This is a genomic window from Bilifractor sp. LCP19S3_H10 (genome assembly GCF_052119185.1).
Taxonomy (GTDB): domain Bacteria; phylum Bacillota; class Clostridia; order Lachnospirales; family Lachnospiraceae; genus Bilifractor.
The window spans coordinates 1-55,970 of record NZ_JBQKFT010000007.1 but is presented as its reverse complement, the minus strand read 5'-3'; the positions used below and the strand labels follow the sequence as shown (position 1 = coordinate 55,970).

Sequence of the window (55,970 nt, the reverse complement as noted above, 5' to 3'; positions counted from 1 at the left end):
CCTCGCTCATTTTGCCAATTTTCTTTATTATACGATAATGCCGACGATAAGTTGATGTCTATATTTGATACTGATTCAGAAATAAACCGCGCGGCTGGAGTATAGAATCATTCCGTTATCAAATTTGCAATACGCTTTACATTAATGATTGCGGTATGCGTCCATTCTCTTATCTTTTGTTTTGTATTACAATGAAAAACATACGTATGTTCATCTTCGCAACTAAAAAAGAAGAAGGAATACGCCATGAAAGCAAAAATACGAAGCGGAGGTTTTGTGACTGTATCCTTTTCGTGGGATTCCGCCACATGATTGCATCAAGGACGTAAAAAAAGAAAACTTAAAAATTGCATGCCGTGCAACGTTTCTGATGCCAGAAACTTGTAAAATGATCAAAGAGGCAGAAAACATCACCGACGTACAAGGGGAAGACAATTTATGGATAAGCCAGTCATTGAGATAAAAAGGGTTTATGGGGCAGGTCCGAAGGGACAAAACAGCAGAAGAAATTGCATGGAAAATCTGAAGAATAAAATGATCCTGGCGGAGGGCGCTTATTATGATCTCAATGACCGTGTGACACAATTAAATAACAACGTCTGCATAGCCGGCGCATCCGGCAGCGGCAAGACAAGAAGTATTGTGGAGCCAAACCTCCTACAGGCTATCGGAAGTTATGTAATTGCGGATCCCAAGGGCAACTTAATAAACAGACATGCGGCGTATCTGAAAAGGAAAGGATATGCTGTGCGTAAGCTGAATTTTTCCGACCCCGGTGACCAGACTTCATGCGGATATAATTTTTTTCATTATATTCACAGTGAACAGGATTGTCTGAAAACAGCACACATGATTATATACGCATCCGATACAGCCGAAAAAAGGGCGGATCCTTTCTGGGATGCGGCTGCGGAGCTTTTTTTGGTAGCCGTCATTTCCTATCTGTATTTACATGCTGCTGAAAAGGAGCGTACAATTCAGAATATGCTCTCCCTGATCCAGGGGTGTGAGCCGGATGAATATGATGAAACCTACCAAAGCGCAACAGATGCGCTATTTGAAAACATTGGCCGTACTGATCCGGATGATTTTTCTTATCGATGCTATTCGCGTTTCAGACAGGCTGTATGTAAAACGCTGAAAAGCATAATTATCACGCTGAATGCCCACCTCGCAGTATTTGATACAAAAGAATGCCGTCGTCTTCTCCACAAAGACACCGTCCGACTGGAAGATATTGGAGAACATAAAACCGCGCTTTTCGTTGTTGTGTCCGACACAGACAGATCCATGGACATGATGGCAAATCTTTTTCTGACGCAGGCGATACATGAACTGTGCCGGGTGGCCGATTCCCATGAAAACAGCCGGCTTCCCATCGATGTACGGTTTATTTTGGATGACTTTGCTACAAACGTCCGGATCGCGGATTTTCCCCGAATGATCTCATCTATCCGGTCAAGAGGAATTTCCGCCATGATCACCATTCAGTCGGAGTCACAGTTATCAAGCGCATACGGCGAAGACGGAAGGACAATACTCGGAACGTGCGATACGTGTGTGTATCTCGGCGGAAATGATATAGAAACAGCGCAGCATGTTGCCCGCCGCGTTGATCAGCCGATTACGAATATCCTGAATATGCCTGTTGGAACCTGTTGGATTTTCAGACGTGGGCAGCAGCCTGTCAATGCCAGAATCATTCAGCTTGATCGCTTTCTCGAGAAGCTGCAAATAAAACCGATGGAAAACGATAATAAAGCATGAAATACCAGATACCAATAGATTCGTTGTGATTATGATTTTTAGGAGGTGCATAATATGTGTGACGTTGCAGAACGCTTGGAAAACAGGGGTAAAGAAATTGGAATGGCAAAGGGTAAGGAAATTGGAAGGGCAAAGGGAGCATTGCTGACTATATACCGTCATACAGCCGCTGGCTACCTGCCTCTTGATGTAGCTGTGAAGGAGGCTTCCGAGTATGGCATTAAGGACAAGGATGATTTTCTCACGAAGGCTCTGCAGGCCGGGATTAAGATTGAAGCCAGATAATCATCCGATGCTCTTTTCCTTCTGAGCCGAATTTCCGGGCAGCAGACGGAAGACAGTGGTTTAACAATTAAAAGCCGAAGTTGCATGACACGCAACCTTTATGTAGCGCTTTGATGCTATATTAATCTTACATGAAAATCAATTATCTGATCCGCATTGACGGCAAAAAAAAAATCCAGGAGGAATGTTGATATGAGTCATCGTGACAGGAATATGGAGGTTTGTAACGAAAACAGGACGATCGTCAGAAATAACGGCTATCATGTGAACGGCCATGATATAACACTGAATCATCCTCTCTCAGAACACCAGCGTGTTGAAGTGTACTCCCCCGGCCGCGTCGAGGAGTGTGTCAGACAGTATGAAAAAACAACCGGATTCAGGCATTCTGCAGGAAATAATAAAATTTCTGTCGAAAATACAGATTCTTTTGGCATACAAACGGACATGGTCATGAACTTTGCAAATGCGCGCCATTCAGGAGGGGGATATCTGACAGGGGCTAACGCACAGGAGGAAGCTCTGTGCCGCCAGTCAACCTTATATGCTTCGATAAATTCCAGGGAAGCGAATCAGATGTACGCGGCTAACCAGAATGTCAGAGATTTTGATACCGACTACCTGCTTGTTTCTCCCTGCGTTGAAGTCTTCAGGAACCGGGATCTTTCCTTCCGCGAAAGGCCTTTCACGACTTCAGTTGTGACTATGGCTGCACCAAACAGAATGGGAAGGGCAAGGGATATATCTGATGACCGGCTGCGGGAATACTATCGTCACAGAATCAGACAGATGCTCTGTGTAGCCGTCTCGAGAAAAATACACACGATCACTCTCGGAGCCTGGGGATGTGGTGCCTTTCGCAATGACCCTCGGGAAGTTGCAGCCGCATTTAAATATGTGCTGGTCGACGAAGGACTTGCGGATGCTTTTGAAGCCGTAGTTTTCGCCATTCCGAAGGCGCACAATCCCTGCCATGATAATCATGAGCGGTTCAAAAAAATATTCGAAGTTTAAATACGGGAAAAGATCTCCAGATACAGCGCATGATACAATTCCGCAAATGGAACCGCGGATTCATCCGCATTGTTGTGAATCCGCAGCTGCGGTCAGGGATTTTTCGGCACGTGACTTTATCTGCTCCCAATTTGCTTTCGTCACCTCAGAGAGATTCATCCGGGAGCGTTCTTCTGCCATGGCGCTTTTCAGCCACTTCCGATAGTCGTTGCTTTTAGGGCTTTTATGAGAATCGGCCTGCTGCTTCATGATTTTTTTAAATTCGGATTGCACCTTCTGCTGATCAGTTTTCCAACTGATCAGGTCATCTGCTTCCCGTGTGTTGAGCTCAGATGTCTGTCCGGACATTCCATCATTACGATATAGTCTTTCAATGTATTTTTTCTGAGAATCCGTAATTCTGTTGCATTCAGATGCCCTTCGAGACGTCTTATCCCACAGGAACCACTTATACTTCCGGGTGGTTTCCAGATATGCGCGAATCAGATGAAGCATTTCTTTTTCCTCCATCGGTTCGGAGATGCACTTCAAGTGGGGTATTTCAAAAAAAGCATGAACCTTGCCTTCGTCATCCGGATCAGAGATCCAGATTTTCCCGTCAAAGGCAGACTTGATATAACGCGAATAGCCGTTCAGATAACTGCGATGGACACAGAGTCCATCATCGTCATCCGGTTCTATACGATCCTTGATTTCCCGGGCAAGAGCCTTGTAACCATCAGCAGCTTTGCTACGGATCACCGCCTCAAAGTCTTCTGACAACATAAGACAGGTTCGCGCAGAAAGGTCAATGCGTTGCAACAGGGCACCAAGTTCGGAATCCTGTGCCTTGCAAAGCCCCCCGGAATTTTCTGCAAGTTTTATCTCACTGTGGGAAATCTTTTTATCACAGTCATCGGGAAGCAGGGCGGGGTCGATGCCAAACAGTGCCAGCGCATTGCATGGCGGGTCGTCCGACCAATCCCCCGGTAAGATATCAATTATCAGACAGCTCTCCTTCCCCGGATATAGACGGACACCACGGCCGATAATCTGTTCATACAGGACGTCGTTTTTTGTCGGGCGGTCGTTGATGATCACCTCCGTTGATGGCAGATCCGTCCCCTCTGTCAATATCATGCAATTAACAATTGCGTGTATATATCCGCGGCGATAGCTGTTAATTACCCAGCTGCGATGATCCGGGTCATCGGTTCCGGACAACATCGCCACTGTACATCGCTCGAATTCTGGCAGCAACCGCCGTAATATACGAAAAACGGATTCACATCGTTCAATGGTCGGGCAGTAAATTAAAGTCTGTTTTCCTCTTGCGTGCTCGATGTAAGCTCTGGCAGTAACACTGTCATTATTTGAGTTTCTCATTGTGCTGGAAAGAGATCCGGATGAATAGTCGCCTGCTGTCAGTGCGACTCCGGTCAGATGATAACTGGTTGTAATACGCAGATACCGAAGGTCTGAAAGATATCCGTTCAGAATCCCCCACTTCATGTCACGGCAGAAGCAGACGGAATCGAAAATTTCATCAAGTTCCTGTCCGTCAGCGCGTTTCGGCGTAGCCGTCAGACCGATAAGTTTGCGCGGATGGAAGTAATGAACTACTTTTTTATACGTATCAGCGACAGCATGTTGCGCCTCGTCAAGTATGATGGTGTCAAATGCATATGGCGAGAACGATTGAAGTCGACCGTCTCTGCTGATACTTTGTATGCTGGCACTGACGACGTCCTCGCAATTCGAAGTTTTGTCGGCTTTTTCCACACCGAAGCTCATGCCTCTGGCGGAAAAATATTTTTGAGGCTGATATACCAGTTCATCGCGGTGAGAAAGCCATAATACCCTGCCATGAAAATCGAGATTGGCAGCCACCAGTGTCTTTCCAAGACCGGTTGCGAGAGCTACGACAGTACGGCTCCCGTCGGGAAGACTGTTCACGACATCAATACACTCTTTTTGGTAATCTCTTAATTCTTGTATGCCTGCCGGCATGACTGTTCTTTTGTTGTTATTCATAATATCGCAAATAGGTTTGTCCAAAATTGTTTTACCGTATTATCGCAGCTTTGATTTTACCGGCCCGTTTTCAAGCATGTTTCCCCGCTTAACGTTAACGGCTTATAGTTCTACTGTATCACTTGTTCCTTCACGCGTGAATATAGTGTCGGTACAGAAATATCAGAAGTTATATGAAATTTGATCAGGATGTTGAAAACTGATGTAACAGGAGGAAAAAACGAAATGTGCGGAAAGAAAAAAAAGAGTAAAATGACTGGTCTTTCCATTGTCGGCTTTACCGGCTGGAAGGGCGGAACGCCGCTTAAGACACTGGAGATTTTCTTTGAGAGCTGCCTGTGTGCCTATGAACGAGTTCGATATGGCTTCTGTTTTCGTGACACCTGGGACATCGACACCTGGTTTATGAAGGTGATGCCAGGGATGCTGACATATCTCCGGGACAATCGGGACGGCAGCCCGGACCTTGCGGGAAAAGAAGACGGAGATCCAAACCGGACGGATGATGAAGCAGATATCCACGAGACGTGGACAAAGGAGCTGAATAAATTAATTTTTCTGCTCAATGAAATGAATGAAAATACATGCAGAAGGAAAAACCCGTATCAGGAAGACTATGACAGATGCAAGTCGGAATTTTCAGAGAAATATGGATCGTGCGGGGAAAAGCTCTGCACAGAAGAGGAACTGGAAAAGGGCAGAAAAGAGGGAACGCAGATCTGTCATTTCATGAGCGAACTGCCGGAATATAAAAATATTTTCAACGCATATTGGAAGGAAGAGGATGCCCTCTTCCAATATCGCGAAAAATGCAAGGATGGATTTTTCAGACTGTTCTCGAAATATTTTCATAATCTGTGGGATTAAAGAACTATGCCGAACACAATACAGCATCTGTTGAAAAGGAAGCATCAAAGGGGAGAGCCATGACAGCAAGAACAGTTACCTTCGGAAAAAACTGGGTCAGACTGAAACCAGGATTCTGGGCGAAAATCAGGGGAAGATGCGAGTATGCAGTTCTGGACCTTTTACTTGATGACGGCGATTTTTTTCTGGATCGTTTTTTTATCAGCAGCAAAATACGGGTCTGGTATCCGGCACATAGTGAATACCGGCATCCCGATTACCCGCATTGTACGGTATACTTTATCCAGGTAAAAAAGGAAGATGAAGCCAAAGCAATAGATGCCATGAATAATATGTATGACCGTGCACCGCTTATGGAACATTCAGATGAATACGTGAAATCGATTCGATGGCTGGAAAGCCTTATAATATCACCTGATAAACCAGATGTTTGATAACGGTCGAAGGAGATACCGTGTGACAGCGATCGGAAACATGCGGAAGACACTCTCCTGAGGGAAAAGCCGGATATCCTGATCACGCATGAAGATCCGCACAGTGTTTTCGATGATGGGGATCTTGGGGCGGACACCCGGACACCGGTCACGGATAGGCCAGACTGTATATTGAGCCTGATCCATGAGAAACATTCCCCGCTGATAAACTGGTATTTCTTCTGAAGATTTGAAAGATCACGTAGCATTTTTCATTACTGACCTGATAAGAGAAAGCACCTCTCTAAATGCATGATTCGATACTCTGATTGTCAGGATGCGGATCCGGATGACAGTTGCCGGCCAGAAATCTATTGCAGAATACGACACCGGTTTAGGAGGTGCCGGAAGAGCAACCTCGGCAAAAGTAACTTCAGGTTCAGCGGGAAGGGCCGCCATCTGTGCATCGTGCACCTCACGGCGCAACTGATGCTGCCAGTAATAAAAGGTTTTGATCTTGATACCGTTCTGTTCACACCAGACCTTTCTTGTAAGACCGCTGGCATTACAGGCATGGATGATATCAAGCCACCGTTGATGACGGACATCGGAAGTAATCTTGTCCATGGTCCTTAGTCACCTTTGGAATAGTCGAAAAAATCTTGGATTTTTTCACCTCCATTATCCCAAAGTGCAGTCAGCGGATTCCAACGGACGGTTTTGCGGAGCAAAACGGACGCGATGCGGAGCGAGCGGACTAATCTATAGCTATTGATAACCTACGCAACTCCTATAATGAATGAGGCCATCGAGAGATGGACTAATCATTAAGGAAGATGCCGTATATTAGATTACAAGAGCATCATTATCAAGCGGTATGCACTGAAGATGAGCTATAAGGAGCTCGCAGATGAATTCAGTGCAAGCAAATCCAGAATCAACGACTTCATGCGTGCTTTCGAGAAGTGCGAAAAGTTGTCGTATCCTCTTCCGGAGGGGATCACGAATTACGCGATCTATGAACTTGTCTACGGGCATGAACCCGGAACCAATAATCGGTGTGTTGATTATGAGCAGCCTGATTTTGCAAAGGTGCATCAGCAGATGGAAGAACGTAAGAACATGACGCTCGTCTACCTGTGGGGAAAGTACCAGAAAGACTGCAATGCCAAAGAGGTAAAGCCCTATCAATACCGGCAGTTCTGTGATCTTTACGCCCGCTGGTGCGATGAAAACTATGAGACACTGCACATCCAGGCTGTCATCGGACAGAAGATGGAGGTCGACTTCGCCGGAAAGACGTTTGATCTGATCGATAAGCTTACTGGCGAGATTACTGTTATTGTCGTGTTCGTTGCTGTGCTTCCGTATTCGCAGTACATCTATGCGGAAGGGATGGTATCAACGGTGGAGCCACAGTGGATCGAAGTTAACAACCACTCCCTGGATTACTTCGGCGGCGTTCCGACCATTGTTATCTGCGATAACTGGAAGCAGGCCGTAACAGCCAACAAGGACTGGATTGATCCAGATCTGAATAAGGATTATGCAGCATGGGCGAACCATAACCACACCGTGATCCTTCCGGCAAAAGTCCGCAAGCCCAAATGGAAAAGCAGCGTAGAAAATGCTGTGGGTATCCTTGAGAAAGGATTATTCCACGATCTGGAGGAGAACCGGTACTTTTCTCTGGAGCAGTTTAATAGGGATCTGTGGTCAAAACTGGATGCATTGTACCATGAAAACTTCAAAAAGAAGGACTACAGCAGGTATGATCAGTGGACTGAAGAACGGCATGAATTGCTGCCGCTTCCCTCCGTGCATTACGAGTACATGGAGAGAAGGACAGCAAAAGTGTCTGGCGATTTCAACATCCGCTTCGACAACGCTTATTATAGCGTAGACAAAGCTTATCTGCACAAAAGTGTTATGGTTGCAGCTACTGCATCTACAGTCAATATCTATTCCATGAAGGGTGAACTGATCGTCAGTTGGCGCAGGGCAACTCGTCGCGGAGAATGGCTGACAGATCCAGCTCATCTTCCGGAAAGCTATAAGCAGATGTCCGAATGGAACGCTGCCTATTTTACAAGGAAGGCGATGACGGTTGGCCCGAATACGGTGAAAGTCATTGAGCACATCCTGAAAAGCCGGGAGCATGAAGAACAGACTTATCGTCTTTGCCTGGGCATTCTGAACTATACGAAGAAGTACAGCAAGCTTGCTCTGGAAGACTGCTGCAAGATGGCAATCGAGACGAGTCATATCTCGTATTCTTTTATAAAGAACTCAATAGCTGCCATTGCTGAGGATATCGGAACTGCGGGTTAGAACACAAAACTTAACGAGGAACGGAACAAGGGTGCCTTTGTCATGGGGCCGCATGCCGGCGATTTGGAACAGTTGCTCTCCAAGAGCAGCAAGCTGGCCAAGGAGGTGCGTGATGAAGAAGCTTGACCGTATTAATGAGCTTGTCGATGAACTCAACGAGCTGAAACTTTCCAACATGGCAGGTGCCCTTGACTCGCTGTATCACTCCGGAAGTTTTGATCATCTGGACGGTGTCTCATTGCTGGAACAGGTGAAGGAACCGGAATATCAGGCCAAGACATCCCAGCGGTTCCAAAACCGTCTGAAACGGGCTCATCTGGCCGGAGGACCCCAATCATTGGATCAATGTAATGATTCCGCTGAGCGGCTCTATCTGCCGCCAGATATCAACTCGACGCTGTCGTCACTTGATTTCATCAGGGAAGGCCTGAATGTATGTATTCTCGGCCCTTCAGACAGCGGGAAATCGTATCTGGCAAAGGCGCTTGGAATACAAGCATGCCTGAATTATCGCGTGATGTACCATCATTGCGAAGAATTCCTTGAAACAATGGTGGCGTTGAAACAGGCCGACTATGCCAAGCATCAGAAGAAGGTTCGTTTTTATCTGAACATGGATCTGCTGATACTGGATGATTTTTTGCTTCATACCATAACTGATGAGCGGGAGATTAAAGTCCTCTTTGAAGTCATGGAGAAACGCAGTGAATTATCAAGGTGCACGATTGTATGCTCTCAGAGAGAGCCGAACAACTGGGCTTCGATGATCCTTAACGATGAGGTATCAGCCAATGCGATACTCAAGCGGGCAACAAAGCACTACACCGTAGTGATACAACCGAGGAACTAAACAATAAAATCAGGCGTTTCGGGGTGTCCGTTATGTTTCGCATAGCGTCCGCTCCGAAACGCATCGGAGTCCGTTGGGCTCCGCAGAATGCACCCAAAGGTCAGCTGAGTTTGACAGGTACTGACGATTTACCATTTACCTACAAAGGATCCGCAAGCGTGTGAACACCTGCGGATCCTTTGTTTAAAATGAGGGGGAAATATCGTCTCAACTATTTTTTTTCTTCGGCGCTTTCGTGATCTTCATCCTCTTCGTCCTCTTCAGTCCTCCTCGAATACCGCAGGCACATCCAAAAATCACGCATATTGGAAATTCCAAATGGACGTCCCTCCTGCACTGCCTGCTCTTCTGTCAGTACCCCGGAGTCAAGAAGATCTCCAAGGACGATCACAGCGCCCTTGTCAATTCCACCTTGTTCCAAACGCTCGGCAACATCGATCATCGACTGGATCGGTTTTCTTTTTCTCTCGGTGCCGAGTTCTGACGGCAGTGACTCTGCGTATTCGCGGAACTCTTGTTCTCCGGCATAACCATAGAATTCTGCCACAGCATCAAGCTGTTCCTTTGTCAGAGCGCCATCCGTATACAGCCTATGCAGCATGATCGCGCGACCTTTTTCTTTTCCCTTGTCTTCCAAACGTTGTGCTACTGGATCGATCATTCTTTTTCTCCTTCCTTTTCTTGTTTTTCTGTATGTTGTTCCTGGTTCGCAGGAATATTCGCAGACATTTCGCTGTCGATCTTTTCAATGGCAGAAATCCGCTGCGAAAGCGTCGGATGCGAGTAGTGCAGTGCAACTTCCGCCGGATGCGGGTTAATGTCGGACAGTGATTCCTTCGTGAGCTTTTTCAGCGCGGCGATCAGCGCCTGCCCGTACCCGGACTTTGCCGCGAATGCGTCCGCCTGGTATTCATGCCCACGTGACATGCGATTGCTGACAGCTTCCAAAACCGTCGTAACCGGCCAGAGAATCACCCCGAGCAGCGCCGTACCAAAGTAATAGTTCATTCCATCAAAACCGAAAGCAGTGTACAGCTGCGGAATGTTCAGGACAATCGCAAGCGAAGAAAAGATGATCAGCAGGTTGATGATGGTGAACGGCAGGGATTTGGCAGTGTGATGGTATTTTGCATGCCCGAACTCATGGGCGAACACCGCGGTGATCTCTTCTGTGGAATACTCATTCAACAGGTTGTCATCAAGAGAAATCGTCTTCATGCTTCCAAATCCCGCACAGAAGGCATTTGCTGTCGTCGTCCTCCTGCTCGCATCACGCACGACGATTTTCCGTACACGGATACCGTTCTTGTCACAGAGCGTAAGAAGAGAATCTTTTAACTCGCCATCTTCCAACGGCTGGAACTTGTTGAAGATCCGCATAAGGGGAACGATGACCAGCGCCAGAAGCGTGATAAATCCCATCATGACAAGAGAACAAAGCAGGATGGCTGCATTTCCGAAAAGATCAAACAAAACCATGATCACAACGACAACGATATACGCAAGGGCCACTCCAATACCGAGGTTTTTCACAGCATCCAGCCAGAACGTCTTTCTGGTCGAGGTATTGAGGCCGTACTTTTCTTCCAAAACGAATGTGTCGTAATAATCGAAAGGGATGCCGATGATTGATGATGCCAGGGAAAAGACCACTACGAGGGCAAGGTACTTGGCAAATACGTTCATCCCGGCAAACCGGTTGAACACCCACGCATAGGCGTTGGAAACCAACAGAAAAAGGTTGAAAGTAATTTCAACAATGTCTGAAATCGTCTCGAATTTCCCTCCTTCTCTCTCATAGGCGATCCATTTTTCGTATTCCTCCTCATTGTAGACATCCCGTACATTGGCAGGAAGCTCTTTTTTGAGATACTGCGAATCAAGGTAGTCGATGACCGCATCGAAACCCTTTTTCGACAGATAAAGCAAGACGATCATTAATTTAACCAAGTTGAAGTTTTCCTCCTCATATTTTTGTATTCCTTGGATGGACGTAAACAGATATTTTAGCATCAAGACGTCACCCCCGCACACGGGGAAAGATAGGAACGATTATCACCGGGAAGGAAATCGATGTAGCGTCACCCCCCCCCCGGATTCGGGGAAAGGTATACACATTTCGTTGACTGCATATGCGCGGCTGACGTCATCCCCGGACGCGGGGAATAAATGATTCCCGTTTTGTATACTGATAAGTTTCTTGGGCTTCATCCCCGGATGCGGGGACAAGATATACAATGTCTTACTGCATTGCATTGGCGGCGATTTCCTTGTCCACCTTCACCTTGTGCGCGGCATCATCAGCGGAAAGCCCGCGCTTGTACCAGCGGATGGCCTTGATGATATTCTGTGATCCTTCGCCAAAAACCTGTTCCAGAAATTGAAGCAGATCTTCTTTGCTCGGGTCGTCCTGCAGCATGAAGTCGATTTTCCTTCTCGACCAGAAATCCTGCCCAAATGTCTTCAGAGAAGCATAATCCTTGAACTTTTTCTTGGTATTACGAAAATGCAGAATGCCCGCCGTACACTTTGCATTGATTTGATGCTTTGCAACGAACTGATCTTTCGGAAGGTTCTCCGGCGTATGTCTCAAAGCAGCCGGCAGGGCCGCGTCCTGCGCCTGTTTCTGCTTACGCTTCCGAGCCTTGTCAGATGCCGGAGCATCAGCGAGATAACCCCGGTCTGTCAGCGTCGGGCGCTGCATGGCTTCCATGCACATGCTGTCGCACATTTCGTTGTACTCATTTCCGTTGTGCCCGCGCACCCATGTGGTTTCCATGGAATAGCCGGAAATGATCCGGTCTATCTTCCGCCACAGATCAGCGTTTTTCTTTCTTCCTCATACGCCAGAAAGACAGTTCAGGGTGTACTGGGAATCGGAATACAAATGGATTTTCGACCCGGGCTCCACCTGATCAAGGCCAAGCATCACCGCGCGCATTTCCATGCGGATGTTGGTGGTGGCAAAATACCCTTCCGAACATTTTCTTGCGACGTTCCCGTCGGAGTCCACAATCACGCAGGTAGCCCCGCCCTTTCCTCCGGAGTTCACATCGCAGCCGCCATCGGTGTAGATGGTGTAGGACCCCCTTGGCAAACGATCAATCTTTGCTGCCTTTTCCTCATCCGGATTTTCATAAGCCTCAGCCTGCGGGGTCAAATCGGGCGCAGATTCCATTTTCTTTTCCTGTTCTGGGACATAATCATTTATGCTTGACACTGTTTTTTTTATTTTCAAGTTAGCACTGTTTTTTTATTTTCAAGTTAGCATGATATATTTTCCCATATATATTATGGTCGATTTTTCATCGAAAATTTCTGTACGTGCGGATTTTTTAAATTTTTTTTTGCCGCGACAAGAAAACGCGAGCCGCCTTACCAGGCAAGCCCGGTGGTTATGCCGCGGCTCGGTTAAAAAATATATCTTCTCACCAGTCCAGTTCTCCACCCGGGCCTAGGTCCTCTTCTGTGATTTCTTCATAAGGTTTTCCGTAAAAATCTTCAAACATTTGAACGGTGGTCTTTTCCTTCTTCAAAAAAATACCTCCATCTTTCATTTCGCACTCGATGTGATCTCCGTTTTTCAAATTCAATGTCTTGTCGTCCAATGTTGTGCTTTTGTTTTTGCCTTTTTCTTCTAGATCTTTGAGCTGTCGTTCTCGCATCCTCACATTCGCCCCAAACTGCTCATATACTTGTTTTGCTTCCGGGTCTTGGGCTATGAGCTTTTCCAATTTTTTCCCTTCCTGTTCCATGTCGACTCGTACTTCTCCCATGCTGTAATCCGCGATTTTATTCCTCACCAAAAGAAAGTTTATCCGTCACATTATCAGAAGGTACGGTGTAGTTTAATCTGATGGAATCAGCGTCAGATTATTCTATGCCGTACGTTTGTGTTATCATAGATGCCGTTGCACGAAAAAATAGCAGACCCGCACCCTGAGAAAGTCAGCCTGCTATCAACCAACACACGTATAACACCCACCTGCTTGCGCGGCGCGGACATTAATTACGTGTATCACAGATACTATGATAACAGTCCTCGTCAATGAAAACAATCCGGTTTCTCAGGATTTGACTCCGTCATCAATTCACTCCAAATCCATCGCATCTTCTGCTCCTGCGGCCATACCGGCTGTCTGCACATCCATGGGTACTACACGCGCCGCGTGAAAACACCGGCGGGAACCGTGATCCTCCGTATCCTGCGGCTGAAATTCGCGGAATGCGGGCATACACACGCCGTCCTTCTTTCATCCCTTGTGCCGCACTCCCAGATCGCGCTGAATGACCAGCGGCAGATCGTGTCAGCATACGAAAAAAGAGCAGCCGCAACGCCGTCTGTGACAGCAACAGTTCTATCGATGAGAATAACGTCAAGTATGTCATACGCAGCTACCGCCGCCACTGGCGTGAACGTCTGCGCTCTGAAGGAATCGGGCTGTCCCCCGCCGACCTCCTGATCCGTGTGTATTTACAGAGGCCTTCGAAGGAACTGGTATAGGAACATCGACCATAACTTGTCCGATTGAGTTTTGCCTCTTTGGCAAGCGTTGATGGATCCTTGTGGAGTTCTTTCGCGATGGCGCGGAAAGACTTTTTCTGATCCAGTCCTGCCTGGAAGGTAGAACGATCATCCAGGGTAAGGTGTTTTCCGTTTCCTTTGATCTCTTTGCTCATGATTCCTTCCTTTCCAACTGCGGGCGGAACCAGTATAAAGTATAGACCAAAAATCGCGAGATATCCTGCAAGACTTATTTCTATGGGTGTGTAGAAGTTAGATTTTCATTTGACCATCTGAATAGAAGAAAGGACAGAAAGGAAAAAACTAATGCTACGATACACCCCTGTATTATAATTGAGTTTAAGAGAAAACAAGGTGTTTCTGCACACCTCATTCAGAATCAAAATATTACAGAGGTATATCCATGAACAAAATAACTAAACCAGACATCCTTCATGATGATAACAATATAGATCTCGTGGATCTAAAGAACCAGACCCTGGCCGACATCGATCAGGCAGTACGAATAATCAATATCCCTGACAGTAAGAAATGGCATGAATATCTTCTGATCATTATGTGGATACCGATCGAAGAAATAATTACATGCTATGTGTGGATGGGAAATTCTGATGATTCTTCTCTTTCAAAGGCTGCATGGAACAGCAAATCCGCCTATGAAAAAGTGAAATACTTATACGATCGTCCCCATGATGCCAAACCGGAAATCATGGAAGAGGATCTTATATTTTTTGATGAACTTCGGCAACTTCGGGATGCCGTATCGAAACGTTATATCACAGACAAGCAGGCGCTTCTCGAAAAGAAAAGCGAAAAAAAACATTTCAGAGGCAGATGGGTTGGCTTTTACAAATTCTTGCATGCCATTAACGCTTTTATAAAAACCATTGATAAAAATTCCAGAATCTATAGCTTCAACAATTTATTACCCTCAATCTCTCTGTCTGATTACTATAAAAGTGATCATACAGATGAATATAAAAAAGAAGAGTTCCAATGGATATACAGCCATATATACTCGTCGGGGCTTGAAACTATTCCATTGATCTCTGTCATGCACTCAGTTGCTGAAGATTATATCACGCAGATTCTGATAAAAGAGGGTTATGCCATTGAGCACCATGATCCTGAGCACTCAGGAAGAATAGTGATAACCGAAACTTCCGGAAATAATACTTGTAAAGCAAAAGTTACTTCGGTGATTGATTTCCTTTCAAGTTCATTAGAAACACCTTCAGGTCAGAAAAGCGAAACAGATATCCTCCGGTATCATCCCCGGACGCTGGAACGTACAACAATCGAAGGATTTCTTACATTCAGAAAACTGCGTAACTGCATGATGCACTCCCTTCAGATTAATGAAGAATATATGAATGATGCCATCGGTGTCTGGATGGTCATCATGTGCGGCTATTATTTTACTGATACAGACGGTGAAAATGAAATCCTTAGGCAAATGCGTTTATTCCAGACCAGAAATAATTTTATGGAAGAACTTTCTGATCTCAAGACCCTGATTGATAATCAGCATAAATTCGCGGCTGAAAACCTCGGGACTGTAACTGTCGAAATGGATTATGCGCTGCAGATGATAAAGGACATTGAACGAGAGAGACATCAATATGCCTCATTAAAATATAGAGATGCCTCGATAAACGAGGATGACGCCCTTGAACTATTCAGTAATAATATTCTGGAAAAGGCTCAGGGGTATTATGAAAAATCCTTGAGGAGCACCTATATGTTAAAGGCGGAATGGGATGTTGAGGAAGCCCTTGGTAAGGATAAATCAAATCTCCTGACGGATGATGAACGTCGATTTCTTGTTACAGGCTATCTGTTGGCGGAGCAAACGAAACGTTTTGGCGAAAGTATCGACTTTTCCGGACCAGTTATTGAATTTACAAAAGCACTGGAACGGATTCTCCATCGTATCATATGGAAACCAGCGAAAAAATCTATAGGGCACTGGCAAAATGCTGAATTGGTCGATAAAATCAACCAGGACAATATGACCTTAGGCAGCTATGAATTTCTTATTAAAGATGATTATTTTTACACATTTCGTGACGCGGCAAATCTTCCGGACATAGACTGGAGGGGAAGCGTTTTGGCAACTATAGATGATGTACGAAAACAGATAAGGAATATGGCTTCTCACAAAGACAGAGTCTCGCAGAAAGCACTGGATGATTGCATTAAAAAATTGACCAAAGGAGAAAATTCTCTGATTTACCAATTATTATAAAGTTCCCATATAACGTCTGTCTATAGTCTGTGATTTTTTCTGCTACCCGTTCCATCTCTCTTCGATACTCCGTAATGCTCATTCCTGTCCATATGCATTTTGCGCCGCCGAGTGGCCGCTGGTGCGTTGAGAGTGGCCACCCGGCGCTATGAGTGGCCGGTGCTTATTCGGCTACTTTATGTTCAATCATGACATTGTAATGCTTCGTTACCCTCTTCAGGATAGAATTGGACGATACCTCGTCCTCCATCAGCATTGACGGCCATGCCTTAGGTTCGCGTTGTGAGCAGATAATACAGCTGGATAATGGTGAGAAAAGTCGTATTTAATTTGTCCGAAAACTTGACATAGAACCATTCCGATGTTCTGCTGCCGACACCATTCTTCAACAGTAAGGCCACTCTGTATCCGGTCCTGGATCAAAGCAGCCCACTGCTGATCACGAACTTTTATGATATCGGGATCCATAGGTGATTCGCCTCCTTGTCGTTACGAAAGTGGCGAAAACTGTGAAAAATTTGCCGACTTTTGACAGTTTTCGCAAGTTGCGTTACCACCTTATTATCCCAAAATCATGAACTGGCCAATAGTGTACCGATTATTTACCGCTTACTTTACCTTCAATAGCAATAAGCTCATCTAAATAACTCTTCCCAGCATTGCCAAAGAAATAATCAGCATCTCTATAGAATCCACTTATAGATTTCTGTTTTTTAAGACCCAGGTTCAATACATGTTGAAGTCCAATGCCTTTTGTGTGTTTCATATGTAACCGTCTTAAGTTAGGTACGATTCATAATTATTTTGATCAAATGTGCTGTTTTTAATATCCTCTCTTAAATTAGTAAGAGCTGACTTGCATTTGATCAAAAAATTATTAAGCTTTTTGCTTTCATCTGATAAGTGAACATAAAAAAGAGCTCGATATCTGGTAAAATGTGATTGTCGACGTCATATCAAACCAGAAGAAGGAGCTCCTATGGCTATCTTAACAACCGCATCTCTTGAAAGCAATAAGCGTGTCAAAATTAATTTCAACGGCGGCGATTTATCCTCTGATGCAGGCATGCTCTTCATCAGTGAATTCGCCCGCAAGGTTGGCCTGACCAGCCTTGTAAAAAGAACCTTTAAAACAAATGATACGGCTAACCGCATACATGTGGATCCGGACAATCTTCTGCAGGTAATCTTTCAGATCATTGCGGCATATTTTGAAGATGACTGTGCGGATGAGCTCACAAATGAGCCTGTATTTACCGAAATCCTCCAGAAGAAAGTCCTGGCATCGCAGCCCACCCTTTCCAGGTTCTGAAACAGGATGGATGAAGATACCCTGAAGCAGCTTGACCTCATTGATCAGGCCATGCGGGATACTATCTATAACATCAAGCATCCCGACTTTATGCTCTTCGATCTGGACTCAACCCTCCTGAATACCTATGGAAAGCAGGAAGGAGAAGCGTTTAACTTCCATTACCAGGCACATGGATATCATCCTCTGCTCTGCTTCGACGGCATGACCGGGGATCTCCTGAAAGCAGAACTCCGTGATGGAACCCAGTACTGCAGCAAAGGATTCGGAGATTTCATGATCCCGCTGATGAAAGAATTCCGACTGAAGCACCCATCACTCGTCCAATACCTGCGCGGAGACAGTGGATTTGCTGCTCCGGAATTGTATGAAGCCTGTGAAGCAAATGGCTGCAAATATGCCATCCGGCTTAAAGAGAACGCCACTCTGCGCAAGCCTGCATCTGCCAAAGACGAAGTCCTGACACGACTATGCCGTTGTTTATGGGGAGTCCTCTTATCAGGCAGGCACCTGGTCGCATGCAAGAAGAGTAGTCTTCAAGATCGAGAAGCCGACGAACCAGTTTGTTCATATGTACACGTTCGTTGTCACAACGATGGAAACAGAGCCATACAACGTAATCTTGTTTTATTGCGGACGCGGGAAGATGGAAAATTTCATCAAAGAAGCCAAAAGCGGTTTCGACTTTGCCTCCGTCAGCAGTCATTCCCGTGTCGTAAATGCTAACCGGCTCCGTGTACATATGCTGGCATACAACATATTTAATTGGTTCCGCCGCCTGGTACTTTCCGCAAAGATGAGAAAGCTGCGGATTGATGCAATCCGGCTGAAGCTGCTGAAAATTGCTGCAAGAGCAGTACATTCAGCAGGTTATATCACCTTCAAGTTGTGTAGCAGCTGCCCTTATAAAGAAGAATTCTTTGAAACTCTCGCCAATATAAGAGCATTAAAACCTGCTCCATTGCTGGAATGACAACTGTTAACGCGGCCCTGCCGCCATAAACGAACCTTGGTTTTTGAATCAGCTACCTGCATTGTGGATAGGTCTATAAGTGTGCCCATTTTGATGTGGATAACTCGCCTTCAAAAGCCATAGTTCAATTTTCAAGCGATTTCACCCGTGGTTTTGGGAAATTCCAGCCTCGGTGAATAATTCAGGTTTAATATAGCATTGCCCTATGTACACTTCAATTTTATACTAATTATATAAAGGGAAATGCATGATTTATATTGGGGCTGGCAAGGTATTGTTGAGTGATCCGATACCGTCAGGATGGCTTTGTGTTCTTGTGAAGAGAATATCGAATAGAGGTATCATAACAGATGGAGAGTGCATACGCGGGAGATCTGACTGATCGACAGATTTATGATACGTCGATCGGTCCAGTGTGTATGTCAAAAAGAGAATATCAGGATTATCAGGATCAGCTGGCTATGCGGCAGGCGAACCGGGAGAAAAATGATTCTGATAACAGAAATGAATGTCACGGAAACGAGGGGGAAGACAATGGCTGAATCAGAAAAAGTGGAGAAAAACATATTTCGGCAGACGAGAGATGATCTTGATCTTTCGCGGGAAAAGGCGAGTGAACTGCTGGAATTCATCACGCCTGAGCGCCTGGAGAAGATCGAGAGCGGCAAATCGCCGGCGCATCCGGAAGAAGTCCTGATGATGTCGAAGAAATATAAGCGGCCAGATCTCTGCAATTACTATTGTTCGCATGAGTGTCCAATCGGGAAACAGTATGTTCCGGAAATTCAGATGGATAATCTTCCTGGCATCGTATTACAGATGCTTGCATCGCTGAATTCCATGGATAAAGAAAAGAACCGCCTGATCGAGATCACGGCCGACGGGAAGATCGAGAAGGATGAGCTTCGTGATTTTGTAAAGATTCAGAAGGAACTGGAGAAAATCTCCGTTACGGTTGAGGCACTTCAACTCTGGTCAGAAAAAATGCTGGCTTCCGGCGTAATCGATATGGAAGAATACAATGCATATGTCGGGGAAGAATCATAAATCGTTTCAAATAATAACCAGAGGGTGGTCGGTTTGTGACAACGGCCACCCTTTTGCGTAGAAATTTGCTGTTTCAGATAAAAATCACCTCTCTTTTTTGCTAAAAGCGGCATGGCATCAGAGTCTGTCCGGAATTATGCTCTGTTTATCAAGTATTTGAGAAGCAGGCATCAGGTAAGGAACTTAGATGTCGGGATTCAGACTAATAAAACCCATAGAGAAAAATCCGGAAGTGAGACAGGAAGTGGCATGATTATGAATACAAGAGAACGAATTTTATCAATCCGGCTGGCGGAAGCGATAAAAAAGCAGCCGGAATATGCGAAAAGTCTTCAGCTCAGGTTCGTGATGAAAGAACCAACTGATAAACCGATGGCAATGCATAGTGACAGCAACTTGATAATTTCCAGATGAATTCAGACGGGAGGCAAAATGAATATGTGTAGTTTTCCTAAAGATCCTGCGGGCGGATTATTCGATTTCAATAAAGATGGCAAGCTTGATGCGGTTGAGTACACGCTGATGAACGATGTTCTCTATCATGACAGTGATGAAGATACGGATGATACGGAGGACAGCGACTTCGACGATATAGATGATGATATCAATGACGAAGAAGATGATGAGGATGAAGATGACGGTGACGATTCATTCTGACCGGTGACAACAGGGAAGTCATGATCCAGTCTGGCGATATGAGAACAGGTTAATGAACGGCAGGGATATCAGGGGAGGATCGCAGAGATGAGAAAGAGAGTCAGTTCAAAACAGAAGAAAATCCTGGTGTGGCTGATCGTTTCTGTCGCGATTGCTGCGTGTGTCGCCGGGTTTATTTGCTTCAAACAGACGCATACGATCGACCTGAATCAATATCTGACAATTGGCTATGAAGGCTATAACGGCTATGCAGAGCCGGTGGTGATCCTGGATGCCAAAGCTCTTGAACGTGATTACGGTGGCAGGATGCAGGATGCGCCTGAAAGTCTGTGGAAGGAATCAGATACAAAGGGTGTCAGCGATAGAGTGGCTTCCTTCTGCGAGAGGTATAAGGATGTGCCTTATGGCGGCTACGTGTACGCCGATGGAGATGTGAAAAACGGCAACATCGTACATTACCGTGGTACCGACCGGACGTCGTATGATGAATACTTTGGCTGTTGGGTGAAATCGGAAAGCTTTGACATAGCAGCAAAGGGCATCAAGGGTCTTGATGATGCGGACCCTTTTGAGGGCCTTAAGATTCAAACCACGGGCGGAAATTCCGAGGCAGTGGCGGAAGTGAATACAAATCTGATGAAGAGCCCGTTCTGCTATATTGATTTTCAGCTGAGTAAGAGCACATATCTTTCCAATGGTGACACGATTCGTGTGACCATACCGGAGAGTGATCTGGAATGGCTGGCCAGTGAAAATGACGGATATAAGCCGAAAAAGACCTCCCAGAAGTTTAAGGTGACAGGCCTGCCGCCGCTGACATCGTTCAATGCGGAGAGCACCCGCCGGGCAGAGCAGGAACAGTGGCAGCGGGCACAGGAAGCGCAGAAGGCAGCGACGGAGAAAGCGGCGGAAGAGGAAAAGGCTGCTTCCCAGGACAGTCATTTTTCAAACAGCGGCACCGGAGGCAATGCGGGCCGTAGCGGGAATTCCTATGATGCTGATGACGATGTCGACCCGGATAATCCTGACTATGAAGAGGGCGACGAGGATTTTGACGAGTACGATGACATAGAATATTATGATGATGACTGGGAAGGCGATTATTGAGGCTGTAGCCGGTACTCAATGACACAAAACTGCCGGGTTTAAATGTCTCTGAACTGCTCCGTATCATGTCAGAAAAGATGTTATGAGCAGGATGATCACAGGCTTATAGTGATGAAGGTAAGGGTGACCGGCAATATTTTAGAGGAGAAGCAATATGTCTTTTTCAATTGTTCGTCAGGATATTACAAAAATGCATGTCGACGCGATCGTTAATGCCGCGAATACAGAGCTTCTCATGGGCGGCGGTGTGTGCGGCGCGATCTTCAGCGCAGCAGGCGCGGACCAGATGCAGGAGGCCTGTGACCGGGTGGCACCGATCCACACAGGAGAAGCTGCCGTCACTCCGGCTTTCCGGCTGCCGGCAAAATATGTAATCCACGCGTCGGGACCGGTATACGATGGTCGCCATTCGGAGGAATGTGAGCGGCTGCTGCGCAGTGCGTATACAGAATCTCTGAAGTTTGCGGAGCAGAAAAAGTGCGCGAGCATTGCTTTTCCACTGATCTCCAGCGGAATTTACGGCTATCCGAAAGATCAGGCATTGCAGGTGGCAGTATCGGCAATCCGTGACTATCTTGCGGAGCACGAGATGGATGTGTATCTCGCCGTGTATGATCGGAGGTCCTTCCAGCTCAGTCAGGATCTGCTGGGCAATGTCGAGAGCTACATTGATGCGCATTATATAGATGAGCATATGCCCGGAGCGGTCAGCCAGAAGTTGCTGGATCAAATTCAGTTCAAGAGCTCCCGGACAGAAGCAGCACCGGAGGCATCAGAAACATTTTTATCCAATGCATCGTCCGAGGAAAGTGGCAGCCTTGAGGAATGGATCAATGATCTGGATGAGCCTTTTAATGTGACGCTGATGCGGCTGATCGATGCAAAGGGCTATACGGATGCTGAAGTATATAAGAAAGCCAACATTGACCGCAGGCTTTTTTCCAAGATACGGAGTTGCAGGGGATATCAGCCGGGAAAGCGCACGATCCTCGCACTCTGTATTGCTCTGGAGCTTGATCTGCAGCAGACGGAAGACCTGCTGGAGACAGCCGGCTATGCGCTTTCGCATAGCCGGAAATTTGATGTCATCGTGGAATATTTTATCGTCAATCATGACTATGACATCTACAGAATCAATGAAGTATTGTTCCATTATGACCAGCCGCTTCTCGGGGGCAATTAATGAAGTCAATATTGCCGTTATTTTTCGCGACCTGAGCTCATTCATTCTGTTTAATCGGGGAATAACTAGGAAAATTCGAAGGCCGGAAAGCGGTGCCGGCTTTTGTCGCTTTGCAGGCGACCAATCAGATACCTCTCTGTTGTATGGTTGATATAACCAATCGATCAACCACTATTGCAGGAGGTATTTGATTATGAAGAACGCAACAGAACTTGTTTTCATCCTCGACAAAAGCGGATCTATGCATGGTCTGGAGTCAGACACGATCGGAGGATTCAACAGCATGCTGGATGAGCAGAAGGAAAAAGACGGCGAATGCCGCATTACGACGGTACTGTTCGACAATACATATGAACTGCTGCACGACCGCATCGACATCCGGGCGGTGCATCCGATGACGAAAGAGGATTACCAGACCGGCGGAACAACGGCGTTGCTGGATGCCATCGGGAGGACGATTCACAAGATTGATGCCGTGCAGCAGAATACAGCAGAAGAGTACCGGGCTGATAAGGTGATCTTTGTCATCATCACGGATGGTATGGAAAATGCGAGCCGCGCGTACTCGCTGGCAGAGATCAGGAAGGAGATACGTCAGCACCGGGAAATGGATTGGCAGTTTATTTTTCTCGGTGCAAATATAGATGCGGTGGAAACCGCCGATGCATTTGGTATCGATAAGGAGATGGCAGCGGATTACGTTCCCGATGGGGAAGGCACGAGGCTGAACTATTCTGCGATCAGTAAAGTTGTCGCAGATTACCGCATGAACGACTGCATGCCGGCAGATGCGCTGAAGACTGTTCGCAGGGATATGAAGAAGCGAGGGAAAGCCCAGCGAAACAGGCGTTAATCTCGTACTATGACATTATTACCTTGTGAAGTTGATTGTCATAGATAAGGGGAGATGAAAAGGTGGGTACATTTACTTCAACGCACACATTTTCAAGCGCAGACGCCATGAATATTTATATCAACCTGATGGGGATTCAGCCGCAGGATATTGTGAGCATTACGGCGGACGGTGGGATATATACATTGGTTTATATCCTGCATACTTTTAAGCCGCAGAAAAAGAAATGAGAGAAAGAGAAATTTAACGAAGACGAACTGCCGATGCAGCAGCTGGATCAATCAGGAGAATAACGAAAAGAGTAACAAATGAAAGCCCACATTACAGAAGTGAAAAAGAAGATTGCGCCATATGTGCACAGTGCGTTTCTTGACAGTGATTATATTAACGAACAGGATCTTCCTGCAGTCAGCAAAAGCCTGTCACCGTATTCCAATGTCAAAGTAAGCGTAAACAAAACAAGGTTTGATGATGGATATTTTGAATGCAGGATTCAGGTGGATGCTCTTTTCGGCGGCGGAACACTCCGATACGAGATCCGTTCTCATGGAAAAAAGAAAAAATATTATGATCCGCTTTCATGGATAGATGAGATCGAAAAATGGGATGCTTTGCTGTTTTAAAGCTTTTATAAATCAAATGACAAACCCGGGGAAAAATGATTCCGGTAGAGGAAATGACAGTCGCAAAATTTGCATCCGCTGTCATGAAGGAGCTGCGCAAAAGGGAAAATAATACAGAATATCAACGAAAGATGGACGGCCCACGATGGCCGTCCTTTTTAGTGCCCGTATTTTGCTGTTTCAGATAAATTTCAGGGCCGCTTTTTGCTGTTCGCAGCATGGTGCGTAAGCCGATCAGGAATTATCCTGTATTTATCAGATATTTAAGAACCGGGAAGCGAAAATAAAGATCTGGAATTGTGAATTTAAGAGGATGGAATTCAGGCAATCAGGCAATCGGACAGCAAATTACAATCAGATATCCTCAGGATGGGAGGAAAAACAATATGACGACAAGAGAACGGATTTTATCAATCAGTCTGGCAGATACAATGAAGAAAAATCCGGAATATGCAGAGAGGCTTCATCTCAGGTTTGTGATGAAAGAACCCACGAAAACCCCCGACCCGGTGGATGCATGCGTACAAAACAGCAGCAGGAAATGATCGATCGGGTACTTTATAGGTAGGCTGCATGATTTGCAGGATGGATTGATTTAGTCGGACGTACTTTGAAGGAAAGTGGAATGTATTATCAGGTTGATGACACGACAGGGTGAAAAGGAGATAAAACGATGATTTTGGGAATAATTCTTAGCATTGCAGCAATATGGCTGTTTGTGGATTTTATCCACGTGATTTTTACATTGAGCTGGGGACTGCTGAAGATCAGTTTGATCATTCTCGGTATTCTGCTGTGGCCGGTAACACTGGCATTGCTTATTTCGCTGGGGTTAATAATAGCTGCTCTGCCGTTGATCCTGATCTGTGGAACAGTTGATCTGATTGGAAAAGCACTCAGTTGAGAATGAGGGAAAGGATAAGACATGAAATATGTAGTGATTGATCTGGAGATGTGTTATGTGCCAAAAGAAACAGCAGATAGATGCGGATGCAGGATGGAGATCATCCAAATCGGCGCAGTCCAGATGAATGGACAATTTCAGATAACCAATAAATTCAATACCTACGTGAAGCCGCAGTTTGGATATATCAATACTTTTATTCATAAGCTTACAGGAATCGCGAATAAAGATATTGCAGGTGCGCAGAATCTGAATGATGCACTGAAGGATTTTCGTAGCTGGCTTCCGAAAGAAGAATTCCGCGTGGTCTCCTGGAGTCTGACGGATCTGGACCAACTTCGTGAGGAAATGAGGATTAAAGGCATAGGCACTTCGGAAACTGATAGAATTGCAGATCGATGGATCGATGCCCAGGCCATGTTTAATGAAAAAATGCGGAGCCAGTCACCTTTTGCATTATCAGATGCGTTGTTTATCGCGGATATCGATACAGTCGGCAGTGCACATGACGGATTAGCCGATGCATATAACACAGCGGTCCTGTTTGCCAGGATGATGCAGAATACTTTGAAAATAAATGATTACTATATCAATGCAAAACGTGATAGTTCAACGCTTGGTTATACACTTGCGGACATGCTCGGAAATATAGCACTCACTGCATAGAAAGGTAGGCGGAACAATAAAATGTACGATGAAAGCAAAGAAATCAGAGAAGCTGTATTTTCCGGCGAAAAAGCACTGGTGAGTCTGAAAGATGCAAAGCGCTATCTTGACAGTGCCAGAAACTGGGGTGTGGTGGATATCTTCGGCGGCGATCTTTTTTCCGGGCTGATGAAGCATTCAAACATTGATAAAGCTTCACAGGCAATGGATCGTGCGAAGCACGATCTGCGGGATTTTCAGCAGGAACTGCATGATGTATATGATCTGCCCGATATGCACATCGATATGGGAGATTTTATGACATTTGCCGATTACTTCTTTGACGGATTTATTGTGGATTTTATGGTGCAGTCAAAGATCAACGAGGCGCGTCAGCAGGTGAACAATGCAATCAGCCGTGTGGAGGGCATCTTACGGCAGATTCGCAGCAGAACATAAATATGATGCGGCCATAGTGAATAATTGTAAGAAATATGGAGGTAATTATCATGGAAGATCAGAATATGAATCAGAATCAAACGAATCAGTATCAGATCATGAATCAGAACCAGAATATGAACCAGGATCTTAATCATGAACCGGAAAAGAAGACAGGAAAAATAAAGAAGACACTGGTGAAAATTTACCGGATTGTTTCAATCGTTGCCATTGTGCTTGTGATCAGCTTTGTTATCTACCGTGTAGATGCTAAAAAAAGCCCGGATGAACCGGATCCAGTAGTGACAGTGAAGACGAAAAGTGTCAGCTTCGATAATATTGGAGAACTGGCCACGCAGGAAGTCTACTGCAATGAGATTGGCACTTCTGAGAAGCCGGCAAAACAGATTTTTAATGTGGATATTCCGTTTACATCCAGCAAATGTATCTATACCTGCGGCGTGACAGTCAAAGCGGGATGCGATTTTTCTGAAATCACATGGGATGAGAATAATAATGTGGTGAAGGTTAAACTTCCGGCAATGCGTATTTTGGACTCAGAAATCGATAATGATTCCTATGCTGTTTATGACGAAGACAGCAGCGTGTTCAATCCGATTAAGTCGGAGGATGTGAATCTCAGCTTTATGGAACTCAAGGCGCAGGCAGAGGCAGATGCAGAGAAGACAGGAATTCTGACGAAGGCCACGGAAAATGCCGAGACGCTGATCAGGGATAAATTTATTGAAGCAGGATACACGGAGGATAATGGATACACAATCGTCTTTGAAACCACGCCGTCGGAAGAAAACAATGAGGAAAACGGGGGCTCTGAAGAAAATTAATCAGCAGGGCAATGATGAGACTGAATCCGGATTTATTCTTGATGGAAGTATAGCAGAATATATTATTCATGTAGAGAGGAGCAGACTGGTTGAATGGATTTCAGATTTGGCAATATAGCAGCAGTATATTATGAGATCCTTGGAGAAAAAATGCCAAGGCAGCTTGAACTGCTGGATGCCTGGTTTCCGGGACTTATCGTTGTGGCAGATGAATCAGATGGCGAGACGAAGCGGGACGCTGAATATATGGATCAGGAATATGTGATCCATGCGGTGAAATACCATGGAAAACTCTATTCCGGAGAAAGCGCCAGGGTATCACAGATCACCGGAAGACTGGTCGGCACGGCCACCGGCAACAAAGAGAAAGAACGGAAAAGCGCAGAGCTTATTCAGAAACATGTGGCGGAATGCTTTGTCAGGGATATGACACTTACGCCGCGGCTGAAGGATAACACAGTGAAGCTGTTTCATCACTTTTCGCCCGAACAGGAAAATGAGATGCGTGACCGGATTCAACAGGCGATCATGGAACTCTCGGGTGACAGGCAGGCCAAAGATGCTGACGAGAAGCAGGAGGAAGCTTTTCCCATGAACGACGAGGCATTCGACGGGACGATCTGGAACGCGGAATATCAGCTGAATCTTTCTTCACACAGCGGATTTTGCAACGCATACCTCTGGCTGATGACCGGAAGCCTTCTCCGGAATGAGATCGGGCGCGTTCTTCGTATGTATGACAGCTCCTTTATTGCGATTCACCGGCAGCACGGTGAAACCTGGGAATTGATGGACAAGCTGAATTATCTGCTGCATCCGGAGGAATATGAATACACATTTGACGGCGATGAAGAGGATCTGGAGGAGCGTTTTCCGGATGTCGAATGGTACTGCGACGAATGCGGAGCCCACCTCAATGAACAGGAAGGCTTTGACGATCATCTGCCGGCACGGAAGTGCAGGGTGTGCGGGTATGAAAATAAACTGGATATCAGCGAGATCTACGAGAACGACGAAGACTGGCAGAATCAGATCCGTCCGGTAGACGCCGGTAAATTTGCAAATGCGGTGGAGAGAAGAAGACAGGAACTTCAGGAAAAGGAAACGACAAACACATCGAAAAATACAACAGGCAATACAGCTGAAGAAGTATGACATTCAATTCCGGCTGTTTTGTGTAATTGAGAAACGGCTATACAAAGAGCAGATGCGGTCATCGGAGTGAAAACTCTGGTGGCCGTATTTTTTTGGAAAAATTTTGGGCATGTAAAAGCTTAAGTCCTGCCGGTATCCTGAAGCTATGAAAGGGAGAAGAATATGGCAGAGATCGGCAGAAAGCGTTCCGCTGGGAACAGTCAGGACAAAGAAAATTTGTATTCGGTTGGCGAGGTGTGCCGTCTTACAGGGACCACGAGAAAGACGCTCTTTTATTATGACAGGATCGGACTTCTGACGCCCAGCAGAAGAGACGGCGTGCAGAACTTCAAGGAATATGACAGTGATAAAGTCCGGAGACTCAGGAGGATTATACAGTACCGGGAGGCGGGGCTGAAGATCTCTGAAATCAGAGAAATCCTGGATGATAAAGAGGCAGATGCGATTCAAATCCTGCAGGATGCTTTACAGAGGATGAAAAATGAACAGTCAGGTATGGAAGAGAAGATCAGAAGACTGCAGATGCTGATTAAAGCAGAAACCGAACACCGCAGATAAAGGCAGCAGTGGCAAAGACAGGTAATAACAGGAGTCGAAAGGATCAGGTATAAGAGGTAGGGAATCGCCGTTCGGCGCTCTCTGCCATTGACCGTTCCTCGGGGAACAGATTTACACTTTCATTAATGGAATCATGAGGGCTTCGTTAAAAGAAGCGGCAGTAAAAAAAATCTGCTGCAAAAGCAAATGGACGGTATTGAGATACTGATTTGCAGAATGAACTTTAAGTGAATGGGAGGGTTGAAGTTATGAAACGAAAAATCATGTTAGTAGCTGCCATGGCTATGCTCTGCCTCGGATTTTCGGGCTGTGACCGGACTGCGCCGGAAGTGAGCGGCATTGGAAAAACTGTAGAAGCAGACTGTGATACGAAGCTGAATCTGGATGATTACCTGAATGATCATCTCAAAATAACAGATGCGACGGATGACGGAACGGTTGATTATAAACTCACGGATCTGGAGCACACGATAAACTGCGATGAGTCCATTTATAACCAGGAAACGGGAGACATTGATACGACGAAACCCGGAGAATACGATGTCGATGTAACACTGCAGGATGAGAGCAAAAATAAAACATCATTTTCATTCACACTTGTATTGCAGCCGTTAAAAATGGAGAGCACAGTCGAAGAAACAGTTGAAATGGATTGCGGGACAGAATTTAATGTGCTGGATTATCTGAAGAAAAACATAACCATCACAAATCAGAACGGGGATGTCGATTATCAACTGGACGACCTGGATTATACCATTGACTGTGATGATTCGGTCTACGATTCAGAAACGGGCGAATATAATACGGAAAAATATGGTGAACATAAAGTCGCATTGGTTCTGCCCGGCGACAGTGTCGACGGGAATAATGTTGTTTTCAATGTGAAAGTCGATCCGTTCGAGATGGAAAGCACAGTTGAAGACACAGTTGAAATGGATTGCGGAACGCCGTTCAACGCCATTGATTATATCAGGGAAAATGTGAAGTTAACGAATCAGGCTGGGGATAAAGAATATGACCTGAATGATTTCAAGTATACGATCGACTGTGATGACTCTGTTTACAATGCCAATACAGGAGATTTTGACACAACCAAATTCGGAGAATTCCCGGTAAAGCTTACGATTGATCCGGAAAGCTTCGAAAATAATGAGCTTTCTTTTACCGTCAAACTGAATCCTTTGGTTATCAACAAGGGTTATTATGTTTATGATAGCGGGGTCTCTTCTTCAGGCCTTGATTATCTCGGCTTCTGTGAATATAAGAACACTTCATCTGAAAACCTGAAAGTCAATTCAATTGAATTTCAGTACTTTGATAAAGATAACGTTATGGTCGGAAGTAGTGATATGCCTGAGTATTCGCTGGATTATCTGGAAAGCGGGGCAAGTGGATATGCGTTAGACACCTACAGTTCCTTTAACTCGGTAATTAGCAGCAGTGATGAGATTGCCAGAGTAGATGTACTTATTGATTATGGAAAAACAACCGGCGCAGATACCACGTCACTTCAGGTTGGCGATATGGAGATCACCAACAATTATGATAATAATGTGTCCGGATTTGCCGGGACAGCCGTGGTAACGAATCCTTATGACAAGAATGCGGAATATTTCTCTTTGCTGGCCGGAATGTATGATGCAGATGGAAACCTTGTAGGTGTAATGGACAGTATGGATTCTAATGGTATCGCTGCAGGAGCTCAGGCACGATGCACTGCCGCCTGGCTGCCGGACTCCAGGGAGATTCCGGATAAAGTGACATCCTTAAAGGCCAGTGCAAGAATCACATCGCTTGAAGGGCAATGATGGTACGAATCCGAAATGCCGTGCGAACGACTGCTTCGTGGGCGGATGCGGCTTCTTAAATGCGTAAATGATAAATGCGGTCATCGGAGTGAAACCTCTGGCGGCCGCTCTTTTTTAGATTCAAAACTATGTGCTCTTTTTTCTTTCATAGATAAAAATGGCAGCCGAATTTTACTGTTCGTGTCATGGTATGTATGACCGCCCGGAGCTATCCTTAATATATCAAATATTTGAGAACCAACTATAAAATGTGAGATCCGTAATGGCCAGGACGTGATTTTGGGTGTGTGGAGTTGTCAATGTGATTGGAGGTGATGATTCATCTGACGATGTTGAATAAAGAGCATATCTACTGTAAAGGCAAACAATGGATCATTATAGAAATTATCAAAGGAGGATTTTGATTATGCCAGTAGTACAGGAAGCATTTTATGTTCCGGAAGACATTATGATAAAACTGTTGAACGGCGATTGTCGTAGAATCGGTGGAGTCGTGAGGCGTGCCAACGGACCGGGTAATGGACAACTTGTAAAGTTTCTGGACCCTGTTGATACAAAAGTAGTAGAGCAAGCACAAGGTGTAGGGATAAGAATTTTGAATTTTGTTAAGAAAAATAAATATGGGCTGATAATTGGCACAGCAGTGGGTGTTGGCATTGTTGTTGTAGGAGGTTTAATCTACAATAATGTGAAAAATCGGGAGCCTGAGGTCATGAAGCAGTTCAGAGGATCTTTATTCGCATATATTGATAAGATTCGCGGTGGAAATTTGGACTTAGAGACGATTGAAGCATTGATGGAAGCACTTGATCAACTTAAAAAACATAAGAATTATGAGCAGTTCAAAATTGAACTTTCAACTGAAGACCTTGATGTACTTGTAGGGAAAATCTATGATTATACGATATGGTTGGCTGAGAATAATCAAATTGAACTTACAGAGGAGGAACGCAGTAAGACAAATAATTCTATCATAAACCTGCAAAATTATTTAAGAACCCAGAAACGAATATTTAAAGAAGCTGTTTAAAGATAGAAGCCTCATCACTATTACAAGGGACGGGATAAAATTCTGTAATTAGGCTTTCAGCGATATGGATGTGAGCCGGATGGCAGGATAGTTATTCAACCTTGGCCCCGGTGCTGCATGCGCAGGTGCATATAAGGCTGGGCATGCAGCATTTTCCTTCCTTCATCCCATAGAGACTTGATGAAGGCTCTCAGAAGTTGATCAGAATTTTTGATGAAATTGTCACTGAGATATTCTATCTCTTAGATAAAACATAATTTTCCAAATAATCTGAGAGCGATTTGCAAATTATTCTTATACCCGTAAATGAAGACTCATAGATCATTCTATTCTTAGTTTGCCATATAATTATTCCATCCATTGTTGTATTTTCAATCACATACAAGTCATCAGAAATTCTATTATCTATTTCCTTCTCTCGAAGAGTATTTTCCACTACATCTAACTGTTTAGATTTGCTGATACCAGTTAATGAATGTCCATTAACCATTGCAGCTCCGTAAAGCTTCAAATATTCTATGTAATCATCAGAAAATTGTAATCTCAAACGCTCTTGGGCATTTTTAATATCATCTTCCGAGGCACCCGTTCCATAAAAGGCTTCTTCTGTGCTTTTAATAAGTTTTATTGCGTCCATTGTCATCCTTTCACCGCCATACACTGTTTTAAATAATCCTTCCAAAAAGCATGTCTTTGCCGTGCCCACTCAGCATCTGGCACTCCTGATTCAGGATTATGCACTCCCGTTTTCCCTTCTTGGTTTAATATTTCAGGGATACATTTTCCACGATGCTGTTGCTGTTTCAAAATAGCAAGAGTTCCATCGGCATCTTGATTAACATGATGAATTTCATATGGCAGCCCATTTTCATCAACAGGTGAATAATTATGTTCAACTAACCACTTATTTGTCACTTCTGTTCCATCAGGTAAAGTAGATGTTCTGTCCCAGTCTATGTCCTGAACAAGAGCTAATTTTCCGTTTACCATCTGCGTTCGCAGGCCAGCATCCTTATAAACTTCGTATTCTGCCTTGCTTTTGAATTGTTTGATAATATCAAGTGGATACTTGGAATCTCTTTGAATTTCCGCGGCATCTTTCATTGAAAGCCCATTTGCCGTTGCCTTATGAAGACCCCATGTTTCAGATGCTCCGCCGGAAAGAGCACCCATTATAGCGCCCCATTTAAATCCTTCAGCGGCTCCTTTCGCGGCAGCAGACATTGCATCTGAAAAACTTCCTGTTTGATAACCCTTGACCAAACCGGCAGAAATTCCACCGATAGCGGCTCCTGAAAGAGCAGCCGTAGCTCCTGATTGTGCTCCAACAGCAAATATCATACTGATGGCAGGGGCAACACCAGCTGTTGCCACAGACACCGTAACGCATATTAAAAGTACACCGGAACCGATGGCAACGTCTTTCAGAATTTCTTCTGTAGAATGATCTTCGTAGCTTTCAACTTCAATTACCTTTGTCTGTTTTGAAGCATCATCAAAGGTAAATACGTATTTTTTTCCAGCGAATTGGGAATCAAGCTCTGCCTGAGTGAATCCAAAATAGATATTCTCCTGAGAATTATATTCAAGCTGTTCAATATATTCTTTCGAATAATAAACTGCTTGGACATTGTCTATGCAGTATTCATCACTGTCCAGGCTTTCTACAGCCTTCAGATAAATCTCATCACAAAGATAACGTTGCAGATCCTCGTCGCTCAGATCCGGATTACGGTCTGCCATTGCCTGAATTTCTATATTATCATCTGCTTCAGCAACACTATCAGAAACCGAATCAACCGATACGGATTCTTCCTGTACAGAAGTAGTGCTTTCTGCGATTGGCTCAGAGGTTGCAGTATCGGCGGATTGAGCGACGGATGAAGAGGTTTTCGACCCGGAGGTTACAGATGTTCCGCATGCTGTGAAAAAAATGGTAAATGCTAATAAAAGCGAAATGATTTTTTTCATTCAGTCTGCCCTCCCTTATCCTTGTGGTTGCTTCTGCCGGATTTTTTTCTTATGAGAAGTGCAACAATGATTAATACCACGAGTATTACCACAACAGCCACTTCGGGTAAATGCGATGTGATCCCCATCTCAGTTTCGGTTGCTTCGGTATTGTTGGAATCCGATATTTCGCTTGTAGAGTTACTTACTTCATCTGTTTTCTGTGAAGTAGCAGCTCCTTGAATTTGATCAGTTGACGTTTCATTGACCGATTCATTCGATTTGCTTTGGGTGGGTGCTGTTGTTACGGCCGCCTCTGCGTTATTTAATTCTTCCTGAACATCTTCCACGGGTGCGTCAATTGACCCGTCATCGTTGAATTGATAACCGTTACCCTGCATTTCTTTAAGATCAGTTATGGAGTAACTTCCGCCATAATCTTTTCCATATTTCACATATGCCTTCATCAAATTATCCGAGCCGACATATATTACTTTTGTTACCTCGTCCCTGGTTATTTCGTTTCGAACCGTAAATTCATAGATACCTTCGTCGGTAAATTCTTCCTGATCACTGGATATCTGGCTTACGCGAAGATCCAAACCATCAGCTGTAAGTACTTTCTTTTTCACACTCAGATCAAGATATCTGGATCTGGCAAGATCAAGTTTGAATCCGTTTTCTGTGTAAGGCACGCGAAGTTCAGCCCCGGTCTTAAGATCCATTGGGTAAACCATGCAATTTGAATTCCTCACTGAAAATTTGAAAGAGATCCTGTATGCACTATATTTTGCGGGCTTAGGAATTTTCCATGCCAGGGGAGAATTATCTTTGATTTCATAATCAAGTGCTACTTCATAATCTCCTTCTTCAAATAACTGCACCTTCGTATCCGCAGAGGTTGTTGCAGCAGCCGGCAGATAATCTGTATATACATTGGTACGACTTTGATTTTCGTAATTTGTGAACTTTACGATCAAGGCTCCGCGCTTGAAGTTCTGCGCTGGAACATGAAAAGCCTGATCCGAACCCTTTTCGTCCGGGTTGATACTGAGATATTCGTTTCCGTTTAGTGCATCAAGATTTCGCTGATCAAGTCGAAACCAAAGAGTGAGCCTGTCACCTACGTTTTTTAAAAACACGGGATTTTCTTTTTTGCTTTCATCGCCGTCATAATAATGAGCGTTTCCGGAAAAACCATTGATATAAAACTGTCCAAGACTCCATCCGTTCTGCATATCGTCAGTTTTTACGGCAGCAGTTCCTGAGTAACCATTGTCCATTCCTGTATTTACAGGATCAGAATTAAAATTATAAATTGGTTTGTCATCCGCTTTTGCGGCAAGAGCGCTCTCTGCCTCATTACAGATATAAAATTCATAAACTTCTACGTGTTCTTTGTAGTCATATTTTGACCATGCAGTAATAGGCCCTATTTTCTGGTTACCTGCTTTTTTCGGGTCTGATATGCCACTGTTACTTTATAGAAACAACCATTTACAAGCTGATTCATATTGGTGCTATAGAGCGAATCGGATTTGTTCTCTGGAACCGATTCAAATACATTGGTGTTAATGAGATCCGTTGACCAGTTTTTTCCGTCAAATGAGCTCTGGACAATTATCGCACCTTTACCAACCTTTTCATCCAACGATAGGCTGCCTATATTCTTGGATTTGTCTTCATACAGACACCACTCTTTGGAGTCATTAGCATTTAATAACTTACTGTCATATTGATAAACAAAGTTTATAGCTGATTTATCTGTATCCGAAGAATCATCATCTGTTCCGGTTGCGTTGTAAGATACAATCCCATCATGTTTTCCGTTTTCTTCCAATTCACCGGATACTAACAGAGTTCCATAAGTATTGTTCGACGAAGAGACTTCAGAATTCTTTCCTTCATAATCAAAATTCGTATCTTCACCATTCAACGTATAGATCTGACCACTGATTTTTATTTTGGAATTTGTAGCAGACACGGTCTGCGGAGTCATACAAAGCAACGCAGCTATGCAGGTAAGTATAAGGCTCAATCCTTGTATCTTTTTCATACATCTCCCCAATCATGTTTCGGTTTTGTGCTAAGAAAAACATAAAATAAAGGCATGAAGGCTCGTCGCTTCATGCCCAGAATTATCTATGTGAAACGAAGCCACACGTACAAACTTCACTAATCACAATTTTATCATTTTTGCCAAAAACATACTACTATCTGCAGGCATGTTGTGCAGATTGTGCAGATTTTCATAGCCGCAGAGTCTGGCATCTTCGCAGTCGCAGGAAACACATTCATCTGGTCCTGATATTTTTACAGGTACTTTTCTATATAGATTTTCTGCAATGCTGGTTCATAGATGATCTCCTTGTGCCGGATCGGAAGCTCAAGGAAGATTATCAGGCGTGTTTCTGCCTTGTTTTGATTTTTAGTAGATTCGAACATGAGCATATCTGTAGCCCGAGTCCTTGGGCAATCTTCTTCATTATTCAATGTCTGGGCATTGATAATGCGCTATCAAATCCAATTTTGATAGTGCATTCATTGTAAGAGAATTTAAGGAAAATAATCTATGCCCGCCCTTTTCGCCTGTGCTTCCTGATCCTTCCGCTCGATATGATAGACCCGTTTTCCTCTTTTAAACAGGCTTCCGGTCTGGTGAAAGTGGAACGGAACGTCATATTCAACGCACTGCACTTTTGTGATGATGATCCATCCGTAGTCGCAGAGTCTGGCATCTTCGCCGGATTCGCCTCCGCAGGAAACACATTCGATCTGGTCGTGATATTTTTCCAGAAACTTTTCTATGTGGATTTCCTGCAGCATCGGCTCATGGATGATCTCCTTGTGCCGGATCGGAAGCTCCAGGAAGATCGGCAGGCGCGTGTCTGCCTCGTACTGATTTTCACAGGTGCAGCAGATATGGACGTTGTCATAGCCGTCTCCCCAGTCATCCGGAAGCCCTTCATAAAATCGCTCCGGACGTTTGGTGACAAAATAGAACTGCAGGTCTGAGCGGATCTTCATCATCTGCCAGGCTTCCGGCCGCCATTCATCGGCATCCGGATGGAAAAAGTCGGAAGTAAAGCAGGTCATGACCGTGCAGTCTTCTGGTTTCAGTTTATAGTTTCCGTGGCGATCTTTTTTCAGCGGTAGATTGAAAGATGCCGTCTTTTTCACGATCGAGGCATCTTTTCCGAATTCCGCATCGCGGCGGTATACATAGCAGTTTTTGCAGCCGGTGCTGCATCTGGTGCAGCCGTGCCATGGATTCCAGAGTGGCATTCACTGCCTCTTGTTCTCCCGTTCGTTCTGCGCTGCAGATCCCGGAGCATTCACTTTCTCCTGGTTGCTCTGCTCTGCAGATTCCAGCGGGAACAATTCGCTGACTGTCCTGTGATAATATGCCGCAAGACGAAGAGCTGTGTAGACATTCGGGTACTGCATGTTATTCTCATAACGGTAAAGCGTTTTCGTGTCTATCTGAGCAGCGGCGGCGGCTTTTTCCCGGGTGAGCCCGGCGCGGACGCGGCATTTTTTCAAATTGTTGGATGGAAGGGTATTCAATCCGGATCGTCCTCCTTTGGCCGATCATCATCTGATCTGATTTACGCGAACGCCGCAATAACGAGATAAAACCTGCGAAGCGAATTTTATCTCGTTTGTGATGCAACGCGTGCACAACACAGAAACCATGTGAACGATTCCGTTCACCATACAGAGAATTTCATTGTCCGCATACTCTGCCAAAGATACGGAAAGAATCCATTTCCGGATTGACAGGGATGGGGTCATATTTTTTATTCAGTGAGATCAGAAATGTACCGGTCTCATCACTGCGGTATTTTTTGATATACGCATTTCCATTCAGACTGAAGATGCCGATTTCCCCGTTCTCCAGAGTTTCCTGACTGTGAACGAAGATCATGTCATGATCATGATATTTCGGCTCCATGCTGTCACCGCTGATCGCGACACCGAAATCGGCACCGGCTGCCACGTTCTCATCCACATCGAACATTGTGTAAAATTCGGAATCCAGAAAATTACCTCTGCCGGCGGATACACGGGTCTCATAGACACGCAGCCGTTTTCTGTGCTGCGCCTGCGCGTCCGTAAAGGGGATCACCTCCGCACTTCCGGTTGTTTCTTTTGCGTAGCATACAGGGTGTACCAGAGAATCAATGTAGGCGAGTACCTTTGCTTTTCCCTCGTTGTTCAGCATGGCCATCGGATCGGAAGGATTGTTTCCGAAGAACGCTTCCACGCAGTCAGGGATTTGCAGGATCCGGCACAGGTAGAGAAATGTTCTGGCACCGGGATCGAGCTTTCCGTTTTCCCAGGCGGAGACGGTCCGGTTCGATACCTGGATGCCTTCAGCTGAGAGCTTCTCAGTCAATTCCATCTGCGTGATATTGGATTTTTTCCGGTACTCCGAAATGATCTTCCCAATGCTGTTCATAAACACCTCTTTCTGCGTCGGCGTGGATATTCATTTTTCCGACGGGCCTTTGTATCAATTTATTTGTATACAGAGTATCACCCTGTACTTTAAAAATCAATGGAAAATCCATATATAATGGAATAATATGGCTTATCCGACCATTTAAATCCATTATTAATGGAGTTATACTCGCCAGTAGAAAGAAAACATACCGGCGTATCTGTAGAGGCTGAATTTGCATCCCTGCGGAACCCGCCGGAGTAAACAGGGGGGTGAACAGCGTGTATTCATTGCATAGGGATCGGCAGACCGTTTACATGATCGAAAATCATCGGGAAGTGCGGAAGGCATATGTTGTCCGCAGAGAAAGCGACTTTACGGTCATTGAACTTATGAATGGTGCCATGATCCGTTTGAGGAACAGCAGATTGTTTGAATCCAGAGAAGATGCGGAAAAAGAACTGGAGAAGTGGCATATCAGGGATCTGTCCGTGACGGAACCGGAGATGCTCTGGGCTGCAGACCGCAGAAGTATGAGCCTGCGTGAAAGACTGGGGCCATATGCGTATCCGCATTAAGAAACTAGGAATCATCGGAATTCCGGATGATCAATAGAGAAATATAGCTGCTTACAGGTTTTGAAAATTAAGAAAAGGACAGGAATGTTTTTGATAAGTCATGGGCATCAAATTTCGCCTGGGAGGAGGTTTTTTCCCTTTCCAAATCCCAGTGGTGTCGTGACGGCTTCTGAATGGTGACAGATACAGGGCGAAAGGGGATAGAAGGTTGGATTACATTGATGCAAACAAGTACTATCTGAAACAGATCTGCGTAGTCAATAAAGTGGATCAGAAAGAAATGAAGAAATATGCGGGAATCATCTGGAAATGCAATGATGCGGTAAAGCCTTTCCACAGAGGGAGCATCGAAGTCAATGCATACCGGGATCAGCGGATGATCGCACTGCAGTATTTGCAGTATGACCGACATGATCTTGGCATGGTGGAACGGTCGGCTTCATACCTTGCGATGACCAACGATCTGAAATCCATGGTCCGGGATACGGTTTATAAGGTACAGGATGTATTTGGAATGGCAGCGGACCGTTATATGGCGATCTATGAAAAGTTTTTCGGTTTTATGGGGGACGAACTTCATCGGGATTTACTGAACGACTACAGCGAAGCAGCACTCTACAGGATAAGATCAGAGGCACTGATTGCATTTGGTATTGTTTTTGACGAGATTATCCTGCCGGCAGTAATCAGGGAAAGTGACTCGGAGGATTCGCCTGAAGCACGGGTTAAATTAGCTGCGGAAATATGATGAATGCAGCATAGAAATGAATAGACGTAGAAAGCATCGGTCAACTGCGGCCGGTGCTTTTTTTGTGTAATATTTTTTGTGTAATAAATGCAATAGCGAGAAAGGTTTGGGAATGATGTTATTTTCGCCGCGATGAAAAAATAAGAACAGCCATTCTATGAGAAAAAAGTGAAAAAAGGATGAGAAAACGCTGAGAAAAAGAATAGAGAACAGTACAATCCAGATTAAAAAGAAGAGAGATTCATGTGACTGCAACATGCGATCAACCTGACAATTTTGAACTCCAATTCCGGGTAACATGAAGTATGTAACAAACAGAGAGGAGACAGCGAAGGCGGCGCTTCCGCCCGTTAAAAAAAACGGGTGGTTCGCAGCCCCTTCATGCTGCCTCCTTTTTTACGCGTGCAGCCACCCGAGGGCAATGCCCGGAAAGGTGACAGCAATGAGCAGAAAGAACAGAAACCAGAAGAACAACGTCTATGTAGTTATCAACCTGATCACAGAGTATGGCTGTCCGCTGAATGGCTGCAGGTATGCGGTCGCTTCTTCGCTCGGAGAACAGCAGCTCCGCAGAAACTGCGCGAAAGAACTGACAGAATTTGAACCCTACATCTATCTGACGGATGAAATGGCAAAGGCGATTTTAGACGGCAGAAGAAATGTAACGAGGTGGAACATGGCGAATCTGCGCCATGAAAATTTCTGCGGATATGTGGATGGATTCACTTCGGGAGCGAATATCACCCGGACAGATGCAGCCAGGGATCCGGCTGAAATTCTGATCGAGAGAGAAGAGGCGGAAAAAAAGAAGGCTTTCAGCAAAAAAGTGTATGAAGCGCTGAACTCGCTCACGGAAACGCAGAGACGGCGTATTATCCGCAGATATTTTGAGGAGAAAACGCTGGGCGAGATCGCAAGAGAGGAGGGCGTTTCAATCACTACAGTTGAGAACATCCTCAAACGGGCACTTAATTCCATGAGAAAAATTCTGGATGAAGCGGAACCGGTAAAAAAATGAAAAATCTTCGGTAAAGGTGTCGTAAAAATGCCGTTTTCTGTGACTAAAGGTGAAAGGGTTCCGCCGGAAAGTTTTTCGGAGGACCCGATATTACATGAACACTGAAAACTGCATATCCATTTCATCAGATACATTGCTTCCATGGACGGGTCAAAACCTGTCAGCCGAATGGATCCTCGCGATGACTGCTGACCGCACGAGCGATAGAAGGAATTCTGAAATGCCGGACTGCAACCGGCAGGGCGATGACGCATGGGAGTGACAATGATACTTCTGTCTATTCACAGCTCGGGCGGTAAGACCGTCGCACGCAATGAGGGCAGCCGGGGAAGATCTCCGCGGGGGCAGATTTCGCTCATGGAACCGGTAAGCAGCCGGTCTTCTGATGGATTCCTGGAAGCCGGGCGTCGGGGACAAACAGGCTTGAACATGTAAGACAATGGAGACCGTCGGGATTTTCCGGCGGTCTGTACATATAAAGAAATGAGGTACAGCAGATGAAAGATCTTAGAGCAAAAGAATATCACCGGGGCGATGTCTTCATGGCAGATCTCGGTGATGGGTTGGGTTCAGAACAGGGAGGAAAACGGCCGGTTGTTATTCTTCAGAATAATACCGGCTGCTATTTTTCTCCGGCGGTTACGATTGTTCCGTTTACGGCAACAATCAAGAAGCCGGGTCTCGTGACGCATTACATCATGCGCAGAACATCGTTTCTGAAGAATTATTCCATGGCACTCGCGGAGCAGATCCGGACCATCGATAAGCACAGGCTTATCTCTTATATGGGAAGGATGAGCCCGAAGGATCTGGAAGGAATTGCAGAAGCGGTGGAGGCACATCTTGGATTCGATCTTCCGGATAGTATCGAAGCACCATAAAATCCGGAAAATGTCAAGGATACCGTTTCCTGAAATATAGCTGTTCCGTATCATTGCCGGATTTCTGATTTCCCTTTATTTTGAACTCAATGAAGGTTTCTTCAACAGAAACTGATTTGAGGTGATGATATGGGGAAGAACGGGAAAAGGCGGTGGCCGTCGGAAAAAATCCTGCAGCGTGATTATTGGAAGGCGGATCAGCTGGCTAAAATGACGGGCGCGACCGAATCGCAGATCAGACGGAATGTACTGAACAGCAGGATTCGGCATGTAACCATCAGAGGAGAATGCTACATATCCCAAAAAGCATTTATCAGATGGGTGAATAAACAGCCGCATTATTCGCTGGAAAGCGAAGAGATTATGGAAGAACGGCTCCGGACATCAATAAGTGTCAGGGAATTTGCAGATCTGCTGAAGGTGAGCAGAACGACGGCAGAGAATATCCTGAGGTCCGCAACAGGAAAACGGATGCTGAAGACATTCTGGGCCGCAAACAGGATACGGATCACCAAGATGAGCTTTTTTCAATGGCTTGCTGTTGACAGCAGGTTCGGAATGGCAAAGAAACCTGATCATGAAAAGCCGCCGGACTACAGGAAGGCAGGTGAATATCTGACAGATGAAGAAGCTGCATCGTTGGCAGGCGTTTCCGTCTCATGGATGGCGCAGCTGAGAAGAAGGGGAGAATTTCCTTCCGTTCGCGTTTCATATCACGTAGTAAAGATTCCGTCGGAGGAATTTTTCACCTGGCTGGCAGACCGCAAACAGCAGGAGATCCTTACGAAACTGAGGCGGGGCAGATTTCAGGCAGCAGATACATAGGAAGAGGGAATGAAAGATGGCATTTATCAAACAAAGAGGCAAAACATATTATGTGGTTTATAAATACCTGGACAAAGAAGGGAGAAGCAGGCAGAAGTGGGAGGCGTTTCCTTCAAAGTCGGCCGCGGAGAGACGTTTAAAAGAGGTCGATTATAAAAAGGCTGTAGGGACACTGGTCATCCCCGAGTGCAGGAAACTGGACGATCTTCTGCAGGAATATGTCGAATCACATGGGAAGGAACGCTGGTCTGTTTCAACATATCAGGCCAATCTCGGACTGATTAGGAATTATATTTCGCCGTATATTGGAAGGATGAATATCTCAGATATCAATACCCGTGTGATCGAGACATATTACAGGAAACTGCAGGCGCTGCCGCCTGAATGTACGGGATGCAGGTGCGGGCACATTACACCGAGCATGATCCGTGATATACATAAGCTCCTGAAAAGCTGTTTCAAAATGGCTGTTAAATGGGAACTTCTTGAACGAAATCCTGCGGAATATGCGGAAGTACCGAAATATCGTCCGAAAGAACGTGATATCTGGACGGCGGAAGAACTGTTTCATGCCATCGATGTGTGTGATGATGACGGCCTGAAGCTCTGCATGAACCTGGCCTTTGCATGTACAATGCGCATCAGCGAGATCCTTGGACTTACCTGGGACTGTATCGATATTACGGATGACGCTGTCAGGGAAGACAGAGCGTATCTGTACATCAACAAGCAGATCCAGCGGGTGAACAGAAGTGCGCTGGAAGCTCTCGACGACAAAGATGTGATAAAGAAGTTTGTTCCGGCAGATGAACATGCAAAATCGATAATTGTATTGAAAACACCTAAGACGCAGTCAAGTATCCGCAAGGTTTTTCTTCCGAAGACCGTGGCCGGGATGCTGAGCGAATGGAAAGCAAAACAGGAGGAACTGAAGGAGATACTTGGTTCAGAATATGAGGACAATAATCTCGTGATCTGTTCGGAATATGGCGGCCCTGTTGAGGAAAACGCCATAAAGAAGAAGTTTGATAAACTGATCAGGAAGAATGGTCTCCGGAAAGTTGTTTTTCACAGCATCCGCCATACAAGTATCACATACAAGCTCAGGCTGACCGGCGGAGATGTAAAGGCTGTTCAGGGAGATTCCGGACATGCACAGACCAGTATGGTCACAGATGTGTATTCCCACATTCTGGATGAGAACAGGATCAGGAATGCGGAAGAAGTTGAAGCCGCTTTCTATTCTGGAAAAGCACCGGAGCATCAAAAAAAGACTATTCCGGCAGACACCGAAGATAATATGAAGGTGATTGCTAACCTGCTCCAGAATAAGGAGCTGATGGCAGTGATCAAGACAATGATGGGTTAAAACTTTGAATAGTGCATTCTCCATTTTCAGCAGCGCAGCAGGATAGAAGTTTCGGCGCGAGTTGACATTCAGCCGGTGAAAAGCTAAGATATAGATACAGAAAAGGTGCCACCGGTAAACGGTTAGCCCTTTACGTTAGGAAAAAATAACCGCACGCTTTCTGAGGGCTGGGCGGTTATTTTTTTGACCTTTTTTCTATATCCTTACCAATCTGGTAACCAATTCCGAAGCAGGTAGCTCCAAGTGAAATAGCACCAATAAGTATTGATACAATATCCATTCACAGGCCCTCCTTTTTGGCTTTCGCCGATCTGGAGGGTAGGGCAAAAATTGCTTACCCTCCGAAATAAACAGGAGGGCCAACCGTCCACCGTCATGGTGACACCCACGACAGTATAACATATCAGAATTTCATTTACCCCATAAAGTTATGTAAATGTCAAGGATAGTAATCGTCGAAAAAAGCTGCCGTCGTATCATTGCCGGAATGTAGATTCTCCACTATGTTGAACTCAATAAATAAGTTTATTGGTCCAATATGAGGATTTGTAAAGGAGGGCAGATACTATGGCAGTAACAGAAGACAGACGAACATACACCATATATGAAATTCAGGATATTTTAAGAATTGGTCGTTCGACAGCATACCGCCTGGTGCATACAGGTGAATTTCGTAGTGTGCGGGTAGGCGGGTAGATAAGAATCGTGAAAAGCAACTTTGATGAATGGCTGGATCAGGATAATATCTGTCAGAACAATACTTCTTCTTCAGCAATTTCAGCTGACGAGAACGGTTCTTCAGATGATAATCATGTTAATGAGGAATCGGATAATCCTGTAGGTCAGATGGAAAGTGACGCAGCGGCTGATCGCAGTGACAATGCGGATGGTAGAAATCAGGGGTTAAGCATATCTGCAGATATCGCTATGCTGATTAAACTTATGAAGGACCCGGATGCAGTCAGAATATTAAAAATGCTGGCTGGGATGAATCAGTAATGCTAATTATGTCCATCCATCTTTTGCAAGAGCGTGGTAATAAGCCACCGTACTAGAAGAAATGTAAGATGAACACGGAGATATGTGCTATCAGACAACACTGTGATAGTGCATCTGATTAAGAAAGGAAATAATCTGATGGAAGATAATAAAAGAACATATACTGTAAAAGAGATACAGAAGATATTGGAAGTAAGCAAACCAACAGCATATCGAATCGTAGAAAGCGGAGCATTTCGTTCGATTAAAATTGGAGGCAGCATCAGGGTTTCAAAAAAGAGTTTTGATGAATGGCTTGACAATCTGGAGAATGGGGATGATTATACAAACAAGAAATGTAATTTACCCGAACCGGATCAGGAAAATCCAGGTGATTCTGATTTGAAAAGAACAGAATCAGTGAACGAGGAAGTTGGGAATAAAGAAGTCAGCGCCGATCAGGCAGCGGATGTTATGATGCTGTTGAGTTTAATGAGGAATCCGGAAACTGCAAAGTTACTGCGTAGTATGGCTATGAGATGATGCGGCATTTTATGGAGGGCGGCGGTCACTTATGCGAAAACCAGCAGCCGCTCTCCACAAAGTCGGCCGAAATAAGATGCCGCATTATTGCAACCCGTTTTCCACCGATACTGTGTTTTTTGGTGCTTTACTATAGCGAACGAATCAGAATAATGAAAAAGCTGAAACCAAGAAATATAGGATAATTCTTACCTTTTGTCATTGATGTTATGATTGATTAAAACTGAATAATGTTCCTCCTAAGCGGAAGGCCGGCGGTTCGAATCCGCCCAGGAACGCTAATTTGGAGGGCGGGGACCGAAAAAATCGGTTCCCGCTTCTTCTATCTCGTTTGAAGCCGTGTGATAATCCTCGATTAAAAGAACTGGTCTACCCGCTGATGATACAGACGTTTTCTGTTATGGTATCACGCAAGATACTATGTTAGAAAAATCTGCGTACTTGATATGAATTTGAAATACGGTACGATATAAATACCAGGAACAAAACAACGATCATGAATTACAAGAAGGGAAAAGAAAATGAAGAAGACGTTTGGAGCAAAAATTGGGTTTGTACCGTATGCGTCAGTTATTATCGGAACGTATGATGAGAATAACAACCCGGATGCTATGAATGTGGGCTGGGCTATGCAGGTTGGTTCAAAGGAAGTTGCAATCAACATTATCCAGCATAAGACTTTGGACAATTTGAAGATCAATAAGGCGTTTACGATGGCATTTGTGACCAAAGAGACTTTGGTGGCATCGGATTATGTTGGCCTTGTGTCTGCAGCCACGGTACCGGACAAAATCAAAAGATCCGGACTGACCTGTGTCAAATCCCCTTATGTAGATGCTCCGGAATTTGAAGAATATCCGATGACCTTCCATTGCGAGGTGATTTCGATCAAAGAGGAATTCGGTAATACCAGAATCGTGGGCAGAATCAAGGAAACTACCATTGATGATCAATATATCGGGAAGGATGGAATTCCTCAGGTTCGTAAAATGAATATTGTGTGGTTTGAAGATACAAGCAAAGATTACATTATGATGGGAGAAACTGCCGGTAAGGCTTTTTCTGTTGGAAAAACTCTGATGAAATAAAGCATTCGTATCAGTTCCGGATTGCACCAAAGGGAAATATCAACCAGAAAATGGAGAAGCGGTAATCGTTATGTGAGGGTCAGAAGTCTGTAAAGGCAAAGAAACAATGATCAGGCGTGAAGAGATATTCGAATATGTGAAAAAGAAATATGAAGTGGTGGAGGATTATCCTCTGCCAACCGCTTCGACTTTTCCGGTAATGAGACATCCAGACACCCGCAAGTGGTTTGCGATTATCATGGATGTTCCGAAGGATAAGCTGGGATTGACCGGACAACAGAGGGTGGATGTTATCAATGTAAAACTAAGTGATGCTCTGCTTGTGGATGTAGTGACGCGGCAGGACGGATATTTCAAAGGATATCATTTTAACCGTGGAAATTGGATCTCCATCCTTCTTGATGGAACGGTTCCTTTCGAAGATATCTGCAGATGGATTGATGAAAGCTTCCTCGTAACGGCTTCCAAACAGAGAAAGCAGGAGTATCGTCCACCAAAAGAATGGATTATTCCGGCGAATCCGAAGTATTACGATACAAAACACGCGTTTGATGAGAAAAGCGAAATAGACTGGAAGCAGGGGACAGGAATCAAAACGGGTGACATCGTGTTTATGTATGTAACCGCCCCGGTATCGGCTATTCTCTATAAATGTAGGGTTACGCGGACAAATATCCCTTATGACTATACGGATGATCATCTTACGATCAGATCAATCATGAAGATCGAACTTCTTGAGCGGTTTAAGCCGGACAGGTTCACATTTCATGTTTTGAAAAATGAATATGGCATTTATGCTGTCAGAGGGCCGAGAGGTGTGCCGTATTCTTTAAGCGAGGCGCTGAAAACCTACTGCGATGTATAGAAAGCGAGGCAGATGTAAAGCATTTCATAAAAACATATTTTCTGAATTGATAAAGAAGAGGGACTGATATGGCAGTGGCTTTTACGGTCACTGTCTTTTGCTTTATGCTGATTTAAAGCTAATCAGTGTTGCAGATAGCGTTGCGGGAAAACCCATAATTAAGGTATAAATACGATATTTACTGTGACATCGCTGCCTCTGAGTGCTCAGTCCGACGATTTATTTCAGTAAACAATTTGATAAATCGCTGCAAGGGGTGCTGTCAACCACTCCATGATGTAACGCCACTTTAGATAGCAGTATCTATTGGGGTTAAAGGTCGGAGACGTAAGTCGTTAGTACGACTGGGCAGTTACAAGCCCATGACCTTTAGGTCGTGGGTAGTTGACCTTATTTTCTTGCCAGGACCGTGATCCATGGTTTGCTTGGATGACGGTCTGTAGTGACCTCCGGGAATCCTGCCTGATTAAGTGCCCTTGCGATCTGCTCCGGGGTATAACAGGTCATGCCGTCGATAATATCCTCGAACTTCTTGCCAGCGGCATCTTTGCCGTCGGATTCGTTACAGATAAGGAAGAAGCCATCCGGTTTCAAAATATTCGCTATTTGCGCGAAACATTTTTCGAGCCCCGGCCAGAAGTAAATGGTCTCAAAGGCAGTGGCAAGATCATAGCTGTTTTCTTCAAACCGCAGGTTCGACACATCGCCCTGCTGCACCGTGCAGCGTCCTCTGGCTATCATCACTTTGTTATATTGTGCCGTTTTTTCCACGGAAAGAGGCGAGTAGTCGATCGCCGTCAGATGAGCATCCGGATAGCGTCTGAGCAGTTCTCCGGCGTTACGCCCCGCACCGCATCCCAGCTCAATAATTTCCTCTGGTGCAACTTCAGATAAATGATCCATGCCCCAGTCCGCCAGCTTCGCGTGACCGGAATTCATTGTGCTTAGCATGAATTTGCCCAGCAAACCTTCCGGCTTGCGCGTTTGACCCAAAAAGTCCTTCACCAACCCCATCGCTCAGCCCCTCCTTTTGGATATGCTGTCGTATTTGTTTTTCGATCCTTGTGAGCTCCGCTTATGCAAAATTTGTTTGATAAGCAATGCTCCGATTATCTTAAGAATACCATAGTTCAACACATCTAACAATTGATAAAGCAACATAACTTTGTAAAAAATTGGATCCAGCGCAGAAAAAGAAGAAGCGGAAGGTGCAACAAATAGTTTCCTGAAGCAGGAATATGGCTCCCAGGAGTGGCAAACGATTCTATCCTGATATTCCAGATAAAAAGCTTGACAGAATTAATGTAATAATATATATTACAACTAAAGAACGTAAATTGTAGGCGAAAAATTTTAACAGATGATGGTGAAGTAAGGTATACGAGGAGGAAAGTATATGGATGCTCAAAGCTGTCTTAATATTCTGTGGGGAATCAAGGATGTGGCCTTTGCCACGGTGAATGATGAGGGAAAACCGGAGGTCCGGATCATCGACGTGATGATCGTAGAGCAGGATAAGCTGTATTTTTGCACAGGGCGCGGAAAAGATTTTTACCGTCAGCTCCTGAAACACCCGGACGTTGCTGTCACCGGCCTCAACAAGGATTTTCAAATGGTCCGGCTGTCGGGTAAGGCAGAAAAACTTGCGGATCAGAGACAGTGGATTGACCGTATTTTCGAGGAAAATCCGGTGATGAACGGCGTGTATCCGGGAGAAAGCCGCTATATTCTGGAACCGTTCTGTATCAGCAAAGGAGAACTGGAATTCTTTGATCTCGGAAAAAGCCCGATTTATCGTGAAAGCTTTGTGTTTGGCGGGGAGGAAGTTTTGGATGAGGCGCTGCAGGAAAAAGGGAAAGAGGCAATAAGCTGTCGTGCACCGCGTGAAAAGGGTTTCCTGATCACCGACGCCTGTATCGGCTGCGGAAAGTGTATGCGCGGCTGTCCGCAGCAGTGCATTACGAAGGGAACACCATTCCTGATCCATCAGGAGAACTGCCTGCACTGCGGACTCTGCTTCGAGAACTGCCCGGTTCAGGCAATCGTGCACAGAGGAGAATAAGATGCTGAAGGATATTTGGATCTTACTAACCACAAGATGGGATTTTTTCGGAAAACTGCTCCTTGAGCATATCGAGATTTCGATCGCGGCAATTCTGATTGCCATTGTGTTCGGAGGACTTGTCGGGATTCTGATCAGTGAATATCAGAAAAGCGCGAAGCCGACACTTGGCGTCATTAACTTTCTCTATACCATACCCTCGATTTCGATGCTGGGTTTTCTGATCCCCTTTTCCGGAATCGGTAATGCGACGGCAGTGATTGCACTGACCATCTATGCGTTGCTCCCGATGGTGAGGAATACGTATACAGGCATGACCAACGTGGATCCTGCGATTCTGGAAGCGGGAAAAGGTATGGGCAGCACGAAGAAACAGATTCTGTTCCGTGTGCAGCTTCCGCTGGCGATGCCGGTGATTCTTTCCGGTATCCGGAACATGGTTACGATGACAATCGCTCTTGCAGGTATCGCGTCTTTCATCGGCGCCGGCGGTCTTGGCGTCGCGATCTACCGCGGCATTACAACGAATAATGCGGCAATGACGATTGCGGGCAGCCTTCTGATTGCCATTCTGGCCCTTATAGTGGATTTTCTTCTAGGCTTTGCAGAGAAGAGACTGAACTTGCATGGAAAGAAGGCAAAAAAACAAAACCGGATCATGGCTGTGACAGCTGTCGCTTTGATTGCCTGCCTGATTGCAGGCATTGCGATTCCCCGCCGGAGCAATAAGGTGATTCATCTGGCTACGAAGCCGATGACCGAGCAGTACATCCTCGGAGAGATGCTGAAAACGGTAATTGAACAGGATACGGATCTGACTGTAGATCTGACGCAGGGTGTCGGCGGCGGTACATCCAACATTGAACCGGCTATGGAGAGCGGGGAATTTGATCTCTATCCGGAATACACCGGAACCGGCTGGAACATGGTTTTGAAGCGGGACAGCCTGTATTCGGAGGATCAGTTCGAGAAACTGCAGAAAGAATATCTGGACAAGCTGAGTCTTACCTGGGATGTGATGCTGGGCTTCAACGATACCTACGGCATTGCAGTCCGGAAAGAGATTGCGGAACAGTATGGACTTAAGACTTATTCCGACCTGCAGAAAGTCAACGGAAAGCTGGTTTTCGGAGCTGAGTACGATTTCTTTGAGCGGCAGGACGGCTATGACAAGCTCTGCAGCACCTACGGACTTACTTTCAAATCGACCATCGACATGGACATGGGATTGAAATATCAGGCAATAAACAGCGGAAAGATCGATATCATGCCTGTGAATACAACAGACGGGCAGCTTTCCCAGGCGAATGTCACAGTGCTTCATGACGACAAACAAATGTATCCGTCCTATCAGTGCGGTATCGTCGTTCGTCAGGAGATTCTTGACAAGTATCCGGAGCTTCAAACAGCACTGCAGAAATTTGACAAAATTCTGACAGAATCCGATATGCAGGAAATGAATTACAAAGTAGAAACGGAAAAGAAGGAGCCTGCAGATGTGGCGAAGGCATTTCTGACGGAGAAGGGGCTGGTGAAATGAAAATGAATATAGCAATTGAGTTCCGGCATGTCCGGAAATCGTACGGGGATACCGTCATTATCCCGGATTTAAATCTTAAAATCGGTAAAGGCGAATTTATCACCATCGTCGGTTCCTCCGGATGTGGCAAAACAACGGCACTGAAAATGATCAATGGTCTGATTCAGCCGACGAGCGGTGACATTCTGGTCGATGGAGAAAATATCCGGAACAAGGATCTGATTGCGCTGCGCCGCAGGATCGGCTACGCAATTCAGGGAAGTGTTCTATTTCCCAATATGACGGTAGAGCAGAATATCTCTTATGTTCCGAGCCTTCTGAATAAGAAGGATAAAGAAAGGACAGCAAAGGCAGTGGACAAATGGATGCAGATCATCGGACTGGATCCATCTATGAAGGAGCGCTACCCCTCAGAGCTTTCCGGCGGACAGCAGCAGAGGGTCGGGATTGCCAGAGCGCTTGCGGCCTCTCCGGATATTATGCTTATGGATGAGCCCTTTGGCGCGGTGGATGCGATTACCAGGGAACAGCTCCAGAAGGAGCTGAAGGAGATTCATAAGAAAACAGGAATCACGATTCTCTTTGTCACGCATGACATTGAAGAAGCCTTGAATCTCGGTACAAAGGTACTGGTGATGGATCACGGAGAAATCCAGCAGTTCGGGATGCCGAAGGAATTGCTCGAGAAACCGGCGACAGATTTTGTGAAGAAGCTGGTCGAGAAACAGCGCAGGATGTGCTTCCTTCCGGAAGGGAAGTTGAAGGACTGCGAGTACTGCGGCGCGGCATGCGGAGAAGTCGCAGGCTGAGACGGCGGAAAAAAGTTTTCCTTATATTATGGGAGGAGCACCTGATGTATTTTTTTAATCCAGATAGGATCATGACAGATGATTCGAAAATGAGCTTTGATCAAAAAATTTCTGTGCTGCAGGAACAGCTTGCAAACGCGGATGCGGTTGTGATCGGAGCGGGGAGCGGTCTTTCGACTGCGGCAGGATATACCTACTCGGGAGAACGATTCGAGAAATATTTTGCCGATTTTGAGAGAAAATATGGGTTTCGGGATATGTATTCCGGAGGTTTCTATCCGTATCAGACGATGGAAGAATTCTGGGGATACTGGTGCAGGAATATCTGGATCAACCGGTACGCACCAATCCCGTCAGATCTCTACGGGCGGCTGCTTGCACTGGTAAAGGATAAAGATTATTTTGTCCTGACGACCAATGTGGATCATTGCTTTCAGAGGAGCGGTTTCGATAAGAAGCGCCTTTTCTATACACAGGGTGATTATGGCTTGTTCCAGAGCAGTTCCCCTGGCAAAGAGGCGAAGAAAAGGACCTACGATAACTACGAGGTCATCCGCAGGATGATCCTTTCGGAAGGATATCAGATCGAAAAGAATGGAGAACTGATTGTCCCGAAGGATACAAAGGTCAGAATGACGGTGCCGTCTGATCTTGTTCCGGTATGTCCGGATGATGGAAAGTTGATGACTACGAATCTTCGTTGCGACGACAGCTTTGTGGAGGATGAGGGCTGGCATCAGGCAGCGGAGCGGTATCAGGAATTCCTGCGCCGGCACGAACGGCTTCGCGTTCTGTATCTGGAACTCGGGGTCGGCATGAATACGCCTGTCATCATAAAATTTCCATTCTGGGAATACACAAAGAAGAATCCGAATGCCTTCTATGCATGCGTAAACCTGGGCGAAGCTGGCTGCAGCCGAGAGATCGTGAAGAGGAGTGTCTGCATTGATAAGGGAATCGGAGAAGTTTTGAATATGCTTGACATACAGACTTAATTTGTTAATCTGACGAGGTCAGATTTCCGGTTACAGGAGGAAGATGATATGAATGATAATGAACAGATGGACAAACTTCATTTTCTGATTAAGTGTCTGGAAGCAGAAATGCCGGAGTATGCGGGATATGCTCTTCCAGATGACCCGAAGCAGGCATTTGATCTGTATCGGGCGCTCTGCAATGTCCGTATGCCGTCGGGGGATACCGGGCATACATTACCGGATGATTTTTATACGGTGCAGTCGGAAGTCTTAAAAGGCATCACCGTGGAAAAGGGAATCACTGAGGCGGCGGACCTGCCGCCGGCCGGGCTGGATCATCGTCTTTTTCTATGGCAGGGTGATATCACAACGCTTAAGGCCGATGCGATTGTGAATGCTGCCAATTCCCAGATGCTCGGGTGCTTCTCTCCGCTACATGGCTGCATAGACAACATGATTCACACCATGGCAGGTGTGGAACTGCGGGAAAAGTGTTATCAGATCATGAAAGAGCAGGGACATGAGGAGCCCACTGGCGAGGGAAAGATCACGCCGGGCTATAATCTCCCCGCGCGCTATGTGATTCATACGGTTGGACCGATTGTGTCCGGTTGGCTCACGGGGAAGGATAAGGAACTGCTGGCCTCCTGCTATCGGTCGGTTCTTTCCACAGCTTCCGGTCATCAGCTGGAATCTGTTGCGTTTTGCTGCATATCCACCGGCGTTTTCCATTTTCCGCAGGACAAGGCGGCAGAAATTGCCGTGAGTACGGTAAGAGGCTGGCTTGATGAACATCCGGAGACCTCCGTGCATCGTGTCATTTTTAATGTGTTTAAGGAGAGCGACCGTGAAATTTACCGGGAGATTTTATATCCATCGGGTACAAATGCCCGGGCGGGGCAAAATCAAAAGTGATGTAATATACGATAAAGGGAGAGGTTTTGTGCAGAGGTCAACGAGAGGTACGATAGAGGGAGAGGCTTTGTGCAGAGGTCGACAAGAGGTACGTTAGAGGGAGAGTCTTTGTGCAGATATCAACGAGAAAAACGATAGAGGGGGAAATTTTATGCAGATATCAACGAAATTTACAATAGCGATTCACATCCTGGCGGCGGTGGAATATTTTGGCAAAGAGGAAAAGGTGACCAGTGATTTTCTTGCGTCAAGCATTGGGAGCAACCCGGTGATCATCCGTAATCTTATGTCGGATCTCAAAAATGCCGGGCTGATTGAAATCAAGAGGGGTCCGGGAGGCATTGCGATCACAAGATCACTGGATCAGATTACATTTTATGATGTGTATGAAGCTGTGGAGAAGAACAAGGAAGATCTCTTCCACTTCCATGACAATACGAATCCTCTGTGCCCGGTCGGCAGAAATATCCACGCCGCGCTGTATGGCAAATTGCAGGATGTTCAGAAAGATTTTGAAGAAAGCCTGAAAAAGCATAGGCTCAGTGATGTGATCTCTGATCTCTACAAAGAAATAGAGATGGAGGAGGCAGAATGATTAAACCGATAGTAAAAGATGTATTTTTCCTCGGACAGAAATCTGAGGCAGCAACGAGGCAGGATCTGTCCGTCGGACAGGATCTCATGGATACCCTGCAGGCGAACCAGGATCACTGCGTCGGCATGGCGGCAAATATGATTGGAGTGAAGAAAAGAATCATCATTGTCAACATGGGCTTCATGAATGTCGTGATGTATAACCCTGTCATTGTGAAAAAAGACACACCGTATGAGACGGAAGAAGGCTGTCTGTCGCTGCCCGGCGTACGGAAGACCATGCGGTATCAGAATATCGAAGTCGAATACTATGACAGCAGCTGGAAGAAGCGCCGCCAGAGCTGTTCCGGGTGGACGGCACAGATCATCCAGCATGAGTGTGACCATCTCGCGGGGGTTATTATATGAGTGCGCCGGAATCATGGAAAGCGGCTTATCGAGAGCTGCTGGACACAATCATTCGTATGGGCTACCCGGAGGAATTCGGCAAGGCAATCGCGAAGAATCTCGGATCAGAAAAGACCATGCGCCGCATGACGGCATATCTGTATGCCGCAAAGCCGCGGACGGCGGAGGAAATCGCTGATGAGATGCTGGCGATCATGAGCGACCGTGAGCGGTGGATCGCGAAGAAAGAGGCGGAGACAGCCAACGCCAGATATAATGAGTTTCTTAACTATGGATTCGGTGAAGGTGACGAAGATGATTGATTGCATGTGATGCCGCTGCACAATATGAAATTTATCCTGATGAATCTTTTGGACGAAGGGGCAATTTCTGCCACGGATTTTGACGGATTCAGTGAGGAATTGAGGGGTGCGCTGCTCACTTACATGGAACTCAGAGACCGCAGAAAAAAGTGAGAGGGTATTGCCATTTGTTAATGTGTAGCAGCAGAGAAAAAGAGTGCAAGGTCAAAAATAAGAGTGCAGGGCTTTAGACGATTATACAGTGGGAATCAGCATGCAGACCGTTCCGTTACCGTATTGCCGGAAGTTGTGCCGCCGAAGTAGTAGCGAAAGCCGGAGCCGTTCGTTGAATCCCTGGGCTTATCTCTTGTAAATAGCTTCAAAAATACTCTCATCTGATTTCTCCTAAAAATGACATAAGAAAAGCACCGATCCGTGATATGGATTGGTGCTGGTAAAAGTACTTATTCGTTATCATTTGTGGCATTCAGTATAATATCAAGCATTTGCCTTGGAGTTACTATATATGGTTTTATAGGAAAATGCTTGATATTTCCGGTTACGAGATATGCATCTTCATCTTTTCTGGCCTGCATCGTAACTTCGTAGAACACTCTGTCTTTCGAATCCGGAAGATCAATATCCAGGTGTTCTTCAGAAATATCCAGTGCATGAGAAACAAACTCATCGATGATATCTTGGACAATTTTCTCTGTAAGATGAAACTTCGGTCGTAAAAGAACAGAACGGTATTCTTCAAGAATTTCTTTATTTACCAGAGGAACAATTACGTTATTGAATGTCAGGTTTACTATGCTTCCGGGGACGGATTTCCATTTAAGTGCTGCAGAAACCAGAACGTTGGTATCAATCACTGCAAAATATTTCACAGACACCTCACTTTCTGGCTTCTGCTATTTCGGCATTGATTTCATCAAGCGTCATATCCGAGATACCATTTTCTTCCGCAATCCGGCTGGCACGCTTCATAGCAGAGACGCCCTTGTTTTCAGATGCCTCATCAATTTTCATGCTGAAAGGGATGCCCCGATCTCTGACCAGTCTGGAGACACACATTCTCAGATAGGATGGCATGTCCAGACCCAGCTGATCTAAAATTTGAGTTGCCTCGGTTCGCTCGGTTTCGTCTGTACGGAATTGAACAAGTGTGTTTGCCATAAGAACACCTCCTTTTCTGATTTCATACTAGCACAAAGCAAATACAAATGCAATCATATGATTACAAAAATAGAATTCCCCGGTCATCGTAAATCGATTCGCCGCTGTCATTTCCGCAGCGGATCGCCCGGTTAAGCCCCATGATCATGGCGACCGCGCCGTCGATTTTCTCCTTTGATTGTAAGCGGTAAACCGCCAGTACCTTATTAAAAAATACAGCTGCCATTTCTGGCAGCTGCAAGTTGCTAGTTAAGTTGTTTCCTGCATTCCGCCGGTAGATCCTGAGACCAAGGTTCGAGCTTTTTCAGGAAGGTTCTATCTGTGTCTTCCATATGCTTTGGAATCTCTGTCAGGAGTAATTCGAAGTATCGGAACGGATTCAGATGGTTTGCTTTCGCCGTTTCAGCAATGCTGTAAATGATAGCGCTCGCTTTTGCCCCGGCAATCGTGTCAATCATCAGCCAGTT

65 protein-coding genes and 2 pseudogenes are annotated in these 55,970 nt (G+C 45.4%); 45 read left to right on the top strand and 22 right to left on the bottom strand.

From position 1 onward, the window contains the following. Positions 1-438 precede the first annotated feature (438 nt). From ACTQZS_RS07395 to ACTQZS_RS07385, 3 genes are all read left to right on the top strand, one after another. Positions 439-1,767, top strand: a complete 1,329-nt coding sequence (locus ACTQZS_RS07395) for a VirD4-like conjugal transfer protein, CD1115 family (RefSeq protein WP_441475254.1) — start codon at positions 439-441, stop codon at positions 1,765-1,767. 54 nt (positions 1,768-1,821) lie between these two features. After that, positions 1,822-2,052: a hypothetical protein gene (locus ACTQZS_RS07390; RefSeq protein ID WP_441475253.1), complete on the top strand. Its 231-nt coding sequence runs from the start codon at positions 1,822-1,824 to the stop codon at positions 2,050-2,052. A gap of 192 nt (positions 2,053-2,244) precedes the next feature. Then, a complete protein-coding gene (locus tag ACTQZS_RS07385) occupies positions 2,245-3,066 on the top strand; it encodes a TIGR02452 family protein (protein ID WP_441475252.1) in 822 nt (273 codons plus the stop codon). A gap of 60 nt (positions 3,067-3,126) precedes the next feature. On the opposite strand, the gene ACTQZS_RS07380 is transcribed toward ACTQZS_RS07385, so the two are convergent. Continuing rightward, positions 3,127-5,055 carry a DEAD/DEAH box helicase gene (locus tag ACTQZS_RS07380; protein ID WP_441475251.1) on the bottom strand — a complete coding sequence of 643 codons (1,929 nt, stop codon included), beginning with the start codon at positions 5,053-5,055 and terminating at the stop codon, positions 3,127-3,129. A gap of 249 nt (positions 5,056-5,304) precedes the next feature. Here ACTQZS_RS07380 and ACTQZS_RS07375 point away from each other — a divergent pair, with 249 nt between their 5' ends. After that, entirely contained in the window at positions 5,305-5,946 is a 642-nt protein-coding gene (locus ACTQZS_RS07375) for a hypothetical protein (protein ID WP_441475250.1), read from the top strand. Between the two features lie 59 nt (positions 5,947-6,005). Beyond that, positions 6,006-6,380, top strand: coding sequence for a hypothetical protein (locus ACTQZS_RS07370; RefSeq protein ID WP_441475249.1), 375 nt, complete (start codon positions 6,006-6,008; stop codon positions 6,378-6,380). 237 nt (positions 6,381-6,617) lie between these two features. Here ACTQZS_RS07370 and tnpA read toward each other — a convergent pair whose 3' ends face one another. Further along, complete coding sequence (gene tnpA / locus ACTQZS_RS07365) at positions 6,618-6,986, bottom strand: IS66 family insertion sequence element accessory protein TnpA (protein ID WP_441475248.1); 369 nt, start codon at positions 6,984-6,986, stop codon at positions 6,618-6,620. Positions 6,987-7,247: 261 nt separating this feature from the next. On the opposite strand from tnpA, the gene istA reads away from it, so the two are divergent. Further along, complete coding sequence (gene istA, locus ACTQZS_RS07360) at positions 7,248-8,690, top strand: IS21 family transposase (protein ID WP_441475247.1); 1,443 nt, start codon at positions 7,248-7,250, stop codon at positions 8,688-8,690. Between the two features lie 112 nt (positions 8,691-8,802). Next, the gene (locus ACTQZS_RS07355) at positions 8,803-9,540 is read left to right on the top strand and encodes an ATP-binding protein (protein ID WP_441475246.1); all 738 of its coding nucleotides are present in this window, start codon (positions 8,803-8,805) and stop codon (positions 9,538-9,540) included. Between the two features lie 211 nt (positions 9,541-9,751). Here the strand turns inward: ACTQZS_RS07355 and ACTQZS_RS07350 are convergent, their stop codons facing one another. From ACTQZS_RS07350 to ACTQZS_RS07325, 6 genes and pseudogenes are all read right to left on the bottom strand, one after another. Then, positions 9,752-10,201, bottom strand: a complete 450-nt coding sequence (locus ACTQZS_RS07350) for a hypothetical protein (RefSeq protein ID WP_441475245.1) — start codon at positions 10,199-10,201, stop codon at positions 9,752-9,754. After that, a complete protein-coding gene (locus tag ACTQZS_RS07345; RefSeq protein WP_441475244.1) occupies positions 10,198-11,490 on the bottom strand; it encodes a M48 family metallopeptidase in 1,293 nt (430 codons plus the stop codon). Before ACTQZS_RS07345 ends, ACTQZS_RS07350 begins: the two co-directional genes overlap by 4 nt. Positions 11,491-11,782: 292 nt before the next feature. Further along, a pseudogene (locus ACTQZS_RS07340) lies at positions 11,783-12,718 on the bottom strand (ribonuclease H family protein). A 250-nt stretch (positions 12,719-12,968) separates the two neighbouring features. After that, positions 12,969-13,295 carry a hypothetical protein gene (locus ACTQZS_RS07335; RefSeq protein WP_441475243.1) on the bottom strand — a complete coding sequence of 109 codons (327 nt, stop codon included), beginning with the start codon at positions 13,293-13,295 and terminating at the stop codon, positions 12,969-12,971. Between the two features lie 336 nt (positions 13,296-13,631). Then, positions 13,632-13,775, bottom strand: a complete 144-nt coding sequence (locus tag ACTQZS_RS07330; RefSeq protein WP_441475242.1) for a hypothetical protein — start codon at positions 13,773-13,775, stop codon at positions 13,632-13,634. A 160-nt stretch (positions 13,776-13,935) separates the two neighbouring features. Next, complete coding sequence (locus ACTQZS_RS07325; protein WP_441475241.1) at positions 13,936-14,220, bottom strand: helix-turn-helix domain-containing protein; 285 nt, start codon at positions 14,218-14,220, stop codon at positions 13,936-13,938. A 248-nt stretch (positions 14,221-14,468) separates the two neighbouring features. Between ACTQZS_RS07325 and ACTQZS_RS07320 the strand changes: the two genes are divergently transcribed. Beyond that, complete coding sequence (locus ACTQZS_RS07320; RefSeq protein ID WP_441475240.1) at positions 14,469-16,313, top strand: hypothetical protein; 1,845 nt, start codon at positions 14,469-14,471, stop codon at positions 16,311-16,313. Positions 16,314-16,911: 598 nt separating this feature from the next. Here the strand turns inward: ACTQZS_RS07320 and ACTQZS_RS07315 are convergent. Further along, complete coding sequence (locus tag ACTQZS_RS07315; protein ID WP_441475239.1) at positions 16,912-17,079, bottom strand: hypothetical protein; 168 nt, start codon at positions 17,077-17,079, stop codon at positions 16,912-16,914. A 213-nt stretch (positions 17,080-17,292) separates the two neighbouring features. On the opposite strand from ACTQZS_RS07315, the pseudogene ACTQZS_RS07310 reads away from it, so the two are divergent. The 18 genes and pseudogenes from ACTQZS_RS07310 (at position 17,293) to ACTQZS_RS07225 (ending at position 31,451) form a co-directional block, all read left to right on the top strand. Next, positions 17,293-18,598: pseudogene (locus ACTQZS_RS07310) on the top strand (IS1380 family transposase). A gap of 350 nt (positions 18,599-18,948) precedes the next feature. Further along, positions 18,949-19,140 (top strand): hypothetical protein, encoded by a 192-nt coding sequence (locus ACTQZS_RS07305; protein WP_441475238.1) that lies wholly within the window; start codon positions 18,949-18,951, stop codon positions 19,138-19,140. Further along, on the top strand, positions 19,133-19,645 hold the full coding sequence (locus ACTQZS_RS07300; RefSeq protein ID WP_441475237.1) for an XRE family transcriptional regulator: 513 nt from the start codon (positions 19,133-19,135) through the stop codon (positions 19,643-19,645). The genes ACTQZS_RS07305 and ACTQZS_RS07300 overlap by 8 nt, the downstream gene beginning before the upstream one ends. A gap of 255 nt (positions 19,646-19,900) precedes the next feature. Next, on the top strand, positions 19,901-20,059 hold the full coding sequence (locus tag ACTQZS_RS07295; protein ID WP_441475236.1) for a hypothetical protein: 159 nt from the start codon (positions 19,901-19,903) through the stop codon (positions 20,057-20,059). A 24-nt stretch (positions 20,060-20,083) separates the two neighbouring features. Continuing rightward, positions 20,084-20,302 carry a hypothetical protein gene (locus ACTQZS_RS07290; RefSeq protein WP_441475235.1) on the top strand — a complete coding sequence of 73 codons (219 nt, stop codon included), beginning with the start codon at positions 20,084-20,086 and terminating at the stop codon, positions 20,300-20,302. Between the two features lie 87 nt (positions 20,303-20,389). Further along, complete coding sequence (locus ACTQZS_RS07285; protein WP_441475234.1) at positions 20,390-21,409, top strand: hypothetical protein; 1,020 nt, start codon at positions 20,390-20,392, stop codon at positions 21,407-21,409. 154 nt (positions 21,410-21,563) lie between these two features. Then, complete coding sequence (locus tag ACTQZS_RS07280; RefSeq protein ID WP_441475233.1) at positions 21,564-22,592, top strand: macro domain-containing protein; 1,029 nt, start codon at positions 21,564-21,566, stop codon at positions 22,590-22,592. 193 nt (positions 22,593-22,785) lie between these two features. After that, positions 22,786-23,445 carry a vWA domain-containing protein gene (locus tag ACTQZS_RS07275; RefSeq protein ID WP_441475232.1) on the top strand — a complete coding sequence of 220 codons (660 nt, stop codon included), beginning with the start codon at positions 22,786-22,788 and terminating at the stop codon, positions 23,443-23,445. A gap of 308 nt (positions 23,446-23,753) precedes the next feature. Further along, positions 23,754-24,068, top strand: a complete 315-nt coding sequence (locus tag ACTQZS_RS07270; RefSeq protein WP_441475231.1) for a hypothetical protein — start codon at positions 23,754-23,756, stop codon at positions 24,066-24,068. A 386-nt stretch (positions 24,069-24,454) separates the two neighbouring features. Then, positions 24,455-24,613: a hypothetical protein gene (locus ACTQZS_RS07265; RefSeq protein ID WP_441475230.1), complete on the top strand. Its 159-nt coding sequence runs from the start codon at positions 24,455-24,457 to the stop codon at positions 24,611-24,613. Between the two features lie 128 nt (positions 24,614-24,741). Continuing rightward, positions 24,742-24,972 carry a hypothetical protein gene (locus ACTQZS_RS07260; RefSeq protein WP_441475229.1) on the top strand — a complete coding sequence of 77 codons (231 nt, stop codon included), beginning with the start codon at positions 24,742-24,744 and terminating at the stop codon, positions 24,970-24,972. A gap of 21 nt (positions 24,973-24,993) precedes the next feature. Beyond that, positions 24,994-25,638, top strand: a complete 645-nt coding sequence (locus ACTQZS_RS07255) for an exonuclease domain-containing protein (RefSeq protein ID WP_441475228.1) — start codon at positions 24,994-24,996, stop codon at positions 25,636-25,638. Positions 25,639-25,659: 21 nt separating this feature from the next. Then, positions 25,660-26,076, top strand: coding sequence for a hypothetical protein (locus tag ACTQZS_RS07250; protein ID WP_441475227.1), 417 nt, complete (start codon positions 25,660-25,662; stop codon positions 26,074-26,076). A 50-nt stretch (positions 26,077-26,126) separates the two neighbouring features. After that, positions 26,127-26,900, top strand: coding sequence for a DUF4230 domain-containing protein (locus ACTQZS_RS07245; protein WP_441475226.1), 774 nt, complete (start codon positions 26,127-26,129; stop codon positions 26,898-26,900). Between the two features lie 93 nt (positions 26,901-26,993). Continuing rightward, a complete protein-coding gene (locus ACTQZS_RS07240) occupies positions 26,994-28,055 on the top strand; it encodes a hypothetical protein (RefSeq protein ID WP_441475225.1) in 1,062 nt (353 codons plus the stop codon). Between the two features lie 162 nt (positions 28,056-28,217). Beyond that, positions 28,218-28,613 (top strand): MerR family transcriptional regulator, encoded by a 396-nt coding sequence (locus tag ACTQZS_RS07235; protein WP_441475224.1) that lies wholly within the window; start codon positions 28,218-28,220, stop codon positions 28,611-28,613. Between the two features lie 248 nt (positions 28,614-28,861). After that, a complete protein-coding gene (locus ACTQZS_RS07230) occupies positions 28,862-30,421 on the top strand; it encodes a hypothetical protein (RefSeq protein WP_441475223.1) in 1,560 nt (519 codons plus the stop codon). 406 nt (positions 30,422-30,827) lie between these two features. Further along, positions 30,828-31,451, top strand: a complete 624-nt coding sequence (locus tag ACTQZS_RS07225; RefSeq protein ID WP_441475222.1) for a hypothetical protein — start codon at positions 30,828-30,830, stop codon at positions 31,449-31,451. A gap of 235 nt (positions 31,452-31,686) precedes the next feature. On the opposite strand, the gene ACTQZS_RS07220 is transcribed toward ACTQZS_RS07225, so the two are convergent. The 7 genes from ACTQZS_RS07220 to ACTQZS_RS07190 all read right to left on the bottom strand — a co-directional run bounded on the left by ACTQZS_RS07220 (position 31,687) and on the right by ACTQZS_RS07190 (position 37,863). Then, the gene (locus ACTQZS_RS07220; protein ID WP_441475221.1) at positions 31,687-32,088 is read right to left on the bottom strand and encodes an SMI1/KNR4 family protein; all 402 of its coding nucleotides are present in this window, start codon (positions 32,086-32,088) and stop codon (positions 31,687-31,689) included. Between the two features lie 2 nt (positions 32,089-32,090). Next, the gene (locus ACTQZS_RS07215) at positions 32,091-33,422 is read right to left on the bottom strand and encodes an HNH/ENDO VII family nuclease (RefSeq protein WP_441475220.1); all 1,332 of its coding nucleotides are present in this window, start codon (positions 33,420-33,422) and stop codon (positions 32,091-32,093) included. Continuing rightward, complete coding sequence (locus tag ACTQZS_RS07210) at positions 33,419-34,684, bottom strand: hypothetical protein (RefSeq protein ID WP_441475219.1); 1,266 nt, start codon at positions 34,682-34,684, stop codon at positions 33,419-33,421. Before ACTQZS_RS07210 ends, ACTQZS_RS07215 begins: the two co-directional genes overlap by 4 nt. 149 nt (positions 34,685-34,833) lie before the next feature. Beyond that, a complete protein-coding gene (locus ACTQZS_RS07205; RefSeq protein WP_441475218.1) occupies positions 34,834-35,457 on the bottom strand; it encodes a hypothetical protein in 624 nt (207 codons plus the stop codon). 500 nt (positions 35,458-35,957) lie between these two features. Continuing rightward, positions 35,958-36,686, bottom strand: coding sequence for a DUF5131 family protein (locus ACTQZS_RS07200; RefSeq protein WP_441475217.1), 729 nt, complete (start codon positions 36,684-36,686; stop codon positions 35,958-35,960). Further along, positions 36,687-36,968, bottom strand: coding sequence for a helix-turn-helix transcriptional regulator (locus tag ACTQZS_RS07195; RefSeq protein ID WP_441475216.1), 282 nt, complete (start codon positions 36,966-36,968; stop codon positions 36,687-36,689). It abuts the gene before it with no gap. A gap of 160 nt (positions 36,969-37,128) precedes the next feature. After that, positions 37,129-37,863: a S24 family peptidase gene (locus tag ACTQZS_RS07190; RefSeq protein ID WP_441475215.1), complete on the bottom strand. Its 735-nt coding sequence runs from the start codon at positions 37,861-37,863 to the stop codon at positions 37,129-37,131. Positions 37,864-38,162: 299 nt separating this feature from the next. On the opposite strand from ACTQZS_RS07190, the gene ACTQZS_RS07185 reads away from it, so the two are divergent. The 11 genes from ACTQZS_RS07185 (at position 38,163) to ACTQZS_RS07135 (ending at position 46,738) form a co-directional block, all read left to right on the top strand. Continuing rightward, the gene (locus ACTQZS_RS07185) at positions 38,163-38,423 is read left to right on the top strand and encodes a hypothetical protein (protein WP_441475214.1); all 261 of its coding nucleotides are present in this window, start codon (positions 38,163-38,165) and stop codon (positions 38,421-38,423) included. A gap of 208 nt (positions 38,424-38,631) precedes the next feature. After that, positions 38,632-39,171 carry a hypothetical protein gene (locus tag ACTQZS_RS07180; protein WP_441475213.1) on the top strand — a complete coding sequence of 180 codons (540 nt, stop codon included), beginning with the start codon at positions 38,632-38,634 and terminating at the stop codon, positions 39,169-39,171. A 442-nt stretch (positions 39,172-39,613) separates the two neighbouring features. Continuing rightward, a complete protein-coding gene (locus ACTQZS_RS07175; RefSeq protein ID WP_441475212.1) occupies positions 39,614-40,189 on the top strand; it encodes an RNA polymerase sigma factor in 576 nt (191 codons plus the stop codon). A gap of 497 nt (positions 40,190-40,686) precedes the next feature. Further along, positions 40,687-41,070 (top strand): type II toxin-antitoxin system PemK/MazF family toxin, encoded by a 384-nt coding sequence (locus ACTQZS_RS07170; protein WP_441475211.1) that lies wholly within the window; start codon positions 40,687-40,689, stop codon positions 41,068-41,070. A 129-nt stretch (positions 41,071-41,199) separates the two neighbouring features. Beyond that, positions 41,200-41,895, top strand: coding sequence for a helix-turn-helix domain-containing protein (locus ACTQZS_RS07165; protein ID WP_441475210.1), 696 nt, complete (start codon positions 41,200-41,202; stop codon positions 41,893-41,895). A 16-nt stretch (positions 41,896-41,911) separates the two neighbouring features. Then, on the top strand, positions 41,912-43,264 hold the full coding sequence (locus ACTQZS_RS07160; RefSeq protein WP_441475209.1) for a site-specific integrase: 1,353 nt from the start codon (positions 41,912-41,914) through the stop codon (positions 43,262-43,264). A gap of 567 nt (positions 43,265-43,831) precedes the next feature. Further along, a complete protein-coding gene (locus ACTQZS_RS07155) occupies positions 43,832-43,960 on the top strand; it encodes a helix-turn-helix transcriptional regulator (protein ID WP_441475208.1) in 129 nt (42 codons plus the stop codon). A 9-nt stretch (positions 43,961-43,969) separates the two neighbouring features. Then, the gene (locus ACTQZS_RS07150) at positions 43,970-44,263 is read left to right on the top strand and encodes a hypothetical protein (protein WP_441475207.1); all 294 of its coding nucleotides are present in this window, start codon (positions 43,970-43,972) and stop codon (positions 44,261-44,263) included. Positions 44,264-44,401: 138 nt separating this feature from the next. Beyond that, positions 44,402-44,785 carry a helix-turn-helix domain-containing protein gene (locus ACTQZS_RS07145; protein ID WP_441475206.1) on the top strand — a complete coding sequence of 128 codons (384 nt, stop codon included), beginning with the start codon at positions 44,402-44,404 and terminating at the stop codon, positions 44,783-44,785. Between the two features lie 521 nt (positions 44,786-45,306). Next, positions 45,307-45,873, top strand: coding sequence for a flavin reductase family protein (locus ACTQZS_RS07140; RefSeq protein WP_441475205.1), 567 nt, complete (start codon positions 45,307-45,309; stop codon positions 45,871-45,873). A gap of 136 nt (positions 45,874-46,009) precedes the next feature. After that, positions 46,010-46,738, top strand: coding sequence for an MmcQ/YjbR family DNA-binding protein (locus tag ACTQZS_RS07135; RefSeq protein WP_441475204.1), 729 nt, complete (start codon positions 46,010-46,012; stop codon positions 46,736-46,738). Between the two features lie 390 nt (positions 46,739-47,128). Here the strand turns inward: ACTQZS_RS07135 and ACTQZS_RS07130 are convergent, their stop codons facing one another. Continuing rightward, positions 47,129-47,752 (bottom strand): class I SAM-dependent DNA methyltransferase, encoded by a 624-nt coding sequence (locus ACTQZS_RS07130; protein ID WP_441475203.1) that lies wholly within the window; start codon positions 47,750-47,752, stop codon positions 47,129-47,131. Between the two features lie 382 nt (positions 47,753-48,134). Here ACTQZS_RS07130 and ACTQZS_RS07125 point away from each other — a divergent pair, with 382 nt between their 5' ends. The 8 genes from ACTQZS_RS07125 to ACTQZS_RS07090 all read left to right on the top strand — a co-directional run bounded on the left by ACTQZS_RS07125 (position 48,135) and on the right by ACTQZS_RS07090 (position 54,345). Then, positions 48,135-48,800: a 4Fe-4S binding protein gene (locus ACTQZS_RS07125; RefSeq protein WP_441475202.1), complete on the top strand. Its 666-nt coding sequence runs from the start codon at positions 48,135-48,137 to the stop codon at positions 48,798-48,800. Position 48,801: 1 nt separating this feature from the next. Beyond that, on the top strand, positions 48,802-50,340 hold the full coding sequence (locus ACTQZS_RS07120; protein ID WP_441475201.1) for an ABC transporter permease/substrate-binding protein: 1,539 nt from the start codon (positions 48,802-48,804) through the stop codon (positions 50,338-50,340). A 2-nt stretch (positions 50,341-50,342) separates the two neighbouring features. Next, positions 50,343-51,149, top strand: coding sequence for an ABC transporter ATP-binding protein (locus ACTQZS_RS07115; protein ID WP_441475316.1), 807 nt, complete (start codon positions 50,343-50,345; stop codon positions 51,147-51,149). Positions 51,150-51,193: 44 nt separating this feature from the next. Then, entirely contained in the window at positions 51,194-52,144 is a 951-nt protein-coding gene (locus ACTQZS_RS07110) for an SIR2 family NAD-dependent protein deacylase (protein ID WP_441475200.1), read from the top strand. A 48-nt stretch (positions 52,145-52,192) separates the two neighbouring features. After that, the gene (locus ACTQZS_RS07105) at positions 52,193-53,041 is read left to right on the top strand and encodes a protein-ADP-ribose hydrolase (protein ID WP_441475199.1); all 849 of its coding nucleotides are present in this window, start codon (positions 52,193-52,195) and stop codon (positions 53,039-53,041) included. A 151-nt stretch (positions 53,042-53,192) separates the two neighbouring features. Then, a complete protein-coding gene (locus ACTQZS_RS07100; protein WP_441475198.1) occupies positions 53,193-53,636 on the top strand; it encodes an Rrf2 family transcriptional regulator in 444 nt (147 codons plus the stop codon). After that, positions 53,633-54,043, top strand: coding sequence for a peptide deformylase (locus ACTQZS_RS07095; protein WP_441475197.1), 411 nt, complete (start codon positions 53,633-53,635; stop codon positions 54,041-54,043). Before ACTQZS_RS07100 ends, ACTQZS_RS07095 begins: the two co-directional genes overlap by 4 nt. Beyond that, entirely contained in the window at positions 54,040-54,345 is a 306-nt protein-coding gene (locus ACTQZS_RS07090) for a hypothetical protein (RefSeq protein WP_441475196.1), read from the top strand. Before ACTQZS_RS07095 ends, ACTQZS_RS07090 begins: the two co-directional genes overlap by 4 nt. Before the next feature lie 248 nt (positions 54,346-54,593). Here ACTQZS_RS07090 and ACTQZS_RS07085 read toward each other — a convergent pair whose 3' ends face one another. The 5 genes from ACTQZS_RS07085 to ACTQZS_RS07065 all read right to left on the bottom strand — a co-directional run. Then, entirely contained in the window at positions 54,594-54,719 is a 126-nt protein-coding gene (locus ACTQZS_RS07085) for a hypothetical protein (RefSeq protein WP_441099405.1), read from the bottom strand. 69 nt (positions 54,720-54,788) lie between these two features. Then, positions 54,789-55,214 carry a putative toxin-antitoxin system toxin component, PIN family gene (locus ACTQZS_RS07080; RefSeq protein WP_441475195.1) on the bottom strand — a complete coding sequence of 142 codons (426 nt, stop codon included), beginning with the start codon at positions 55,212-55,214 and terminating at the stop codon, positions 54,789-54,791. Between the two features lie 7 nt (positions 55,215-55,221). Then, a complete protein-coding gene (locus tag ACTQZS_RS07075) occupies positions 55,222-55,503 on the bottom strand; it encodes a type II toxin-antitoxin system RelB/DinJ family antitoxin (protein WP_441099407.1) in 282 nt (93 codons plus the stop codon). Between the two features lie 61 nt (positions 55,504-55,564). Then, a complete protein-coding gene (locus ACTQZS_RS07070; protein WP_441475320.1) occupies positions 55,565-55,729 on the bottom strand; it encodes a hypothetical protein in 165 nt (54 codons plus the stop codon). A 19-nt stretch (positions 55,730-55,748) separates the two neighbouring features. Further along, positions 55,749-55,970: transposase domain-containing protein (locus tag ACTQZS_RS07065; RefSeq protein ID WP_441475194.1), on the bottom strand; the 222-nt coding region annotated here is incomplete at its 5' end.

Excerpts from the sequence above, each read along its gene's own strand:
- ACTQZS_RS07395 (WP_441475254.1), top strand. The coding sequence starts at position 439 with ATGGATAAGCCAGTCATTGAGATAAAAAGGGTTTATGGGGCAGGTCCG.
- ACTQZS_RS07390 (WP_441475253.1), top strand. The coding sequence starts at position 1,822 with ATGTGTGACGTTGCAGAACGCTTGGAAAACAGGGGTAAAGAAATTGGA.
- ACTQZS_RS07385 (WP_441475252.1), top strand. The coding sequence starts at position 2,245 with ATGAGTCATCGTGACAGGAATATGGAGGTTTGTAACGAAAACAGGACG.
- ACTQZS_RS07380 (WP_441475251.1), bottom strand. The coding sequence starts at position 5,055 with ATGCCGGCAGGCATACAAGAATTAAGAGATTACCAAAAAGAGTGTATT.
- ACTQZS_RS07375 (WP_441475250.1), top strand. The coding sequence starts at position 5,305 with ATGTGCGGAAAGAAAAAAAAGAGTAAAATGACTGGTCTTTCCATTGTC.
- ACTQZS_RS07370 (WP_441475249.1), top strand. The coding sequence starts at position 6,006 with ATGACAGCAAGAACAGTTACCTTCGGAAAAAACTGGGTCAGACTGAAA.
- tnpA (WP_441475248.1), bottom strand. The coding sequence starts at position 6,986 with ATGGACAAGATTACTTCCGATGTCCGTCATCAACGGTGGCTTGATATC.
- istA (WP_441475247.1), top strand. The coding sequence starts at position 7,248 with ATGAGCTATAAGGAGCTCGCAGATGAATTCAGTGCAAGCAAATCCAGA.
- ACTQZS_RS07355 (WP_441475246.1), top strand. The coding sequence starts at position 8,803 with ATGAAGAAGCTTGACCGTATTAATGAGCTTGTCGATGAACTCAACGAG.
- ACTQZS_RS07350 (WP_441475245.1), bottom strand. The coding sequence starts at position 10,201 with ATGATCGATCCAGTAGCACAACGTTTGGAAGACAAGGGAAAAGAAAAA.
- ACTQZS_RS07335 (WP_441475243.1), bottom strand. The coding sequence starts at position 13,295 with ATGGAACAGGAAGGGAAAAAATTGGAAAAGCTCATAGCCCAAGACCCG.
- ACTQZS_RS07330 (WP_441475242.1), bottom strand. The coding sequence starts at position 13,775 with ATGCCCGCATTCCGCGAATTTCAGCCGCAGGATACGGAGGATCACGGT.
- ACTQZS_RS07325 (WP_441475241.1), bottom strand. The coding sequence starts at position 14,220 with ATGAGCAAAGAGATCAAAGGAAACGGAAAACACCTTACCCTGGATGAT.
- ACTQZS_RS07320 (WP_441475240.1), top strand. The coding sequence starts at position 14,469 with ATGAACAAAATAACTAAACCAGACATCCTTCATGATGATAACAATATA.
- ACTQZS_RS07315 (WP_441475239.1), bottom strand. The coding sequence starts at position 17,079 with ATGAAACACACAAAAGGCATTGGACTTCAACATGTATTGAACCTGGGT.
- ACTQZS_RS07305 (WP_441475238.1), top strand. The coding sequence starts at position 18,949 with ATGGAGAGTGCATACGCGGGAGATCTGACTGATCGACAGATTTATGAT.
- ACTQZS_RS07300 (WP_441475237.1), top strand. The coding sequence starts at position 19,133 with ATGGCTGAATCAGAAAAAGTGGAGAAAAACATATTTCGGCAGACGAGA.
- ACTQZS_RS07295 (WP_441475236.1), top strand. The coding sequence starts at position 19,901 with ATGAATACAAGAGAACGAATTTTATCAATCCGGCTGGCGGAAGCGATA.
- ACTQZS_RS07290 (WP_441475235.1), top strand. The coding sequence starts at position 20,084 with ATGTGTAGTTTTCCTAAAGATCCTGCGGGCGGATTATTCGATTTCAAT.
- ACTQZS_RS07285 (WP_441475234.1), top strand. The coding sequence starts at position 20,390 with ATGAGAAAGAGAGTCAGTTCAAAACAGAAGAAAATCCTGGTGTGGCTG.
- ACTQZS_RS07280 (WP_441475233.1), top strand. The coding sequence starts at position 21,564 with ATGTCTTTTTCAATTGTTCGTCAGGATATTACAAAAATGCATGTCGAC.
- ACTQZS_RS07275 (WP_441475232.1), top strand. The coding sequence starts at position 22,786 with ATGAAGAACGCAACAGAACTTGTTTTCATCCTCGACAAAAGCGGATCT.
- ACTQZS_RS07270 (WP_441475231.1), top strand. The coding sequence starts at position 23,754 with ATGAAAGCCCACATTACAGAAGTGAAAAAGAAGATTGCGCCATATGTG.
- ACTQZS_RS07265 (WP_441475230.1), top strand. The coding sequence starts at position 24,455 with ATGACGACAAGAGAACGGATTTTATCAATCAGTCTGGCAGATACAATG.
- ACTQZS_RS07260 (WP_441475229.1), top strand. The coding sequence starts at position 24,742 with ATGATTTTGGGAATAATTCTTAGCATTGCAGCAATATGGCTGTTTGTG.
- ACTQZS_RS07255 (WP_441475228.1), top strand. The coding sequence starts at position 24,994 with ATGAAATATGTAGTGATTGATCTGGAGATGTGTTATGTGCCAAAAGAA.
- ACTQZS_RS07250 (WP_441475227.1), top strand. The coding sequence starts at position 25,660 with ATGTACGATGAAAGCAAAGAAATCAGAGAAGCTGTATTTTCCGGCGAA.
- ACTQZS_RS07245 (WP_441475226.1), top strand. The coding sequence starts at position 26,127 with ATGGAAGATCAGAATATGAATCAGAATCAAACGAATCAGTATCAGATC.
- ACTQZS_RS07240 (WP_441475225.1), top strand. The coding sequence starts at position 26,994 with ATGGATTTCAGATTTGGCAATATAGCAGCAGTATATTATGAGATCCTT.
- ACTQZS_RS07235 (WP_441475224.1), top strand. The coding sequence starts at position 28,218 with ATGGCAGAGATCGGCAGAAAGCGTTCCGCTGGGAACAGTCAGGACAAA.
- ACTQZS_RS07230 (WP_441475223.1), top strand. The coding sequence starts at position 28,862 with ATGAAACGAAAAATCATGTTAGTAGCTGCCATGGCTATGCTCTGCCTC.
- ACTQZS_RS07225 (WP_441475222.1), top strand. The coding sequence starts at position 30,828 with ATGCCAGTAGTACAGGAAGCATTTTATGTTCCGGAAGACATTATGATA.
- ACTQZS_RS07220 (WP_441475221.1), bottom strand. The coding sequence starts at position 32,088 with ATGGACGCAATAAAACTTATTAAAAGCACAGAAGAAGCCTTTTATGGA.
- ACTQZS_RS07215 (WP_441475220.1), bottom strand. The coding sequence starts at position 33,422 with ATGAAAAAAATCATTTCGCTTTTATTAGCATTTACCATTTTTTTCACA.
- ACTQZS_RS07210 (WP_441475219.1), bottom strand. The coding sequence starts at position 34,684 with ATGGACAATGGTTACTCAGGAACTGCTGCCGTAAAAACTGACGATATG.
- ACTQZS_RS07205 (WP_441475218.1), bottom strand. The coding sequence starts at position 35,457 with ATGAAAAAGATACAAGGATTGAGCCTTATACTTACCTGCATAGCTGCG.
- ACTQZS_RS07200 (WP_441475217.1), bottom strand. The coding sequence starts at position 36,686 with ATGCCACTCTGGAATCCATGGCACGGCTGCACCAGATGCAGCACCGGC.
- ACTQZS_RS07190 (WP_441475215.1), bottom strand. The coding sequence starts at position 37,863 with ATGAACAGCATTGGGAAGATCATTTCGGAGTACCGGAAAAAATCCAAT.
- ACTQZS_RS07185 (WP_441475214.1), top strand. The coding sequence starts at position 38,163 with ATGATCGAAAATCATCGGGAAGTGCGGAAGGCATATGTTGTCCGCAGA.
- ACTQZS_RS07175 (WP_441475212.1), top strand. The coding sequence starts at position 39,614 with ATGAGCAGAAAGAACAGAAACCAGAAGAACAACGTCTATGTAGTTATC.
- ACTQZS_RS07170 (WP_441475211.1), top strand. The coding sequence starts at position 40,687 with ATGAAAGATCTTAGAGCAAAAGAATATCACCGGGGCGATGTCTTCATG.
- ACTQZS_RS07165 (WP_441475210.1), top strand. The coding sequence starts at position 41,200 with ATGGGGAAGAACGGGAAAAGGCGGTGGCCGTCGGAAAAAATCCTGCAG.
- ACTQZS_RS07160 (WP_441475209.1), top strand. The coding sequence starts at position 41,912 with ATGGCATTTATCAAACAAAGAGGCAAAACATATTATGTGGTTTATAAA.
- ACTQZS_RS07155 (WP_441475208.1), top strand. The coding sequence starts at position 43,832 with ATGGCAGTAACAGAAGACAGACGAACATACACCATATATGAAATTCAG.
- ACTQZS_RS07145 (WP_441475206.1), top strand. The coding sequence starts at position 44,402 with ATGGAAGATAATAAAAGAACATATACTGTAAAAGAGATACAGAAGATA.
- ACTQZS_RS07140 (WP_441475205.1), top strand. The coding sequence starts at position 45,307 with ATGAAGAAGACGTTTGGAGCAAAAATTGGGTTTGTACCGTATGCGTCA.
- ACTQZS_RS07130 (WP_441475203.1), bottom strand. The coding sequence starts at position 47,752 with ATGGGGTTGGTGAAGGACTTTTTGGGTCAAACGCGCAAGCCGGAAGGT.
- ACTQZS_RS07125 (WP_441475202.1), top strand. The coding sequence starts at position 48,135 with ATGGATGCTCAAAGCTGTCTTAATATTCTGTGGGGAATCAAGGATGTG.
- ACTQZS_RS07120 (WP_441475201.1), top strand. The coding sequence starts at position 48,802 with ATGCTGAAGGATATTTGGATCTTACTAACCACAAGATGGGATTTTTTC.
- ACTQZS_RS07115 (WP_441475316.1), top strand. The coding sequence starts at position 50,343 with ATGAATATAGCAATTGAGTTCCGGCATGTCCGGAAATCGTACGGGGAT.
- ACTQZS_RS07110 (WP_441475200.1), top strand. The coding sequence starts at position 51,194 with ATGTATTTTTTTAATCCAGATAGGATCATGACAGATGATTCGAAAATG.
- ACTQZS_RS07105 (WP_441475199.1), top strand. The coding sequence starts at position 52,193 with ATGAATGATAATGAACAGATGGACAAACTTCATTTTCTGATTAAGTGT.
- ACTQZS_RS07100 (WP_441475198.1), top strand. The coding sequence starts at position 53,193 with ATGCAGATATCAACGAAATTTACAATAGCGATTCACATCCTGGCGGCG.
- ACTQZS_RS07095 (WP_441475197.1), top strand. The coding sequence starts at position 53,633 with ATGATTAAACCGATAGTAAAAGATGTATTTTTCCTCGGACAGAAATCT.
- ACTQZS_RS07090 (WP_441475196.1), top strand. The coding sequence starts at position 54,040 with ATGAGTGCGCCGGAATCATGGAAAGCGGCTTATCGAGAGCTGCTGGAC.
- ACTQZS_RS07085 (WP_441099405.1), bottom strand. The coding sequence starts at position 54,719 with ATGAGAGTATTTTTGAAGCTATTTACAAGAGATAAGCCCAGGGATTCA.
- ACTQZS_RS07075 (WP_441099407.1), bottom strand. The coding sequence starts at position 55,503 with ATGGCAAACACACTTGTTCAATTCCGTACAGACGAAACCGAGCGAACC.
- ACTQZS_RS07070 (WP_441475320.1), bottom strand. The coding sequence starts at position 55,729 with ATGGCAGCTGTATTTTTTAATAAGGTACTGGCGGTTTACCGCTTACAA.